Origin of the sequence: Kribbella sp. NPDC051952 (genome assembly GCF_040680855.1) — a bacterium.
Taxonomy (GTDB): domain Bacteria; phylum Actinomycetota; class Actinomycetes; order Propionibacteriales; family Kribbellaceae; genus Kribbella.
Genome location: NZ_JBFAXQ010000011.1, coordinates 168867 through 226537, shown reverse-complemented (window position 1 = coordinate 226537; position 57671 = coordinate 168867). Strand labels below are relative to the sequence as shown.

Below are 57671 nucleotides of genomic sequence, written 5' to 3'. Positions count from 1 at the left end.
TCGTAGCGGTCGGGCATGCAGGTGAGGATGATGACCTGGCCGTGGTCGCCGGCTCGGCCGAGGAGGGCGCCCATGTCGCGGAGGCGGGCCTTGTCGGACCAGCCGAGGGCGTCGTCGAAGATGACCGGGACGCTGCCTTCGCCGGTGCTGACCAGGTGGCTGATGGCGAGGCGGGTGATGATCGCGAGCTGCTCCTGAGCGCCGGTCGACAACGCCGCAACGGGTAGCCGGATGCCGTCCATCTCCCGCTCGGCGACCGCGAGGTCGTCGTCCAGCCAGACCCGGAACGACGGGCCGTACACGCTGCGCCCCAGGGACTCGATCCGGCTCTGCAGCGGCTCGGAGTACTTCGTCTGCGCCTCGGCCCGGTGCCGGCTCAGCGTCTCGTACACCCGCCGCGCCGCTTCGGCCCGACGCAGCAGGCTCTCGTGTTCCGTGCGTACGGCGGCCAACTCCAGGTCGGCCACATCGCGCCGGGTCGCTAGGCCGTCCCGCCCGGACTGCTCGAGCCGGCCCTCGGTCGTCCGCAACGCGTCGCGCAACGTGTCCCGCTCGTCCTGCAGCCGCTTCGCCACCGACAGCGCGTCCGCCAACTCACCCGCGACCTGGTCGGCCCCAGCCTCGTCCGCCTGCTCCTGTACGGCGGTCAGCTCCTCGAGTACGCCCTCGACCTCGGTCGTCGCCTCGCCCTCAGCAACCGCCACCGCCTCGTCGTCCAGGATCGCCCGGGCCGCATCCAAGGCCTCAACCGCGGCGGTCAACCGCTCCCCCGCCAGCTCGGACCGTGCCCGCGCGTTCTGCGCCTCGGACCGATCCTCGTCCGCCGCCTTCCGCGCCTGCGCCGCCGCGAACTCCGCATCCGCCAGCAACCGCTCGGCCTCGGCCAGCCCGTCGCGCGCCTCCTCCAGCGCCCGCTGCGCGGCGTCCAGATCGTTCGGCGCCGGCGCCGGTAGCTCGAAGTCGTCGAACAGCGTGTCGAGCGGCGAGGCGAACTCCTCGAACAGCGACATCTGCCCAGGCACGCCCTCGACGGCCGACTGCTTCCCGTCGGACTCTTCGGCGTCCTCATCCGCACCAAGCCGCGCAGTCAGTACGGCGATCCGTTCGCCCGGATCACCACCAGCCGTCAGCGACTTCTCGGTACGGCGAGCCTCGTGCAACTCGGCCGACGCCGTATCCGCCTTCCGCAGCAACTCCCGCGCGGCCGCGACATCCTTCACCCCCGCCTTCTTCAGCAGGTCCTTCTCACGACGTACGGCGTCATCCACCCGCGACCGCAGTGTCGCGGCCTCGCCACCGGCCCGAACCGTCACCTCGACCTGCCCAGGTACGCCGACCACCAGCTCACCAGCGACCAGTACCTCAGTGGACTCGTCGAATCCCAGCTCGGCCGGCACCTCACCGTCCAGCCCGGTCCCCGACAACTCGACCGGCTCCGCCCCAAGCCGCCGTACCAGGACCTCCGGTACGCCGGCAGCCAGCGCGGCTCGTGCTTCGACGACCGCTGCGCGTGCGTCCTCCAAGGCGGCGACCAGTGCGTCGTCGACCTTGATCCGGTCCAGGATCGTCCCGGCCGCGGCGATCCGCGCGCGGACGTCGATCAGCTCGGCCTGCTGCCCGAGCAGCCGGTCGAGCTCGGCCTGATCCATCAGCTCGGAGACCTTGCGCTCCGCCTCCTGCACATCCGTACGGCGAAGGTCCTTGAGCTCGACCACCTCCGCGAGCGCGGTCTCGGCCGCCTGCACCATCTCGGCCGCGGTCTTCGCGACGAGCTCGGCATCGGCCCGCCGCTCGGCCAGCTCGGTGTCGAACTTGGTGAACCGCTCGACCTCGTCGAGCAGGCGCTCCCGCTCGATTCGGGTCCGGGTGTGGTTCTCGAGCCGGGCCCGCGCGGTCTCGGCGCGGTGCTTGACCGAGTCGCGGCGGAGCAGGATCTCGTCGGTTGCCTTCTTGCGCTCCCGCAGCTCCTCGACCGACTTCAGATGCTCGGTCGACCGGCCGTCGACGTCGGCGAGATCCAAGGTCAGCCGCTCGGCCCGGCGGATGTCCTGCTGGACCTCCTCCATCGCCTTCAACGCCTGGGCCGCAGCGAGCTCAGCACCTGCCACGGACTTCTCGGACCGCGCGAAGTCACCGGTCGCCCGGCCGCCGCGGGTCCAGTAGCGCAGGTACTCGTGCTCGACGGCCATCACCAGCGGCATCGACGCACCATCGACCGGCGTACCCGATTCGGCGGTCACCGCGGTGATCAGCGGCTCTGCGTCGGCCGGCGTTGGCAGCACCAACGACTGACCCTGGCTGACCATCAACGTCTGCCACAGCACCGGGTCGACGTGCTGGTGGAACAGCCGCTCGGCCTCGTTGTGCGCCTCACGACCGGTGTAGGTCTGCCGACGGCCATTGGGGTCGACGATGGCCAGCTCGGTGGAACGGTTCTTCAGCCAGCGTTTGGTGTAGGTGAGTTCGTGGCCGCCTAGGGTCAGCTCGACGGTGACCTCCGGGCCGACGTCCTGGCCGACCGGCTGGATGTCGCGGATCCGGGTCGACTTGGAGTCGTCCGGCAGGTCGAACACCAGCCCGAACGCCTCGACCAGGCTGGACTTGCCGACCTCGTTGTCGCCGACCACGACGGTGGTCCCGAGCGCGGGGAACCGAACACTACGGTCCTTGACGCCGCGGAAGTCCCGCAGCGCCAAGTTGTGCAGCCTCATCCCGCGTCCCGCGCCAATCTGTGCATCAACGACAGCGCCGCACCCGCACCCTCGTCGCCACCGGCCAGCGCCTGCCGCAACTCCTCCATCGCGGCCCGGGCCGGACCGCTCAGCTGCAACGCGTCGAGGTCCGCGGCGTCCGGTGCCGGCCGCACGGTCCAGAACTTGGCCCACCGCTCGACACTCGCGAACACCTCACCCTGCGCGTCGATCATCGCGTCGAGCCGGCTCAGCAGCGGAAGCGCCAGCGAACCGTCACCGGCGAGCCGGACGTACGTCCGCTCCTTCTCCGGCAACTCCGCGAACCAGTCCTCCAACGCGACGAGCGACTCCTCGTCGAACAACTCGACCCGATGGTCGACCATGTGCCACGCGCCGACCCGCACCGGCTCGACCGCGATGCCGTCGCCGATCGTCACCTTCAGCACGTTCCCCGGCGCGTCCTCCTCGGGCGACGTGACCTCCTGCGTCCCGGAGAACCAGATCCGATCGGTGACGCGCGTCGTCGAGTGCCGATCGCCGAGACCGACGTACTGCAGCCGCCCGTCCGCGACGGCCGCTTCCAGCGCGGTCTGATCGATCGTCGGTACGTCGGACATCCCGCCGGAGAGACTGGTCAGCTGGCCATGCGCCAGCAGGATCCTCGTCGTACCAGCGGCAACCGGTGTGAGCTCGGCGTACCCAGGTGCGGCCGGATCCGACAGCGGCCGGCGCGAACGCCAGGGCGCCCCGACGATCTCGACCCCCGGCACGATCTCCAGCGGCGTGCTGTCGGTCACCACGGTCACGTGCGACGGCGCGTGGGCCTGCCACTGACTCGAGGTCCAGAGCGAACCGGGCTCGAGCGCGTCGTGGTTGCCGGGCAGCAGGACAACCGGGACCGGGATCCGCTTCAGCGCTTCACAAGCTCGCAAGATCGTCTGGCGCTCGACCTGGTTGTGCTCGAACACGTCCCCGGTGACGACCACGAACGCCGCGCCTGTCTGCTCAGCGACCTCGCCGATCCGCGCGACAGCGTCCAGCCGCGCCTGACCCCACCGGGCCTGGCCGTCCGGCCCCAGGAACCGGCGCATCATCCCCAGCTGCCAGTCCGAACTGTGCAGAAACGTGATCGACTCGTCCATCGCGCTGAGAACGCTAACCTGCCCTGCCGACAACCGCACACCCAACACACCCCAAGCCCCACACCGCCCACACTCCGGACACGCTCAGGAGACTCCCCGGGGTGAGAAGGTCGGAGGATGGAGACGGAGCGACTGCGGCTGGGGAGGTTCACGGCCGAGGACGTCGACCTGCTGGTGGAGCTCGACTCGGATCCCGAGGTGATGCGGTTCCTGACCGGGCAGCCGACATCGCGGGCGGAGATCGAGGGCGTCGTCCTGCCGGAGATTCTCGCGGTGTACGCCGAACATCCGGAGCTCGGGACGTTCAAGGCGGAGGACGAGACCGGCTTCGTCGGGTGGTTCGGGATGCAGCCGACCAAGGACCCGGCAACGGTGGATCTCGGCTATCGGCTGAAGCGAACCGCATGGGGCAACGGGTATGCGACCGAGGGCACGGTGGCATTGATCGAAGAGGCGTTCACCGAGCTCGGGATGGAGTGGGTGGTCGCGGACACGATGGCGGTGAACCATCGGTCCCGGGCGGTGATGCGGCGGTCGGGACTACGGTTCGCCCGGCTCTACCACGAGTACTTCGAGGATCCGTTGCCCGGAACCGAGTTCGGCGAGGTCGAGTACGCGCTCGACCGGCAGACCTGGGAGGCTGGGCGACGTGCCTGACGATTCCCGGTCGTACGCCGTACTCGACATCGACGCGACGCTTTCCGACACGAGCCAGCGGATCCACTTCCTCGACAAGAAGCCGAAGGATTGGGATTCGTTCTTCGCGCATGCCAAAGAGGATGCGGTCCTCGACGAAGGGTTGGCGGTCGCGACGACGCTGGCGGCCGAGCACGAGATCGTCTACCTGACCGGCCGCCCCGAGCGGCTGCGCCGGGACACGGTCAAGTGGCTGAAGGACAACGGCTTCCCGGACGGCAAGCTCTACATGCGCGGCAACACCGACCGTCGCCCGTCCGTGCTGATGAAGCTCGGCCGGCTCAAGCGGCTGGCCGAGTCCCGGCCGGTCGCCGTCCTGGTCGACGACGACGTGCAGGTCTGCGCGGCCGCCGAGAAGGCCGGCTACACAGTGATGAGGGCCGACTGGGGACTCGATGCCGAGACCCAGCCGACCCTCTTCGAGGCCCAGGAAAAAGAGGGCCGTACGTAACCGACGTTCTACTTGCTCAGCCCGACGATCAGCTGGTTCGGGTACGGCGGGTAGGACGACAGGTAGAAGTTCTGCACCTTCGACCCGTGCAGGAACGCGTTGCGGGCGTAGACGAGCGGGACGATCGGCGCGTCGGCCATGATCTGCTTGTCCACCGCGCCCCACATCCCGGCCGCCTTGGTCAGGTCCGACTCGGCCGTGGCCGCGGCGATCGCCGAGTCCACCGCCGGGTTGGAGTACCGGGAGATGTTGTACCCACCGTTGCCGGCCTCCGAGGACGCGAACAGCGGCTGGATGTTGCCCAGCGCACTCGGGTAGTCCGGCAGCCAGCTCGACACGGTCAGGTCGAAGTCCGGCTTGTTCCCGGTGATCAGGTCGGTCAGCGGCTCGGAGTCGAGCGGCTTGATCGTGACCGTGATCCCGGCCCGCTTCAGACCCTGCTGGATCGCCTGCGCGACGCCCAGTCCGGTCGTGTTGTCGGCGGCGAGCACCAGGTTGAGGTTGCTCACGCCGGCGGCGGCGAGCATCTGCTTGGCCTTGTCCGGGTCACCCGCGGGCGGCGCCTCGTACAGGTCGTACTTGTTGTAGCCCTCGATCCCCGGCGTGATCAGCGTCGACGCGATCTCGCCGCCGAACTCGGGTCCACCCTCGGCGACCTGGACGGCCTGCTTGTCGACGGCGTACTCGATCGCCTTGCGTACGGCGGGATTGGCCAGCGCCGGGCGCTTCGTGTTCATCGCCAGGTACTCGAGCGCACCCGACGGGGACGTGGCGACGCGGGCCTTGACGGCCGGGTTGCCGGTCACGGTCGGGATCAGCGCGGCCGGGACCGAGGTGCCGGTGGTGGCGGCGAACTTGTCGTCACCCGCATCGGCGATCAGGCGCTGGTTGACCACGTCGGGCTGCAGGCCCATGTCGAGCACGATCGCGTCCGGCAGACCGGTCCGGGCCGGGTCGGAGGACTTGTCCCAGTTGGGGTTGCGCTCCAGCTCGAGCTTCGAGCCCGGTGCGTACGACTTCACCTGGTACGGCCCGCTGGCCATCGGCTTCTCGCCGTAGTGCGCCGGGTCGGTGTCGGCCTTCTTCGGCACCGGCGAGAACGCCGGCATGCTGACGATCCACGGCCAGTCACCGAACGGCTTGTTCAGCTTGAAGATGACCGTCGTGTCGTCCGGGGTCTCGATCGAGGCCAGGTCGCCGCCCTTGTACGGGCCGGTGTACTTGTCCCCGCCGACCAGCAGCGACTTGTGGTACCCGAGGCCGCCGGACAGCTCCGGGGCGAACGACCGCTCGACGCCGTACTTGATGTCAGCGGCAACGATCGGCGATCCGTCGGCGTACTTCAGGCCCGGCTTCAGCTTGAAGGTCCAGGTCTTGCCGCCGTCGCTGACCTTGCCGGTGTCGGCGGCCAGGTCCGGGACCAGCTCGGCCGCCTTGTTCGGGTCGGTCTTCCACGAGGTCAGGCCGCGCAGCACCAGGTGGATCGAGCTGATCCCCAGGTTCTGGCTCTTGGCCGGGTCGAGGCTGATCTCCTTGCTGGTGGTCAGGATGTGCCAGGTCCCGCCGGTTTCCGCGGCCGCGGTGCTGCCACCGCCGGATGCGGTCTTGTCGTTGGCGTTGCAGGCGGCCGCCGCCAGCACCAACGCGGCCGCTACCGCGACCGCTCGGGTTAGGTGTTTCATCGTTTCCTCTCAGGAGGTGGGGGGCTCAGGGAAGTAGCAGGCGGCCCGGTGTTCAGTGCTGCCCTGGACGGGCTCGAGCACCGGTCGTTCGGTCGCGCAAACGTCCTCTGCTTTGTAACAACGGGTCCGGAAGGGGCATCCGGACGGCGGCGAGATCGGCGTCGGTACGTCGCCGGTCAAGACGATCCGATCGCGTTCGACGCCGGGCTCGGGCACGGGCACCGCGGACAGCAGTGCCCTCGTGTACGGGTGCGCCGGCGACGAGTACACCTGGTCGGCAGGCCCTTCCTCGACGATCGTGCCGAGGTACATGACCGCGACCCGGCTCGCCACCTGGCGTACGACGGCCAGGTCGTGCGCGACGAGCACGTACGACAGGCCGAGCTCGTCGCGAAGGTCCGCGAGCAGGTTCAGCACCTGGGCCTGGACCGACACGTCGAGCGCGGACACCGGCTCGTCGCAGACCAGCAGATCGGGTTTGACGGACAACGCCCGTGCGATCCCGATCCGCTGCCGCTGACCGCCGGAGAACTCATGGGGGTAACGCTCCAACTGCTCCTCGGACAGGCCGACCTGGTTGAGCAGCTCGACCAGCTGCGCCCGGGTCGGCCGGATCCCTTGCGCGCGGAACGGCGTACTCAGGATCGTGCCGACCGACTGGCGCGGGTTGAGCGACGCCTGCGGGTCCTGGAAGACCATCTGGATCTTGCGCCGGACCGGCCGGAGCTTGCGGCCGCGGACCTTGGTCACATCCTTGCCACCGATCTCGACCCGGCCCGTGGTCGGATCGAGCAGCCGGGTCGCAACCCGGGCCAGCGTGGACTTGCCCGAGCCGGACTCGCCGACCAGACCGACCGTCTCGCCCTTGCGGACGACCAACGTCACGCCGTCGACCGCCTTCACCGCTTGGGCCGCCCGCCACGGCGCCCCGCGCAGGCCGAAGTACTTCTTCACGCCATCGAGGCGAAGCAGCTCGTCAGACATCGGCCGGCCTCCGTCCCAGGTGGCAGGCTGCCTCGTGATCGCCCTCACCCGGTCGCGGCGTGAGCTCCGGCCGCTCGGTGATGCACCGCTCGCCGACCTGCTTCGCGTACGCGCAGCGCGGCTGGAACGGGCACCCGGTCTTGATCGAGCCGGGCGACGGCGGGCTGCCGGGGATTGTCGTCAACCGGCGATTCGGCGGTACGTCGACCCGCGGCATCGCACCCAGCAGGCCCAGGCTGTACGGGTGCGCCGCCCGGTAGAACAGGTCCCGGACCGTGCCACGCTCGGCCGCGCGACCGGCGTACATCACCAGCACGTCGTCGGCGACCTCCGCGACGACACCGAGGTCGTGCGAGATCAGTACGAGCGCCGTACCGAATTCCTCCTGGACGTCGGCCAGGAGTTGCATGATCTGTGCCTGCACGGTCACGTCGAGTGCGGTCGTCGGCTCATCCGCGATCAGCACTCTCGGGTCGTTCACCAGAGCCATAGCAATCACGACCCGCTGCCGCATTCCCCCGGAGAATTCGTGCGGGTAACTGTCGGCCCGGCGGGTCGCGTCCGGGATGCCGACCTTGTCCAGCATTTCGATCGCCCGGCGGTGCGCGACCTTCTTCGAGACGTCGTGGTGGAGCCGGTACGCCTCGGCGACCTGCCAGCCGACGGAGTAGTACGGGTTCAGCGCGGACAGGGCGTCCTGGAAGACCATCGCGATGTCGTTGCCGCGGATCTTCCGGAGGTCGTCGGTCTCCAGACCGATCAGCTCGCGGCCGTCCAGCAACACCTCGCCGGTGACGTCGGCGTTCGACGGGAGCAGGCCCATCACCGCGGCCGAGCTGACGCTTTTGCCGGAGCCGGACTCGCCTACGATCGCGAGCGTCTCCCCCGGCGCGACCGCGAAATCGATCCCGTCGACGGCCGGGACCAGGCCACCCTCGGTCCGGAACGTGACGTGCAGGTCGTGCACCTCGAGCACTGGCTCAGCCATGGCTCACCCTCGGGTCGAGCACACCGTGCACCACGTCCACCACCAGATTCGCCAGGATGATGAGGAAGGCCGAGAACAGCGTCACACCGACCACCACGGCCACGTCCAACTGCGCCACCGCGCTGATCAGCAGGTCCCCGAGACCCTGCATGCTGAACACCTTCTCGGTCAGGATCGCGCCACCGAGCAGGCCGCCGAGGTCCAGGCCGAACAGCGTGATGATCGGCACGAGCACGCCGCGCAGCCCATGCGTCACCACCACTCGCGCCTCGCCCGCACCCTTCGCCCGCGCGGTGGTGATGTAGTCGAGGCTGAGCTCCTCGATCATCTGCGAGCGGGTCAGCCGGATGTACGACGCCGCTTGCAACACCGCGAGTACGAGCCAAGGGGTGACCAGGTGCCAGGCCCAGTCGACCGGACTCTCGGTCAGGGGGACGTAGCCGTTCACCGGGACCATGTTGAGCCAGAACCCGAAGACCAGGATCGCCAGCAGGCCGAGCAGGAACGACGGCGTCGACACCCCGATCAGCGCGACGCCGACGGACAGCCGGTCGAGGAGCCGACCGCGGTTGAGGGCCGCGACCACGCCGAGCGAGACCCCGAGGACCAGCCAGAGGATCGCGGCACCGATCGCGATCGACGCGGTGATCGGGAGCCGGTCGAAGATCAGCGTGGTGACCGGACGGGCCAGCGGGAACGAGTAGCCGAAGCACGGTGCGTTGCAGTGCACAGCCGCCGTACCGTCGCCGAACGTGCGGCCGGCGAAGATGCCCTTGAGGAAGCTCAGGTACTGCTGCAGCGTGGTCTGATCCAGCTGCATGAAATGGCGGGCGGTCTCGAGGCGGTCCGGCGTACAGGGTTTGCCGCAGGCCAGGTGGGCCGGGTCGGCCGGGATCGCGTAGAAGACCAGGTAGACGGCGAGGCTCAGCGCGAGCATCACCAGCAGGGCCGCGAACAGGCGGCGGAGAATGAACCACACGAGGTCGGGCATCTCAGTGGTCCCTCCGCAGCCGTACGTCGAACGCGTCCCGGACCCCGTCGCCGAGCAAGGTGAACCCGAGTACGGCGAGGAACAGCATGGCACCGGGGAACACCAGGAACCACGGATCCGCGCCGGTGTAGACCCAGGCGATCGAGTCCGAGATGGAACGGCCGAGGCTGGGTGTCGGTGGTGGTACGCCGACCCCCAGGAACGACAGCGCGGCCTCGGCACCGATGTAGCCGGGGATCGACAGGGTCGCGATCACCAGCACCGGGCCGAGCAGGTTCGGCAGGAGTTCGCGGGTGATCACGTGCCAGCCGGACGAGCCGACGCTGCGGGCCGCCTCGACGAACTCGCGGGCGACCAGGGACTTCGCCTGGTTCCGGATCAGCCGGGCCAGGCCGGCCCAGCCGAACACGCTGAGCACCAGGATCAGCAGCAGCCAGCGGGGGAACTTCGCCGGGATAATGATGCCGAGGGCAATCATGAAGACGAGCTGCGGGAAGCCGAAGAGGAAGTCGAGCAGCCGGGAGACGACCGCGTCGTACCAGCCCCCGAAGTACGCCGCGCTGATGCCGACCAGGGTGCCGACGACGGTGGTGATCGCGGTGACCACGACCGCGATGAACAACGACGTACGCAGGCCGAGGACGACGATCGAGAACAGGTCACGCCCGGTCAGCGGCTCGATCCCGAACCAGTGGTCGCCGCTCACCCCGCCGATCGCGCCTTTCGGGGCGTTGCCGCGGGCCGGATCGAGCAGGTCGATGTGGTACGTCAACGCGTCCTGACCGGACAGCTTCACCAGCAGCGGCGCGACGGCCGCGATCACGATCAGCAGCGCGACCAGGACCGCGCCGATCCGGGCACTGCGATCCCGCCGAACCCGGCGCAACGCCTGCCGGGTCGGCGATACGGTCCCGGCGACCGAGGAACTCACAAGCACTCCCGACAGGTTCGAATCACGCAGCCGACAAAACCTAGGCCGCATCCTCCCACCACCACGGATCCATCTCGAATCCCGAGAATCTCGGCTTGGTAACTCCACATCGGGTTAGCTGATCTCGGTTGGTTACGCTCCGCTTGTGGATGGCCAGGTGGTGGTTGGCGAGCGGGTGGTGCGGTACTCGGTTTACGGCACGGTCGGCGGTCCGCCGGTGATGTCGTTCGGCGGGTCGCCGAGTACGCGGTGGAAACGGCCGGACGCCGTGCGGGCAATCGAGGAATCGGGCCTGTGGATGGTGGTTCCGGACCGGCCCGGGTACGGCGGTTCGACACGGCAACCGGGTCGCACGGTGGCGTCGGTGGCGACAGATACCGAGGTACTCGCGGACTCCCTCGGCTGGAATCGTTTCGCCGTGACCGGCGGATCAGGTGGCGGACCTCACGCGCTGGCGTGTGCCGCCCTCCTCGCCGATCGCGTCACGCGGTGTGCGGTGACCGGGAGCAACGCACCGCCGATCGTGGACGGACCTGAGCCGACCGAGGACGACGAGAAGGCAGATCCGCGCCGCAACCGCACCTCCTGGCTCGTGGCCCGCGGCGAGCAGCACCTTCGTCCCCTGCTCGAGGACACCGCCCGGAGCATCATGGAGCGGATCGAGGCCGGCGGACCGGAGATCCCGCCGGATCCGGAGTCGCCACCCGGTCCCCCGGCCCGTGACGACGCCGACGCGATGGCCCGGCTGAACGCGACCTTCGTCACCAGCCACGACGGCTGGATCGACGATCATGTTGCCTTCGCCACCGACTGGGGTTTCGAGTTCGCCGACATCCATGTCCCGGTGGGCCTCTGGTACGGCTCCACCGACGAACGCGCCGGCAAGTACGCCGACGTCCTGGCCGCCGCGATCCCGCACGCCGAACGCAAGCCGTACGCCGGCGGCCACATCCCGCCAACAAATGCGTACCGCAACCTGCTGAGCTGGTTGACACTGTCCTGATGGAGATAGCCCGCCAACTCGTCGAGGAGCTGTACCCGAACGCCCGCGCCGCCTGGCTCGGCGGGAGTGTGGTGCGGGGTGATGCGTCGCCGACCTCCGACCTCGACATCACCGTGCTGCTGGACGGGCCGCCGGCGCCGATGCGGAGGTCCTTGGAGTACGGCGGGTGGCCGGTCGAGCTGTTCGTGCACACCGAGAAATCGCTGCGGTACTTCGCCGACAAGGACCAGCAGCGCCGTCAGCCGAGCATGATGCGTCTGGTCGGCGAGTCCGTCGTACTGCTGGATACCGACGGCTCCGGCGCACGGTGGCAGCAGCTCGGCCGCGACGAGGTGGCCGCCGGACCGAAACCGTTGACCACCGCGGAGCTGGACATGCTGCGCAACGGGATCACCAATCTGCTGGACGACTTCGCTGACGCATCCGGCGACGAACGAACGGCGATCGCCTCGGTGGTGTGGCAGGACGCTGCGCGCCTCCTGCTGAGTGGAGCAGGTCGCTGGACCGGCACCGGCAAGGGTCTCCTCCGCGAGGTCGTCGCCTACGACAACGACCAGGCCCACGCGTTGATGGCCGGCGTACGCGCGGAGGACGACAGTCTGGTCACGGCAGTCGACCGGATCCTCGACCTGCACGGCGGCAGGTTGTTCGCCGGCTTCGAGCTGTCCGCGGACATCTGAGCGGTCACTCCGCGTCGATGAGCTCCCAGCGGCGCTTGGGGATGAGGCGGATGGCGACGACGGCGACCACGACCCCGACGAGGAAGCCGGGGATGATCCAGCGCCAGCCGGTGAGGACTCCGGTGGTCGCGGCCTGAGCCTGCGGGGGTGTCACCGAATCCGTGACGGCGCCGGTGGTGGGCTTCTCGGTCGGCGCCGCTGTTGCCGGTGGGAGGTAGCCGTCGTCCGGCCCGGCGGTCGGGCCGCCGTACCAGGGCTCACCGTTGTGCTGGCCGGGGAGCATCTTCAGCGTGCCCAGGAGCTTCATCAGGGCCGCCGGATCCACTGCTGTGTGCCAGACGGGCTTGAGGTTGGCGACGTTGCCGTCGTACGACTCCGAGGTGGCGATCCACGGGCCGCCCGGTGCGTCCGGGTAGATGACGTCGATGCGCCAGACCGACATGTCGTGGATCAGCCAGGTGGCCCGGACGAAGTGGCCGGCGTCGTGTCGCTCGGTCCCGGGATCGGGTTTCGAGACGGCGACGTCGGTCAGTCGTTGGAGTTCGGTGTAGGCCTTGTCCTCGTAGCCGACGGCAACTACGTGCGGCGGCGCGCTGAGCAGGACGCTGGTCGGACCGCCGGCGTGAGCAGGCGTGGCGCCAGAGAACAGTATGGCGAGGAGTGCGGCGAGCAGTGTGAGCGTACGGCGGACCATGGTGGCTCTCCCTGATGACGAGGACTCACCCCGGATACACCGCCGGTGGCTAGGAGGTTCCGCTCGCCAGCTCGACCGCTCTGGCCTTGTCGACGCCTTCGAGCCGGAACGTCACGTCGCCGCGTACCCAGACGAGCGTGGGGCCGGCGATCCGGATGACGCGCTCCGCACCGCTCGGCTCCACCAGCACAAGCTGATGCGGGGTCTTGAACCAGTAGCCGTCGACGTCGGGCACGAACTCGACGCTCTCGTAGATCTTCTTGATGTAGCCGTACGAGACCTGCGCCTGGAACTGCTCCAGCCGGACGCCGGGCCAGCTGGTCACAACCGATCCCTTCGACGCCTCGACACCGGTCGGCGCACCGAGGGTCTTGGGCAGTGCCGGTGTGAACCCGGCGATCCGGGCAGCCTCCTCGAGCGACAGGTGACCCTGCACGCCTGGGACCGGTGGGGCCGTACTCGGGCCGGTGCCGACGGGCTGCGCCTGCACTCCCCCGATGTTGAACCACTCTGCAACTGTCGCTCGTACTGGCGGGGTCAGGGCAGCGCCTGCGATCAGCACCAGGCAGCCGGCCACGAACGCGCGCCAGCGGTCCCTCAGACGCCTGCGGACGGGCAGGTTGGCGACGCGGGACAGGACTGTGGCGGTCAGGTCGTCGGCTACCGGAGGTACGACGGCAGAACGTCCTAGGACTCGCAGTTCGTCGTCCAAGTTCATCGCTGCACCTCCTTGTCCGGTAGAGCCTCACGTAGTCGGCCCAGGGCTCGATGCAGGCGCGACTTGACCGTTCCACGTGGCCAGCCGAGCACTGCGGCCGTTTCCTGCTCGTCCAGGTCCAGCAGGTAGCGGCAGGTCACCACGCGCCGCATCGGGTCGGGCAGAGCGCGTACGGCGGCCAGAAGCTCGGTCCGCCGCTCCAGCGACACGGCTTCCTCGGCTGGATCCAGTACGACGTCCAGCGGGGCGGCCAGCTCCTCACGCTTGGACCGGCGACCGCGGGACCGGATGACGTTGCGGGTCTCGTTCGCGACGATCCGCAGCAACCACGGCCGGAACGCCGACCCTTCCCGAAACGACCCGAGTGAGCGGTACGCCTTCACGAACGCTTCCTGTACGACGTCGTCCGCATCCGCACCCGCCCCGAGAAACACCGCCGTACGCTTCGCCACCTGGGCATGCAGCACCACCAGCTCGCCGTACGCGGCCGACTCCCCACCCCGCACCCGAGCCACAATCGCACCCTCACCACCCAGCCTGATCCAAGCCTCCAATCACCGTTCACGCACCGCGGATCCTCACCGCCACCCACGCTGGGTCGATCAACTCCCGCCCGCAGCGGGTCCCCTGACCCATCGCGGGAGTTGTTTCAACCTCAACCCACCGAGCGGGCCTCCAACTCCAGCCCGCCGAGCGGAGCGAGGCGGTTTGCTGTCATTTGTCTTACACCGCCGGGATCTGTCGGGTTCCCTGTATAGGGTCGACAGCGTGCCAGATGTCGATGCGTCTTTCCTCGCCCTTCCCCGCCACGAGCTCGCCGAGGCCGCGCTGCAGCGGGCTCGCGATCTCGGCGCCACCTTCGCCGAGTTCCGCCTGGAGCGGATCCGGTCCGAGTCGATCAGCCTGCGCGACAGCGTGCTGGAGAACGCGAGCGACGACGAGGACCTCGGTCTCGCCGTCCGCGTGATCCACGACGGCACCTGGGGTTTCGCCGCCGGTGTCGCGCTCACCGTCGACGAGGCCGTCCAGGTCACCGAGCAGGCGGTGAACATGGCCCAGGTGTCCCGGCCGATCAACGCGGAGGTGATCGAGCTGGCCGACGAACCGACGTACGACGACGTCACCTGGGTCTCGTCGTACGAGATCGATCCGTTCAGCGTGCCGCGGGCCGAGAAGATCGCGCTGCTCACCGACTACAGCGACCGGCTGCTCAAGGCCGACGGCGTCGCCCACGTGAGCGTCCGCGTCGCCACCGTCCACGAGTGCAAGTTCTACGCGAACTCTGAAGGCACGTCGTACACCCAGCAGCGGGTCCGGATCGGCCCGAAGCTCACCGCCCACGCCGTCCAGGCGGACCGGTTCGACTCGATGTCCACCGTCGCGCCGCCGGCCGGCCGCGGCTGGGAGTACATGACCGGCACCGGCTGGAACTGGGACGAGGAGCTGGCCCAGATCCCGGGCTGGCTGGCCGAGAAGATGGCCGCGCCGAGCGTTGAGGCGGGCGCGTACGACCTGGTGATCGACCCGACCAACCTCTGGCTCACCATCCACGAGTCGATCGGCCACGCCACCGAACTGGACCGCGCTCTCGGCTACGAGGCCAACTACGCCGGCACCAGCTTCGCCACCACCGACAAGCTCGGCTCACTCAAGTACGGCTCGCCGGTCATGCACGTCACCGGCGACCGCACCGCCGAGCACGGCCTGTCGACCGTCGGGTACGACGACGAGGGCGTGGCCGGACAGCAGTGGGACCTGGTGAAAGACGGCGTACTGGTCGGCTACCAGGTCGACCGCCGGATGGCGAAGGTGAACGAGGACCTGCTCGGAACGCCGCGCTCCAACGGCTGCGCGTACGCCGATTCGTCCGGTCACATCCCGATCCAGCGGATGGCCAACGTCTCCCTGCAGCCCGCGGCCGACGGCCCGTCGACCGAGGAGCTGATCAGCCAGGTGCAGAACGGGATCTACATCGTCGGCGACAACTCCTGGTCGATCGACATGCAGCGGTACAACTTCCAGTTCACCGGGCAGCGGTTCTACAAGATCACCGACGGCAAGCTCGACGGCCAGCTCCGCGATGTGGCGTACCAGGCCACCACCACGGACTTCTGGGGCTCGATGGAAGCAGTCGGCGGCCCACAGACGTACGTCCTCGGCGGCGCACTCAACTGCGGCAAGGCCGAGCCCTCGCAGTCCGGCGCGGTCACCCACGGCTGCCCGTCCGCCTTGTTCCGCAGCGTCCGCATTCTCAACACCACGCAGGAGGCCGGCCGGTGACGATTCAGCTCACCCCGCAGGACACGATCGAGCGGGGTCTCGCCCTGGCCACGGCCGAAGGTGCCGACGGCTGTGTCGTGATCGTCGCGGAGACCTCCAGCGCCAACTTGCGCTGGGCAAACAACACGCTCACCACGAACGGCGCGATGCGCGGCTCGAGCGTGACCGTGATCGCCACCGTCGGAGCCGGTGAGGGTACGGCGGCCGGCGTGGTCGGCCGCTCGTCCGTCACCGACGACTCGTTGCGCGACGTCGTCGCCGCGGCGATCGCGACCGCACGCGCCTCCAGCCCGGCCGAGGATGCCCGCCCACTCGTCGACGGCACCGTCGGCGCGGACTGGGACGCCGAGCCCGAGCTCACCTCGGTCAATGTGTACGAGCGGTTCGCGCCGGCTCTCGGCGAAACGCTGAAGCGCGCGACCAAGGAGAGCCGCTGGCTCTACGGATTCGCCGACCACGAAGTCGTCACGCTGTACGTCGGCTCCTCCACGGGCCTGCGGGTGCGTCACGCCTTGCCGCGGGGACACGTCGGCTCGACCGGCAAGACCGGTGACCTGAGCCAGTCCGCCTGGGTCGGCGCCGCGACTCGCGACTTCACCGACATCGACGCCCTGGCGCTCGACGCCGAGCTGACCCGGCGCCTCGGTTGGGCCAAGCGCAGCGTCTCGGTCGATGCGGGCCGGCACCCGACCGTGTTGCCACCGGCAGCCGTCGCCGACCTGATGACGTACCTGTTCTGGGTGTTGGACGGCCGTGATGCGTTCGAGGGCCGCACGGTCTTCTCGCAGCCCGCGGGCGGCACGCGGATCGGTGACACGCTGTCCACCCAGCCCGTGAACCTCGTCTCGGACCCTGCGCTGCATGGGCTCGAGGGGCTGCCGTTCGTGGTAGCCCGGTCCTCCGGCGGTTCGGCGAGCGTCTTCGACAACGGGCTGACGCTGGCCGCGACCGACTGGATCCGCGGCGGCAAGCTCGAGAACCTGATGACGAGCCGCCACACCGCCTCGGTGATCGGCGCCTCGACGGTCACGCCGGACATCGACAACTACGTGCTGTCGGTCGACGGCGCTTCCGGAACGACGGACGACCTGGTCGCCGGTCTCGACAACGGCCTGTTGCTGACCTGCCTCTGGTACATCCGGGCCGTCGACCCGCAGACCTTGCTGCTCACCGGCCTGACCCGTGACGGCGTCTACCTGGTCGAGAACGGCGAGGTAACCGGTGCCGTGAACAACTTCCGCTTCAACGAGAGCCCGGTCGATCTCCTCGGCCGCTTCACGGCCGCCGGCGCGACCGTGCCGGCCCTGTCCCGGGAGTGGGGCGACTACTTCTCCCGGACCGCGACACCACCGCTGCTGATCCCGGACTTCAACATGTCCAGCGTCAGCCAGGCCAGCTGAAACAGCAGAACGCCCCGCGAAACTCGCGGGGCGTTCTGCGTGACCTGGATCAGACGGTCGGGTAGCCCGGCTCGGTGGGGCCGCCCATGCCCGGCTGGCCACCGAAGCGCTCGGCACCCTTCGGGTCCGGACCGTACTGGTTGTCACCAGCGGTGCCCTCCTGGGCCGCCAGCACGATGAACCAGATCCAGCCGATGCAGGGGATCAGGTTGATCAGGATCCACCAGCCGGAACGGTTGGTGTCGTGCATACGCCGGATGCCGACCGCGATGGACGGCAGCAGGACGGCGAGGCTGTAGATCGTCGACAGCCAGCCACCGCTGCTCGTGCTACCACTGCCGAAGTCGAGGCCGAGGATCCGGTCCAGGATGCCCACGATGATCGAAGCGATCACGTTGAAGAGCACGAACATCCAGTACTCTTTGCGCCGGGCCCGGCCGCTGAACACGGTGTACTTCTTGAGAACGTCGATGTACCACTGCATTACTGATCTCCGATGGTCGAAGGTGAGACGCGGACAGAGCCTGTCGGAACCGGTCGGGTTCGTCAATGCAACTTTTCGCTTTGGTGACCACACCGCAATCTGACGCGCCGGAGCTAGAGCCAACTTCACCTGTTCGGAACCGACCCGGCCGTCGACCCAGCCTCCGGATCACCTAGAGCCGGCTTCAGCTTTCCTTGGCCAGCGCCACTCGCCGCATCCGGTGCGGCCGCGGGCCTTCGTCGTACGACGTGGTCTCGTCGAGCCGCCAGCCGTCGGCCAGTTCGGTGATCAACGAATCGTCGAAGAATCTGCCGACGAACCCGTCGTGCATGGACAGACCTTCGCCGAGTTGCTTCCAGTGCTGTGCTTGATTTGACGAGCTCATCGCCGTCGGGGAACACGGGTCGTCCGCGGACCAGACGGCGTACACGAAAAGCCCGCCAGGACAGAGGACGCGCCGGATCTCGGCGACGAGTGATCGCAGTTCGGCGCGGGAGAACGCCATGTTCAGCAGGAGATTCGCGAACACCGCGTTGACGGTCGCATCGGCCGGCGGCAACGGATCCCGTACGTCGTGCAACGCCGCCGTCACGCGATCGTCGAGACCCTCACGCTGCGCTTCCAGCCGCACCTGATCGAGCGCGGCCTCGCTGAAGTCGGTCGCGTGGACGCTGAACCCCTGTCTGGCCAGGAAGAACGCGTCCCGCCCCTGCCCGGCGCCGAGCTCCAGCACGTCATCGATGCCTGCGGCACCGAACGCTTCGGCCGCCCACTGCGCCGCGGCCGAAGGTTCCGAGCCGTGCAGGTGCGGGTGCTGTGTATACGCCGTCTGCCAACGTTCCTGCTGAGCCCTTGCGAGCTCGACGTGTCCAGTCTTCATGTTGCTCCCCGTGTTCGTCACGCCGATCTGGCCGACAGGCGGACCGCAGCAGCCTACGTCACGAATTAGGTAGACGTACTCATGCGGCTGTCCGTTCCTCGCCGAGATAGTGAAGTGAGCCTGAGGAGGACTCGATGCCGACAGCCGCAATCACCTGCCCGACGTGCAACACCCAGCTGCAGCTCACCATCGAGCCCACGCCGCCACCGTTGCCTTCGTACCCGCCGCCCTTACCTGCTTATCCGCCCGCGCCTGCCTACCCGCCGCCAGCGCCGCCTGTGCCGCCTGTGCCGCCTTTTCAGCCGCCGGTCTCGCCACCTGCGCCGGTTTATCCGCCTGCGCCTCCACGTGGTGTTGCTGCTCCTCCCCCGCCTCCGCAGGTTGCTGCCCAGACAGCGCGCCCCGCCTCTGGCACACGTCCGCCTTACCAGTCCCGCTTCGGAGCCCCACAACGCCTCCCACAGACCCCGCGCGTACGGAAGACCCACCGCTTGAGCCCCCAGGCCACGCTCCTGAGCCTCGGCGTACTCCTGCTCCTGGCAGCCGGCGTCACCTTCCTGGCCGTCAACTGGGACAGCCTCCCCGTCGCCGCGCAGGCGGGCATCATCGGCACTCTCGCCGCCATCGCGTTCGCCGGCTCGATCCCCGCCAGCCGCCGCAAGTTGGCCGGCACAGCCGAGGCCCTGGCCATTCTCGGCTGTGGCCTGCTGACCGTCGACCTGTTCGGCGCCCGCGCCCTCGGCCTCATCTCACCGGACACCATCGACGGCTTCACCTACAGCGCGATCGCCTTCGGATCCCTTGCCCTGATCAACCTCTTGATGACCCGCCTGGCCCCACGCGTAGTTACTTACGGTGTTACGACGGTCATCGCCGGTCAGCTTCCGTTGCCGCTGATCCTCTTCGACCGCACGAGCTTGCCAGTCCTGCTCGCCGCCCTGATCGCGCAGGTCGTCATAACGCTGGTCCTATCGGCGCTGGGCACCGCAATCGTCCGCCGTACTGGCGCAATCACGTCAGCCGTCGTCCTCTGCGGCGTACTCATCACCGGCGCGACACGGACCTTCCTCGGCCTGCTGGCGACGTACGGCGATCTCGTTGATCCGCTGAACCTCTCGAACACGATCGCAACGACCGCCGTTGTCTGCGTCGCCGCCGCGACCGGCCTCGCCATCCTCCACAAGCGCCCACTCCCCGCGGCGTTCAAATGGGGACTGGGTGAGGCCGTCTGCGCCGCCGCAGCGGGGTTTGCCGTCGCCACCTGCCTGCCCCAACTCCCCGGCCCCGGCCGCTGGCTGACCACCGGCCTCGTCGCCGCCCTTGGGGTCACCGAGATCCTGGTGGCGCGTCGCACTGGCCGGTTGGCGCTCGTACTGCATGTCAGCACGCTCACCGTCGCCGCGGTCGATCTCTTCTTCTGCCTGCTCACCGACGACATCCGGCAACTCGGTTACCTCGCGGCAGTCATCGCCGTACTGGCCGTCCTCGCCGCCCTGCGCAAGGTGGTCGACGCGGTCCCCGCCGCCGGGGTCGCGTCCTTGGCCGCGCAATTCGCCATCATCCTGTTCGCCTTCGACGAGTACATCGCCCTCTGGCCGGCCGCCGTCTCTCTAGCCCTCGTCGGCGCCGCCGGCATCGCGCTTGCCTGCCGGTACGTCGGTCAGCCGCTCGAACGTGTCCTGATGAGCTCAGCCGCCTGCGCCGTGGTCCTGGCCGAGATCATGGCCGCCACCACCGACGCCGACACCGCAACCGGCGTAGTCCTCACCATCGCCGCCGCCCCGTTGGTTGCCTATGGCATGAATCCCTTGCGTCGCTGGGGTCTGGTGCTGGCCGGACTTCTCCTGGTCATCGCCAACACCGCCTTCGTGATCGGCGCCGGCGGCACCACCCTCGAGTGGTACACCGTCCCACCCGCCGTCATCATGCTCACCATCGGCGTCCTCGCCTGGCGCACCCAACCCAGCTGGATCTACCTGGGCCCCGGTCTCCTCCTAGGCCTCGTCCCCAGCACACTAATTGCCGACGGCAACCAAAACTGGCTCCGCGTAACCCTGGTAGTAGCCGCCGCCCTAGCCGTAATCGCCATCGGCACCCAACGCAGCCTCCAGGCCCCCTTCCTAATCGGCGCCGCCGTCCTCCTAAAGATCGGAATCTGGCAATTCATCGACGTAGCCCCCTTGATCCCCCGCTGGATCACCCTAGGCACAGCCGGCCTGATCCTCCTATCCATAGGCGCCACCTACGAACGCCGCCTAACCCAAGCCAAACAAGCCACCCGCTGGGTAGCCACCCTCCGCTGAGAATCAAGTGCTCGTCTCACTCGACCGACACTCGCGAAACGGTCGCCGACACGCCAATTGGCGGATACTGAAATCTCAGGCGACCGTTTCACCGGGGGCTCTATGGCTGGCGACCTCTCCCTGCCCTCCGAGGCCAAGGCACTCGTATATGACTTCACCGTCCTCCGGAAGAACCAGGGCCTGAAGCAGATCCGAGTGACCGAAGACCGGGCCGGCAACCTCCTCGGCTCGCGGGCTGTCCGCGACTACATGGACAGGCACGGCGTGGGTGATCCTGCGGCCGCAGCGGTCCAGGTGGTCATCGACGCGGTACGGCGATTGTCGGTCGAGTCCGACCAGATCGTTGCGGATGGCGTGCTCGGATTGGGTCTGTTCCAGGCCGAGTACATCGATCAACACGTCGACCCACGAGTGATCCAGGCTCTCCAGACCGCCGATCTCGGTGATCGGCGCGACTCGCTGAGGCGCCATTGGCACGGTTTGCATGAAGCCGTCGGCGCCGGTGCGCCCGAGACCCCCGGTGACCGCTATCTACGCGACACCATCGAGCCACGCATCTTCCGCGACCTCGCCATGCTGATAGCTGACTCCTCCGAGGACCACTCGCAGGCCGGTCCGATCACGACCGCGCCGCGATCCCTGTCCGAAGCCGCGCGGACATCGGCCAGCGGCAGGGTTGTCGTCGTTGGCGGGGTAGCCATGGATCACGTCTTCCACAGTGACGCCGTACCCCTGCCCGAAACCTCAGTCATGGCCGGCGATTACATCCGGTCGCCAGGAGGCAAGGGTCTCAGCCAAGCTGTGGCCGCCGCCCGTCTCGGCCTCGATGTGGTCCTGATTGCGGCCTGCGCTGACGACCAGGACGGCGAACGGATTCTGCAGCATCTGGAGACAGAGAAGGTCGACACCTCGAGGTTGAAGATCCTCGGCAACGAGACGACACCGCAGACCGCGGTGATCGAGTTCCCGGACGCCGAAAGCGCCGCGGTCGTGTGGCACAACGAGAGTGCCGTCAGTCTGACAACGCAAGACGTGCACAAGCATCGTGACGTACTCGCGGAGTGCGATGCAGTCCTGCTCACGTTCGAGATTCCCCAAGACGTTCTGTCGAGCACGCTCAATCTGGTCAGCGGTCTAGGCCCCGAACCACCAGTCACCGTCGTTACGCCAGGGCAGCCGTACGACTACGGTCCACCATCCGGCCAGGCGTTCGCGCACATCGACTACCTCGTGGCCCACAGTTGGGAGCTGCGGCGGCTGAGCTACTACACGCCCGGCAAACAGGCATCGCAGCATCTCGGCGAAAGTTTCCTTCGGCTAGGCGTGAAATCGGTCTGCGTTCTGGGCAGCCGCGGCGGAACCATCTATTCCCAGAACGCACCACCCCGATCCATCACACCTCCACCGTCAATGCTGAAGGAATCCTCCATCACGAGAGACCTCTTCTGCGCCGCGCTCGTCGCCCGCCTGGTGGAAGATCACTCCCTGACCGATGACGCCGTCCGCTGGGCAACGGCCGCTATGGCCAGCTTCACCGAGGACTACGCCAATGCCCGTACCTTCCCCGACCGCAACCGCGTGGACCAGATGCTTCGAGCCTTTCCCGGGGGGACATGGCACTGACTCCGCTCCTCCGGATCTCTCGCCTTCGCGGGGAGTACGGATCAAACGACAGACGTCTGCAGATGTAGGGACTCCCCTCCGCATTGAGGAGACACTCAACCTTCGAGGAGTCAGATGACTCATCGGTTCGCATCAGAGTCGCCGGAGGTTGCCTCCCTGGTTTCGGTCTTCACGTCTCTTAGGAGGAACGAAGGCCTGACGGCTGAACGTGTCGCGACCAGTCGTGCGCAGCCCCTTCTTCACCTCCCGGTAGTGATGGAGCAATCAGCACGAACAGGTAGGGACGTGGCAGATGTCGCAGTTGAGCTCGTTCGGGACAGCGTGCGCAATCTGCCGGATGTCACCGACCGGATCATCGCCGACGCAGTACTCGGGCTCGGAATCTTTTCCGTCGAGTATCAGGCTTTTGGCCTGACCGCGCGCACCGTTCGCAACCTGGCGCTGGCAGACCTCGGAGTGCGGCGTGCAGCATTGCTCTCGAACTGGTCGGACCTGCATCGAGCCCTGACGGAGCCCGATAGGGGTGAGATTCCGGTTGCGCCGAGGGATCGAAACCTCCGAGGACGAACGGAGGTGGAACTCTTCGAGAGGCTCGCACTCCAACTGCTGAGTGGCCTCGACCCCCGCCAGCCCAAGCACGCGACGGATCCCGTTGTCACCGTCGATGCCAACCTGGAACCACAGCCCGACCCGTCGGCACGCAAGGTGATTGTTCTCGGCGGTGTCACGATCGACCATGTCTGGCGAGTCGAGCGCCCGCCGGATCTGGAGACCTCCAAGCTTGCCACCCACTACAGCCGATCTCCCGGCGGTAAAGGCCTCAGCCAGGCAGTAGCAGTCGCCCGCCTAGGGTTCGCTGTCTCCCTACTCGCGGCCGTCGGCAGCGACTCAGAGGGCGAGGAGGTCCTGCATCACCTGGAACGCGAGAACATCGACACATCCATGATGGCGACTGTCCCTCAGTCGGGGACGCCGACTACGGGAATCTTCGAGCGACCGTTCGGCGAGAGCGCGGCGGCCGTCTGGCGTGGCCCGCTGGCCCTCGACAGCAGTCACATCGACCACTACGCGAAGGAGCTTGCGAGCTGTGCCGCCGTTCTCATGACCTTCGAGGTTCCTCCGGCGATCCTGCATCGCACGCTCGACCTTGCCGTCAGTGGAACCGAGCAGCGACCTCTCGTCGTCGTCACCCCGGGGCAGCCTTACACCGGCGCCGGTCTCTCGATCGGAGCCTTGCGCCAGATCGACTATCTGGTCGCACGCCCGTGGGAACTGGAGCGGTACGCACGGTCTCCGGAGGCGAGGTACGACCCGGAGCAGCTCAGCGAAGGACTCCTGAGGCAGGGCCTGAATGCACTCTGCGTCCTGGGAGCGCGAGGCGGGACTGTCTATCTGAGTTCCGGTACCTCGATGGACATCCCCGCAACATCCTCTGTGATCAAGGAGTCGTCCATCACCCGTGACGCGTTCTGCGCCGCTCTCGCGACCGCGTTGATAGAGCAGCGCCCACTGCCCGACGCCATCCGATGGAGCGCGGCAGCGATGGCAGCCGTCGCCGAGGACTACCGCAAGTCCCCTTCTCCGCCGCTGCGGGCACGAGTCGAGGCGATGTACCAAAAATACTTCAGCTGAGAATCCTGCCGATTGGCGGCCAGAGACTGCTCGCGAGTCCGAACCGAGTGCCGATTGGCACGCTCACGCTACAACGACTGCGGCGCCAGGCCTTGGGCCGGCTTCCTGTCGAGCCATTCGGTGCGCCGGCGTCCGGACGAGCTCCAATCCTCCATCTTGCCGTCCAAAGTGCGCCTCACGCCCGAGATCACCCCGGGTTGACACCCAAATGTCCTGCGCTGCAATCAGTATCGAGAAGAATTTCAAGCACGGATTGGGGTTTCCGTCGCAACCTGTCCCGGCACCACTGGTTGTGAAATTCAGAATCGAGGCTCGCCATGGCCGGAAGTCAAGCTGTCGCGCTGATGCTCATCATCATCGTCGCCTACTACATCGCCAGCTACTGGAGGAAATTGGTCTTCCTCCTGGCAGTCGTCGTGATCTCCGTCTTCGGCTTCGGAGTGTTCATGCTCGCCCAGGTCTTCCACGGGGAGCCGTCGACACCCGACGACCAGATCGTGAAGACCGAGACCACAACTCACCAGAACTGAACGCCAGGACCACCTACCTATACGGGAACGACAGTTGGCCGCGGCCAGCCGCGGCCAACAACCGACAGGAGTAGCGACGTGCGCGACAACAATTCGCCCGAAGATCTCCAAATCATTTTGCTACACATTCTGGAGAAGCTACGGTCGAGTGGCGGGGCGACCTTTTCGCGCCTGTATTCAGGTCGGGACGGCCTGACTGCGCCGCTGCTAGAACTCGCCACCGTTAAATGGTACGCAACCGTCCGGGATGTCGCGCCGGAGTCCAGTGCGCTGGCCGTGATCGGGGAATGCGTTCAGGAGCTCAGTACAACGGACAAGGTTGTCGTCGACGCAGTGCTCGGCCTGGGGCTATTCGTCGACGAGTACGCACAGTCCAGGATCAGCAGGCGGACGATCCAGGGTTTGTCGGATCGCCAGCTACGTCAACGCCGGCGCACACTGATCGACAACTGGCACGCACTGCACAAGGCGCTCGCCGGCGGTGCTGGCGATCCGCCAACTGGCAACGTCCCGACTGTCGGTGCCCTTCGCGCCAGTATCGAGCCAGACGCTTTGCAGGCGGTCGCGCGGCAGCTTGTGAGTCGCGAGGTGTACTCGACCCGATCGACAACCAGCGCGCTTCCTTCCTTCGGCGGGGCCGCACGACCTTTGTCCGAACGGACTCGGGGCAGGATCCTCGTCTTTGGCGCAGCCGTCATGGATGCGATCTTCCGGATCAGCGAGCCCCCTCGCTGGGAGGCGTCGAGTGAAGCACAGGAGTTCGTGCTTTCACCAGGAGGCAAAGGTTTGAAACAAGCCGTGGCGGCAGCACGGCTGGGCCATCGTGTTTCCCTTGTGGCAGCGGTCGCCGACGACCGATTCGGCACTGAGATCGTGAATCATCTGCGCGCAAACCATGTCGACACCTCGTTGCTCAAGATCGTGCCCGGGGCGGACACACCTGTCACGGGCGTCCTCGAGATGGACTTGGGTGACAGCCTCGCGGCGTACTGGCGCAACGAGAAAGAAGTTCGACTCGATCCATGGGACTGCGACGAGCTAGTCCCCGAACTACTCGACTGCGACGCCGTGCTCATCACGTTTGAGATTCCCCGGGAGACAGTTGAACACACGCTAGCCCTGCTTCACGAAGCCGGTCGCCGCCCACTGACAATCGTCACAGCGGCCCAGCCGTATCCTGATGGAACACTGGCTCCTCGCTCGCTCGCACAGATCGACTACTTGGTCGCGCATCCCTGGGAGCTCCGCCGTCGCGCCTTCAGCGGTGCGCAATCATTCGACCCTGATACGGTCGCTCGCGATCTCCTCAAGAGCCGGGTGGGGTCGGTGTGCCTCCTGCTCAGGGGCGGTTGCACCATGTATTCGCGATCCGCGAAGGACGTAATCCAAACGCCCGTCTTCGCGTCGATCTACAAGGAATCTGCGACCGCTCGCGACGCGTTCTGCGCCGCCCTCGCTGACGAGCTGATCCAGAGCGGCGAACGATTTTCGGCTGCGGCTGCTGCCTGGGCATCGGCTGCGATGTCCCGTGCGATTGCGGACTACCAGCTCAATAACTCGTTGCCTACGCCAGAGCTGATCCAGGAGATGCTGACCCGACTCCAGACTCGTTCCTGATCCCGTCAGTACAGCTACCGGTCCTCATCGCCGACGCATGGTGGGCACGTGATCCTGAGGAATCGATTCGGTCTTTCCACGCAAGCGAGAGCAGTAGATTGAAGAACCGAGCAACTGCGCGCGGCTGACCTCGAGCGGAACCCCCAATTGATCCTGCAGTTCCTGCCGGTTGGATGTCCCGAACTGAATGCGCAGTTGACGAGGCGTGATGTACCTGCGGTGTAGGTACATATACGGACGCGGCCTCACGCGCATCCATTCCTGCCAGTTGGCAGCACGGTAACTGGCTCCGGCGAAGCCCAGGTTAGGGTCGACGGTCGTGGCGAGCAGGGCTACCTCGGGTCGCTCGCGTCTGATCCAACGTCGCACCTCTCCCAACAATTTGGAGATCGCGTTGTACGGCGCGACGTCGAACGAATAGACCCTCGAGATGTCCCAAACGCGCTCAGGCGGGACACCGTACCGCTGCTGGATCGCACTGCCGAGGCGTCGCCAGTCCAGCGCGTCGCACTGCACAGGGCGACGGGCAGGCCGCTGGATCGATCGACCAAAGCAAAGTTCATCGATCCCGGCCGTGCGCTACGCAAATAGTGCATATGAGTCAGAACGGTGAAGGCCGTGTCATCGTCGTACACAGTGAACTGCAGGTCTGCAAGATCGCGGATCTCACCTGTCGGCGCTAGGGCGCGTATGGCAGCGACGTCAGCCGACAGTTGGCGGCCACTCCGGCTCATCTCCGCCACGGCCATCCGCCTACCGACGATGCCATCAGGCCTGGCGACCCGTGGAAGGTGCAGTCGGGTCCGAACCGCTAGCGCCCATCCCTCGACATTGCGCCGTTCCGCGACCTTGTATACGACCTCCACGAACGGCGACTCCACTTGCCGGCATTCGGCCAGAGTGAGACCTATAGGCAGGAGCGCGAGCAAGTCATCAGTGGTGTCCCTACTGACGCCAGACAAGCCGCGTTGTCTCCTATCCCCCGTCGGGCGATCCCCCGACCGACAACATGGTACGCGGCAACGGCAGACTTCACCTCTGAGTCGACAAGGCGCTGCTGGGACTGCTCGACCAATGGCGGCGCCTGGCAGCTTTCACGAGGATCTTGTAGCGTCCCCAAACCTCGTCTTTGCGCAACTTCCGGAAGGGCATCCGAACGTCCGCGTTGTACTCAATCGACTCATCCACAAGGGTCTGGTAAGGCGCGCAGATCACCGGCGTGCCACGAAGTGGCTCGAACTGGTCGCAGGTCACGTCAACGACCAGGCGCTCTGTCGACGATGGATTGCCGACCTCGATCCAGCAATGGAGATCCGAGGTTGTGCCGTCGCCTCTAGTGAAAACAACATCGCCAACGCAGTAAATCGCCTGCCAGCGGAATGCCCATCTGAACCTGCGTAACACCCATGCGGCACTCACCCCACACTGCCCAAAGGATGCCAGTTCCTCCAGGTCGCTGTGCGGTCGACGACTAACCTCCGCCTCGATCGACCCCGGGTAGATGGTGGCGTCCGACCAAGCCCAGTGCAGGGCGGACCGATGTCTGCGCAGTCGCTTGATGATTGCGTCCTGTGCAGGTTGGTGAGTGACCACCCCCTGGAGCAAGAACCACGCCCGATCAAGCGCCGTCCCCATCAGCCCAGGGGCGGCGTATATCTCCCCTTTGTCATGGCAAGCGCCTTCTGGTCTGTCGTCGCCGTCAGGCCTACCGATTCCCTGTCGAAGGTCAACGACCGCAGCGGCGCCGCTCGGCACCCCTACGACACCGTCGTCGGATGGAAGAGGCGGCCTATGGAAGGCGCTTGGTTGCAGACCCTGTTCCGAGCCCGCTGGCACGTGCTTTGTCACACGTCACCTGCACAAGGCAAATGCATGTGAGGTACTTCATACGAGTGGGTCGGTAAACGCAAGTTCCATCGGCGTGTCATCGATGACAGTTTCAGATCAATTGTCAATCGCTTGATTCACCCAGGGCGTCGATTCAGTCGCTTCGGTGGGCGTACAGAGGGTTGGGGATGGTGCCTGTTGCGGGGATGGGTGGGCGGGTGTCTAGGTCGGTGTAGCCGAGGGTTAGGCGGTAGGCGTTTAGGGGGTAGCGGGCGAAGGATTCACCTGTGAAGGCGGTGGCGGCCAGGCGGTCAGCGTGTTCTGGGTGGGTGGTTGTGTAGAGGTCCAGCTCTCCTCGGACCAGGCCCCAGAAAGTGGATTCCGGGATCAGGTTCATGGCGGCTAGGGGGTTCAAGACTCCTAGGAGGAGGGCGTCTACTACGTATTGGCGGAGGATGTGCCAGGGTTTTCGGGGGAGGACTCTGGTGTGGGAGTCTGGCTCGTTGCCTCGGGCATCTATTGGAGTTGACGAGATGTTGATGTCGTCTACTAGGTCTTTTATTACAAGGCGGTTGGGGAGGCCATCAGGGGTGCAGATGATGGCTAGGTTTTCGCCGTGGGGGTTCACCGTGATGCCGTAGTGGTGCATCAGGTGGAGGAGGGGGCGGAGGAGGGTGGCGACGAGGGCGCTGATCCAGGTGGTGGCGTCGACGCCGGAGCGGGTGATGGCGGTGGTGGTGAAGTTGGGGTGTAGGACGGCGGCTAGGGGCCAGATGGATTCGGCTTCTTGGAGGCGGGGGTCTACCGGGTCTCGCCAGATGGTGCCTAGGGTTTCGGTCCATTGGTAGGGGATGCCTGGGGTGGAGGAGAGTTGGGGGTGGCGGACTGTTACGGAGGCGACTTCGCCTAGGAGTTCGGTGCCTAAGTCGGCGAAGGTTTTGTCTCTGGACCAGAGGCCGCGGAGCCATTGGGTGAGCATGGGGGCGGCCAATGTGCAGTGTTCGGGGATGCCTCGGTAGACGGAGGTGTTGAGGATTTTCAGGGGGAGCTTTACCTGGTAGCGGTCGGGGGCGGAGATGTTGACCATGGTGCGGATGGATTGGGTGGGGAGGTACTCGTCCGGGCTCTCCCCCAGGATGACGATTTCGCCGGTGGCGAGTTCCCGGGCCCACTGCGTTCGTACGACGTGGTCGAGTTGCCAGGGGTGGCATGGGAGCCAGACGTAGGTGTCTGGGTCGTCCAGTTGGGCGCGGAAGGCTTCGATCGTGGCGGGGTCCAGTTCGCGGGCGATGACCGCGTGTTCTGAGAGGTCGGGGGTGCCGCGGAATTCGGCCAGGCCTCGGCGGATGGCCAACCAGGTCAAGCGGAGCGGGGTGCGGGCCTCGGGGGCGTAGCGTTCACTGTCGGAGGCAGAGAAGCCCAGGCGGCCCTTGTTGGCTACCAGCAAAGGGTGGCCGGTCAAATGGCCTTCGAGGCGGCTGTGGTGAAGGTCGAGCAGGTCTGCAGCAGGCACGGCGGTGGAAGCCATGCGTACGTCGGCTGCCAGGGTGCTCGTCAGTTCGGCGACGTAGCCGGCCACCGTCGAACCGTCCAAGCCCAGTACGTCGGCTGCCTCGACGAAGAACTGGATCGGGTCGGTTGCGGCCTCGCTCTCGTCGTTGCCGAGGATGCCGGCGGTCGTACGGCGGATGGATGCTGGGTCGACTCGCCAGGAGCCGAAGCCGCCGCGGGTCGCGGTGAAGGTGTAGGAGATCGAGCCGAAGCCCAACTGGAAGTCATCGGGCGCAGCTGAGGAGATCGGTTCGAGGAGGCCTTCGGTGCTGAACTGGCCGATTAGTTTGGCGAGGAGGGCTGAGGAGCAGGCGGTCCAGAGGTCGTTCATCCGGGGATGGCGAAGGTTGTGAAGGCGGTGGACTTGGGGAGGCGGAAGATCTCGCGCCCAGCGACGCTGTTCAGGATGGTGGCGTTGCGGATCGCCCCGATACCGAGGTCCGGTGCCGCGACGCCATGACTGTGCAGATCGGCGTTCGCGACGAACAGACGGCCGGCCAGATCGTCCGAGGTCTGGACGCTGTGGTTCCGATTGATGATCCAGCGCCCCGCCGCATCCCGCCGGATCTGGTCGTCAAGCGACGTCAGGAAAGGCAACGCGCGATTGCGATAGCCCGTAGCCGCCACAACCATGTCGGTCAGATGCTGGAACATCTTGCCGCTGTCCGCGTGCTGCATGGTCATCTCGATACCGTCGGCCCGCGCGACCGCGGACACCACACCCACACCGACCTGCAGCTCCACCGGAGCGGCGCTGAGGTCGCGGGCGTAAAGCACGTCGTGGATGTCCTCCAGGGTGTCCGAGGAGATGCCCTTGTAGTGCCGCCACTGGTCCTTCACCAGCTTGTCCCGCGCGGACTCATCCAGTGCATGGAAATAGTCGACGTACGACGGAGTTGTCATCTCCAGCACGAGCTTCGAGTAGTCCAGCGGGGTGAAGGCCGCCGTACGCGTCAGCCAGGACACGGCCGGTCCATCAGCGCGCAGTAGGTCCAACGTGCACTCGGCACCGGACTGTCCAGACCCGACGACGGTGACACGTCCAGACGCCAGCAGGTCATCCCGCCGGAACAGGTAGTCCGCAGAGTGCAGGAAGCGCTCGGACGGCAGCCCCGACAGCGCAGCCGGCACGAACGGCTCAGTGCCGACACCAACCACCAGATGGCGTGCCTCGAATGTCTCGACGGCGTCGCCGCGCTCCACTGTCAGCTCGAAGTACGACCCGTTCCAGGAAGCGTCGCGTACGTGGTGACCGAAGTGCAGTGAGTCCAGCTGGGCCGCACACCACCGCAGGTACGTCTCGTACTCGCGCCGCGTCGGGTGGAACTTCTCCCGTACGTAGAACTGGTACAGGCGGTCGTTGTCCTTCAAATACGATAGAAACGACAGGTGGTGCGCCGGCTCCACCAAGGAGACCAGGTCGGCCATGAACGACACCTGCAGCATGGCGTCCTCGAACATGAGCCCCCGGTGCCAGGTGAACTCCGGCCTGCTGTCCAGCACTGCGACGTCCACGTCGACACCCGACGCCAGCGCGGCCAGTCCGAGGTTGAACGGCCCACAGCCGATCGCGATCACGTCGTACATGTCAATCCTCCACGGTCCTGGTGCGGACCATCAGTAGTGCGGTCTTGTCGGGCAGCTGTAGCTCCCCTTGCTGGACAAAGCCGGCCGCGGCGAACGCGCGCACGGACGGCAGGTTCTCGACGTCTGGTTCGGCCACGACGCGCAGGCAGGCCGGATCGGCTAGCAACAGCGCATCAGCCAGCGCGCGCAGGAGTTGACGGCCCAAGCCACGACCGACCCGGGTGACGTCGCCGATCGCCACGTGTACACCCCAGTCACCATCCAGAGCGCTGTAGTACTCGGCCAGGCGGTCATGCCGGACCCGATAAAGCTCGACGTACCCGAAGTCCTCTGCGTCGACGGCGGCGACGCATGGGACGGAGTGCTCTCCCGCTGCCTGCCGTTCGATCTCCTGCGCCCAGTGCTCCACCGACCAGTTCTGGTGCCACCACTGCTGGATGTGCGGCTGCGCCATCCACAACGCGATCTTGGCTGCGTCTTCGGAGCCGGCCGGGCGGAGGTCGAAGCCGTTGTCCAGGTGGAGCATCGGCTGAGTGTGGCACCTCATCGGAGCGGGTTCGGGATGTCGAGGTAGACCGACTGAGCATCCAGTGGCGCGACCACCTCGTCGATCCCGCGCAGCCGGGTCATCATGTTGGCCTTGCACGGCAGTGTGTCCGCCTCGAGCCACCGCCGGGCCAGCCGATCACCGGATGGCCCAGCCGCCTCAAGCAACGGCAGTGCAAGCGTCAACCGCTGACGCACCACCTCGAGTAGCAAGGCCTCGTCCGCGATCCCGTCCGCCGCCAGGCAGCCGACCACGGCCAGCGCCTGGTTGTGCAGCAGGTAGTAGGTCAGTCGATCGTCGACAATCGGATCGTCGACGACGGCAAGCGTCGAGTCACGCAGGCCGGTCACGGCCAACAGACCACGCAGGTACGACGAAGCCAGGTAGTACCCCTGGTTGTCGCGATACGCCCCACCCTTGATCCGGCCGAGCCCGTCCAACCGCACCAGCGTGTTCTGCTGATGTGCCTCCAGTCCGATGCCGGTCTCGGCGTACAGGTGCAGCATCGGGATCAGCACGTGGTCGATGTACGCCGTCACCCACGCGACCGGGTCCTCCGCGGCGAACGCGCTCAGCCGGCTGACCCCATCGGGCCGCGGCGCGACGAGTCCGGCCAAACATTGATAACTGTTGACGTCTGCCGGCACCTCTCGTACAGCAACGTCAAGACCAGTCAATGTTGGTCCACCTTCGTCAAGAGCAACCCAGGCCGGGTCGCGGACGATCGTGAACCGAGGATGCGCGGTCGCCGTGCCCGCGTTGTACGCCGCATCGAGCAGCCGGTTGATCTCCAGCCCGCGACGCAGCTCGGTCGGCGTCGACTCACGCCGGGAGTTGGTGATGCGCAGCCCGAGCGAAAGCTTCAGCATCACGGGCTGATCCGGGTGGAAAACGGTCCGCAGACTCGAGGTCGGGTACCACTCCGGTCCCGCAGGTCCGAGCGCCTTCACCCGGCCCTCGTCGATCAGCGACGCCACCCGCGGACGCTGCAGCAGCGACGCCGCCTGCCACGGGTGCGCCGGGATCAGCACCCGCCCGGCCGACGGGGTGATACCGGCCAGCGCGCCCATCAGCTGCACGGCGTCCAGTCCCTGCAGCGAGGGCGCGCCGGCCACCTGGTCCGACGACACCAGCTCGGCGTCGGCTTCGAACCAGTGCACCGCGAAGCGGCCGCCGAGCTCCGGCGAGTACGCAGCCAGCTCGGCACCGCTCAGCCCGTCCCGGCTCTTCGGCGCCGGGTGATTCAGATGCCCCAGCAACAACGCCTGCTCGACCTCGAGGAAACGCCCCGGCCCCCGCTCACCGCCGGCCTCGGCCAGGAACCGCGAGACATTGCGCACCGACTCCGCCGTCCGAGCCGCCAGGTCGTCGATCTCCGCCGGATCCGCATCGACCGACAGCAACCGCACCAGGTCCTCAGGCGCCGTCGGTACGCCGTCCACAAGTACGTCGGCGAACTGGTGCAAACCCGTCCGCGACGCGTGCTCCACCCGCGCGGTCACGGTCGAGTTGCCCACCTTCAGCGTCAACGGCCCGACCGAGACCGGTACGGACGTCTCCCGCGTATAACACCGCAGGATCGCATTCAGATGAGCCGAAACTGCAGGTGAGATCACGCCGCTCCTTCACCGCTGTCCGAAACACTGGCCGGCACACCGTCCGAAACGCTGGCCGAAACACTCGCCGCAACGCTGTCCGCCAGCACATCGCGGCCGGTTGCCACGACGAGGTCGAGCAGTTCCTCGATGTCCGTCGCGGTGGCGTTCGGGTTCAGCAGCGTCAGCTTCAACGCGACCACGGCCGGCCGGCCGCCTCGGGCCGGCAGTTTGGTCCGGCCGATCAGCGCCCGTCCGGACGTCAGCAACCGGCGCCGGACCTCACCCTGGAGCGCGTCCAGCACAGCCGGCTCCAGCCCCTGCCCGGCGACCCGGAACAACACCGTGGTCAGGGTCACCGGCGCCAGCAACTCAAGGTTGCTGTCGGCAACGACCCGGGCCGCGGCGGCATGCGCGAGCTCGTGACAGGTGTCGAGCATTGTGCCCAGTCCGGCCCGTCCGTATGCCGTCAGTGTGGTGGCGACTTTGACCGCATCCGGACGGCGCGTGGTCTGCAGGCTGCGGCCGAGCAGACCGTCCAGGCCGGAGTCGATGTCGTCGGCCGGGTTCAAGTAGTCGACGGAGCGACCGAGGGCGGAGAACCGGTTCCGGTCGGCCACCAGCAGCACGCTGGTGGCGGCCGGCTGCCAGCCGATCTTGTGCAGGTCGAGCGTGACCGAGTCCGCCAGCGGCAGGTCCGACAGCAGCGGTGCGAGCCGGTCGGAGAACAGCGCCCCGAACCCGTACGCCGCATCCACGTGCAACCAGACTCCGTACTGCCGCGCCAACGAAGCGATCGGCGCGATCGGGTCCACCGACCCGAAGTCCGTCGTACCGGCGGTGGCGATGACGGCCACCGGCGTACGGCCGGGCTTGGCGAGCTCGTCGGCCAGGACGTCGGTGCGCATCCGGAAGTTCTCGTCGGAGGCGATCGTGATCGCCGCCTCCTCACCGAGCCCGAGGGCGGCGCAGGCTCGCTGGACCGAGAAGTGGGCGAGCTCGGAGCAGACAACCACCGGGTGCTCCAGTCCCTGCAGACCATTCCGTCGTACGTCGACACCCGCGGCGGCGGCCGCTGCATCGCGAGCGATCAGTACGGCGAGGAGGTTCGAGATCGAGCCGCCAGGCGTCAGTACGCCGTCCGCCGCCGGACCGAACCCGGCCAGGCCGGCCAGGGCCTTCACGACCCACTGCTCGATCGCCAGCGTCGCCGGACCGGAGTCGTACGTGTCCATCGAGGCGTTCGAGGCCGACGCCAGCGCGTCCGCGTCCACTGCGACCTGCAGCACCGGCGGCTGCAGGTGCGCCGCCGCGTGTGGGTGACTCAGGTCGATCCCGTTCTCCTCGAGCAGCCCCGCGATCAGGTCGAGCGCGGCCGACTCACCAACCCCGGTCGACGGGATCCGCGGCTCCCCCAGCACCTCGGCCGCCCGGCGCAGCACCGCTCCCGGCGAACCGTGCGGCAACGGTCCACGTTCGCGGTCCGACACCGTCGAGGCCAGCGGCCAGCGTGCGGCGAACGGATCGCGAACGGGTGCGGGCAGCGCGGTCAGACGCGCAGGCTGCGACATCCAGATCTCCCGGGAAGTTGTCGAGTAAGGCAAGCCTTACTAAGGCAGCCCTAACTTTTGCCCGGCTCACACACCGTGTCAACTCAGCCACGGCCGAAGTGGCGATCCTCACGAGTCGAGGCAACGCCGGAGCCCTTTCGCGCATCTCATCCAGCAAGACCCGGGAGGGGGTTCGTGATGACGAGTGTGCGAGAAACGTACATCCGCGGGATCGTCCAGACGGTAGGCGCGCTGGCCGTGGTCGCGGGCATCGTCGGCTGGATCGCCGGATGGCGGCACGGCCACGGTGTGATCACCCTCGGGCTGATCGTTTACCTGTCCACGTTGTTCACTCCGAGACTCAGCCTCAGCCGGTCCTGGGGTGCCCTGGAACTGATGCGCGCCGAGAAGAGCACCGGCGAGGACGCCCTCGAGCACCTGGAGAGCGCCGTCGGCAGCTTCCGGAAGTACGCGACCAAGCGGCCTGCTGAAGCCAGGTATCTGGCGAACGCGCTCGACAAACAGTGGAACCTGCTTCACGAGCTGGACCGCCACGAGGACGCGCTTCCGGTCATCCAGGAGGCCGTCGAGACCTGGCGGCAGGTTGTGGCCGGCGAACCGTACTACCGCGAGCAGCTGGCCCGGTCACTGAACCATGCCGCGGTCACCTTCAGCCGGCTGGACCGCGAAGAGGAAGGGATCCCGATCAACGAGGAGGCGGTCGTCCTCACCCGGTCACTGATCACCGAGCACGAGGAGCTGCTCGCGCTCAACCTGTCGAACCTGGTGATCGCCCTGCAGGACCGCGAGCGGTGGGAGCAGTCCGTGCCGGTCGCTCAGGAGGCGTATGCGACGTACCGGCGCCTCATGAAAACCCGGCCGGAACTGCTCGAGCTCACCGCCCGGGCCGCGGAGCAGCTGACCAAGGCACACGATGCGCTGGGTGAGTTCGAGCCCGCCGTGGTGGCCGGCGAGCAGGCGCTGCCCCTGTTCGAGGAGCTCGCGGTGGACGACCTCAGCTGGCTGAACCGCCTGATCACCTCGATCGAAGAGCAGGCGTTCCGGCTCCATCGGGTCGGGCGTTCCGACGAGGCGCGACGACTCGAGTTGAAGGGCGTCGCTCTCCGCGAGAAGTTCGCGGACCTGTGAGTCAGGCGCCGTACGGCGTCCTCGTCAGCACAAACGTGGCGACGTTCAGGTGGGTGATTGTGTCGCCGTCGCGGAGGACGTGCAGCTTCTCACCGGCGAGGTAGCCGTCACGACCCAGGTAGAGGTCGGGACCCAGCGGCGAGAACCGAGTCGTGAGGCCGCCGCTGAGTTGGAGGATGCCGGCCGAGACCGACATCTCGACCGGGGTGTTCCCCCAGTACCAGTGCCCCAGGAGCTCCTCACCTTGCGACAACGCCGGCTCCGGTAGCCACTCCGGCGGGAGGCTGGGCTCGAAGGCGGTAACGGTCGCGATGAGGTCAGGCGGGAGGGACGCGACCCGGCCGTAGGTTGCGTTCCCGAGGGTGACAGCACCGATCCGGCGGACCCGGTCGACGAACAGACCCGCCAGGAACCCGGGCATCGAGCCGGTGTGGCCGATCAGCAGGTGCGGGTCGGCCGCGATCAGCCGCAGGCCCAGCCCGTACGACGCGGTCAGCCCTTCCCGTGGATCCGTGGCCACCGGCGCCGCCATCTCCTCGACCGTGTCGCGGCTCAGCACCTCATAGACCGGATCGATCCAGAACGCCGCATAGCGGGCCAGATCCTCGATCGTGCTCCACATCTGACCGGCCGGCGCCATCGCACCCGAGTCGTACGCCGGCTCTTCCACCAGCTGCCCACTGAACGGGTGCACCGAGAAACCTTGCGCAGCGGCTCCGGTCGGGAAGTACGTCGTACGCCGCATCTCCAGCGGATCGAGAATGCGCTTCTGGACGAGTTCGAGCCAGGACTCGCCCCGCAGGCGGGCCACGATCTCACCGAGCAACGCGTAGCCGAGGTTCGAGTAGTGGTGCCTGCGATCGGCCGGACCGACCGCCTGCGACTCGTCCATCGCGGCGGTCAGTTCGTCGAACGAGACGCCCGGATTGCGTTCCCACCAAGGGCCTTCGGGCTCGGCGTTCATCCCGCCGCTGTGCGCGAGCAGGTGCCGGACTGTCCGGTCGCCGAACGCGATCCCGGGCAGATGCTTGCCCACGGCATCGTTCAGCGCGAGCAGCCCGTCGTCGCGGCACTGCAGCACCAGGACGGCCGTCAGCGTCTTCGTGATCGACCCGATCCGGTACTGCACATCCGGTCCCGGGGCGGCCCCGGCCGCGGTCGCGAACCGCCCCCGCGACCCGGTCCACACCAGCGAACCATCGCGGACCACGCCGGCATTGACCGACGGCAACTTCCATTCGCTCTGCGCCACCGCGATCTCGCTGAGGAGCGCGGTGGCGGTGTCAGGTCGAACCTGGGTCACTCAAAGGCCTCCGGGGCTGGGCAGGAGCAGATCAGGTTGCGGTCGCCGTACGCACCGTCGATCCGGCGGACCGGCGGCCAGTACTTCGAGGCGCGGTCCACGGAGCGCGGGAACGCCGCCTCCTCGCGAGTGTAAGCGTGCTCCCACTTGTCGTTGATGACCGACCCGGCCGTGTGCGGCGCGTTCACCAGCGGGTTGTCGGCGGCCGGCCACTCCCCCGCGGCGACCCGGTCGATCTCGTGCCGGATCGCGATCATCGCGTCGCAGAACCGGTCGAGTTCGCCGAGATCCTCGGACTCGGTGGGCTCCACCATCAGCGTCCCGGCGACCGGGAACGACATCGTCGGTGCGTGGAAGCCATAGTCGATCAGCCGCTTCGCGACGTCGTCGACACTGATCCCGGTCTCCTTGGTCATCGGCCGCAGATCCAGGATGCACTCGTGCGCGACCAGCCCGTTCTCACCGGTGTAGAGCACCGGGAACGCACCCTCGAGCCGCTTCGCCACATAGTTCGCGGTCAGCACCGCGGCCTTGGTCGCGTTGGTCAGACCGTCAGCGCCCATCATCCGGATGTACGCCCACGAGATCGCCAGCACACCCGCGGAGCCGAACGGCGCCGCGCTGATCGGGCCGACGCCGGAGTCCGGACCGGCCTGGTCCAGCAGCGGGTGGTTCGGCAGGTACGGCGCCAAGTGAGCCGCGACGGCCACCGGGCCGACACCCGGACCGCCACCACCGTGCGGGATGCAGAACGTCTTGTGCAGGTTCAGATGCGAGACATCGCCACCGAACTCACCGGGCTTGGCCAGACCGAGCAGCGCGTTCAGGTTCGCGCCGTCGACGTACACCTGGCCGCCGTTGTCGTGGACGACCCGGCAGACCTCGGTCACACTCTCCTCGTACACCCCGTGCGTCGAGGGGTACGTGATCATGATGGCGGCCAACCGGGCGGCGTGCTCAGAAGCCTTCGCCCGCAGGTCGTCCAGGTCGATCGTGCCGTCGTCGTTGCCCTTGACAACGACAACCTTCATGCCGGCCATCACCGCGGACGCGGCGTTGGTGCCGTGCGCGCTGGCCGGGATCAGGCAGACGTTCCGCTCGAGGTCGCCCTTGGCCCGGTGGTACCCGCGGATCGCGAGCAGCCCGGCGAGCTCACCCTGCGAGCCCGCGTTCGGCTGGATCGACACCTTCGCGTACCCGGTGACCTCGGCCAGCCAGCGCTCCAGCTGGCCGATCAGCTTCACGTACCCGGCCGCGTCCTCGATCGGCGCGAACGGGTGCAGGTCCGCGAACTCCGGCCAGGTGACCGGCTCCATCTCGGTGGTCGCGTTCAGCTTCATCGTGCAGGAACCGAGCGGGATCATCCCGCGGTCCAGCGCGTAGTCCTTGTCGGACAGCTTGCGCAGGTACCGCAGCATCGCGGTCTCGGACCGGTGCGTGTTGAAGACCGGGTGCGTCAGGTACTCCGTCGTCCGCGGCACCGCGATCGCGGGGGCGGCCAGCGAGTCGTCGTACTGGACGCCGAACGACTGGCAGACGCGCGTCAGCGTGGCGACATCGGTCTTCTCGTCGCAGGAGATGCCGACGTGGTCCGCGTCGACGAGCCGGAGCCAGATCCCGTTCTGCCGGGCGGCGTCGACCACGTCGGACGCACGGCCCGGGACCCGGGCAAGCACGGTGTCGAAGAAGCTGTTGTGGACAACCTCGACCCCACCGGCCTGCAGCGAGGTGGCCAGCTTGCCGGCGTAATTGTGCACACGCTCCGCGATCGCGCGAAGGCCGTCCGGTCCGTGGTAGACGGCGTACATCGACGCGACCACGGCCAGCAGGACCTGCGCCGTACAGATGTTGGACGTCGCCTTCTCGCGGCGGATGTGCTGCTCGCGGGTCTGCAGCGCCAGCCGGTACGCCGGTGCGCCGTCGGCGTCGACCGAGACACCGACCAGGCGACCGGGCAACGACCGCTCGAGACCGGTCCGGACGGACATGAAGCCGGCATGCGGACCGCCGTAGAACAGCGGTACGCCGAAGCGCTGCGAGGACCCGATCACGATGTCCGCGCCGGCTTCACCCGGAGCCTGCAGCACCGTCAGCGCGAGCAGATCCGAGGCGACCGCGACCAGGGTGTCGCGCTCGTGCGCGGCGGTGATCAGCGGCTCGAGGTGACGGACCACACCGCCGGAGCCCGGGTACTGCACCAGGAAGCCGAAGAAGTCGCCCTCCGGCAGCCCACCGGTGGTGTCGGCGACGACGACCTCGATGCCGAGCGCCTCGGCCCGGGTCTTCACGACGGCGATCGTCTGGGCAAAGCAGTCGGCGTCGACGAGGAAGCGGTCGGACTTACTCTTCTTGTTCGACCGGTGCGCCAGCGTCATCGCCTCGGCGGCCGCGGTGCCCTCGTCGAGCAGCGACGCGTTCGCGGTCGGCAGCCCGGTCAGGTCGGAGACGACGGTCTGGAAGTTCAGCAGGGCCTCGAGCCGGCCCTGCGAGATCTCCGGCTGGTACGGCGTGTAGGCGGTGTACCAGGCCGGGTTCTCGACCAGGCGGCGGACGATGACCGACGGCGTAAAGGTGCCGTAGTACCCCTGCCCGATCATCGAGGTGGCCACGGTGTTGCGGGCCGCCAGCTGGCGGAGCTCGGTCAGCGCGTCGACCTCGGAGGCCGGTTCGGGCAGCCGGAGCGCTTCGGTCGAGCGGATCGACGCGGGGACGGCGGCGTCCACCAGCGCGTCGACGTCGTCGTACCCGAGCAGCTGGACCATCCGCGCGACCTCGTCCGGGCGTGGCCCGATGTGGCGGTCGGCGAAGATTGCTGAGAGTTCGGTCATCAAGAGGCTCCGTTGCTGACGTGCTTCCGGTCGCCTCCCCCTCTGTCACGCAGCGCGCGCTCCAGAGTCGCCTGTGGCACTCGGTCCATGGGCCTGAGAGGTTCCGGGGAGGAATTGCCCCTTCGGCGCCCGGTTGAACGGGTCTCTCCCGAGTGCTGTGTACGGCGGTTCCGAGGCTACCAGGAATCCCCGAACAGTTCGGGCAGCAGCCGCCGAGCGGTCGGCCGCGCGGCGTTTACCTCGGCCTGGGTCGCCGCAGTCATCGGCCAGCGGACCCGCGTGCCGACGTCCGCCCAGCCCCCGACCGCGGCCAGGAACTTGTCCAGCGCGGGGTTGGACAGCCCGGCCTTCTGCAGCGGTACGACGTGCTGCCCGAAGAACTCGCTGATCCGCCATTCGACGTCCAGGTCGTGAGCCGTCCGGACCGCGCCGTTCGGAGACATGGCCGCCACGTTGGAGTAGCTACCGTGCGCGCCGAGTCGCGACATGCTCGCGAGAAAGTGGCCGGGGACAAAGATCGACAACCCGGACTTGGTTGCCTCTTCGAACCAGGCCGCATCCCCACCCGCGGTCTTCAACCCGATCAGGCTGGGCACTGCCTCGGCCAAACTCGCCAGCAACCGCGGCGCAACCGGCGTCTTGGCGTGGGGCGGGTTGTAGAGGACCAGCGGAACCTCGCCGGCGACCTCGGCGGTCCGGCGCAGGAAGTCCAGCACCTCGCGGTCGTTCAGCGACAGCCAGTCGGGGACGATCACCTGGATCGCACCCGGCTCCAGCGTCGCAGCCCGGCGGACGCGATCCAGCTGGAGCTGGGCGGACGGATGACTCGCACCGATCTGGAAGGACTTGCCGGTCCCGGCCAGTACGCCGTTGATCCGGTCGAACTCGTCCTCGGTCAGGGTCTGGAACTCCCCCGCCGTCCCGTGGGCGTAGAGCCCGTCGAGCTCGGTCCCGGCCAGCGTCTCGGCCTGGGCCTCCAATCGCGCGAAGTCGATCGAGTCGTCGGCGTTCAGGGGTAACAACAGAGTCGCCCACACACCACGGAGCGAATCAGCGGTGAGTGGGCGCACAGAAGAATCTGTAGCAGCTCAGCCGGTCATGCGGGCGCGGCGACGGGCGGCGAGCTCGTCGTTCGCGTGCGAATCGGCGTCGCCGTCGTGACCGTCGGCACGCTCGGTCGGCAGCTCGGAGAGCGACCCCTCGACCTCGCGCCAGACGCCACCGAGGGCGATGCCGAAGACACCCTGGCCACCGGCCAGCAGGTCGATCACCTCGTCCGGCGAGGTGCACATGTACACCGAGGCGCCGTCGCTCATCAGCGTGATCTGGGTCAGGTCGTCGATGCCGCGCTTGCTCAGGTGGGCGATCGCCGTCCGGATCTGCTGCAGCGAGATGCCGGCGTCGAGCAGACGCTTGATCACTTTCAGCAACAAGACGTCACGGAAGCCGTACAGCCGCTGCGTACCCGAACCCGTTGCCGGGCGGACGGACGGCGAGACCAGACCGGTGCGGGCCCAGTAGTCGAGCTGACGGTAGGTGATCCCAGCCGCGGCGCACGCGGTCGGACCGCGGAATCCGACGTCTTCCGGCATCGGCCGCAGATCGTCGTCGAAGAGCAGACCCTGGACACCGGCGGCAGCTGCCGCCTCAGCGCGTGCTTCGGACGTCGACTGCGCCGTCAGATCCGTGTCCCCGGTGCGTGTCACGCCTGAGCCTCCCTGGGTACCGACTGGAACGGTTCACATCCGTGGAGTGACAACACCCCACGACTCCTTCAAGGTAAGCCGATGACCAGGGAGGGTCAACGACAACCGCATCGAGCCGGGAGCGTGTCGCGGCCGTCGTACGAATCGTTACCTGTCTGGTCTTGTCCCGCCGGCGCCGGTTGAGCGTCAGCTTTTGTCGAAGTCTTCCGGTGTCACCTGGTCGAGGAACTCGCGGAAGCGCTCGACCTCCTCCTCTTCCTCCACCTCGTCGGCGCCCGTCTCACTCTCCGGGACGGGAATGCCCGCCTCGGCCAGAATCTCCTCGGCGCAGAACACCGGCGTACCCGTCCGCAGCGCCAGCGCGATCGAGTCCGACGGCCGGGCGCTCAGCTCGGTCTTGTCGTCGAAGACCAGGATCGCCTCGAACACGCCGTCGGTCAGGTTCACGATCCGGACCTGGCTGAGCGTGTGCCCGAGCACCCGGATCGCCTCGGCGAACAGGTCGTGGGTCAGCGGCCGCGGCGGCTCCATGCCTTGCTGGGCGAAGGCGATCGCACTGGCCTCGGCCGCGCCGATCCAGATCGGCAGGTACCTCTCCCCGCTGACCTCTTTCAGCAGCACGATCGGCTGACTCGAGGGCATCTCCACCCGGACTCCGACCACGTCGACTTCGCGCACACCTTCAGCCTACTCTGCGGGCCAGGCCCGGGCAGGCCCACGGGGTGGCTACTTGGGTAGCCGGGACCGGACCAGTGCCGCGTGCAACCGGACCGCGAGCGCGGCCAGCTCCTCGGTCTGCTCCGTACGCCGGGCTCCGGTGACCTGCTCGATCAGGCCGACCTCGCGATCGGCCGCCGTACGGAACAGGCGCAGGTGCCGGGGCTCGATCCCGTACGCCGCGAACTCCGCTGCCAGCCGCGCGATCACGATCGCGTCGCCGCCGTAGTGGTTGCCGCTGGCCACGACCAGGCCGTGGCCCTCCACCTCGGCCAGCAGCTCGGGCGAGATCGCCGCGGCGGCGCGCAGCTCGTCCCGGGTCAGCCGCAGATCGGTGCCGGTGGCACCGAAGTCGTCGGAGACCGGCAGCCCTGGGGTCTGCGGCAACGAACTCGGGGCGACCGGTGCACCACCGGCCGCCGGGCGCAGACCGCGGTCGATCGCGCCGAGGTGTTCCTTGATCACCTTCAGTGGCAGGTACTGGTCGCGTTGCGCGGCCAGCACGTACCGCAGCCGGTCGACGTCGGTGGTGCTGAACTTCCGGTAGCCGGACGCGGTCCGGCCCGGCGTGACCAGTCCCTCGGCCTCGAGGAACCGGATCTTCGAGATCGTGACGTCGTCGAACTCGGCCTGCAGGAGCTGCAGCACCGCTCCGATGCCAAGACCTCCCGGGGGACCTCCCGAGGGGCCTTCAGCAGTGGGCTCAGGCTTGGCCACTGGCGTAGTACACCAGCCGGTACTTACCGATCTGGACCTCGTCGCCGTTGCTCAGCTGAACCTCGTCGATCCGGTCGCGGTTGACGTAGGTGCCGTTCAAGCTGCCCACGTCGCGGACCTTCACGCCGGACGTGTCCCGGCGGAACTCCGCGTGCCGGCGGGAGACGGTGACGTCGTCGAGGAAGATGTCGCTGTCCGGGTGCCGGCCGGCGGTGACCACGTCGACGTCGAGCAGGAACCGGCTGCCCGCGTTCGGGCCGCGCTGGACGATCAGCAGGGCCGACCCGGCCGGCAGCGCGCCGACCGCGGCCTCGTCGTCGGCCGACAGCGGCTCGCCGGTGCGCTCGGGCTCCGGCTCCGCGCCGATCGGGGTCAGCATCGCGGTGTCGGTGACACCGGTCGCCGGTGGCGGGGTCGCCGGGGCTGCCGCCGGGCGGTCCGCGCCAGGAAGCATCGCTCCGCACTGCGAGCAGAACCGGCTGCCCTCGGAGTTCTCGTGCCCGCACTGGTTGCAGAACGGCATGCTGTGATCCTCCCGATCGCCGGTGGTCCGGCGACGTTTTCAATAGACCCCGTGTGAACAAGTGTGGACGCAGATTCGCAGACCTCAACCCTCGACCAGCGGTTGAGGTCTCGACAACCTATCAGGAGCGGCTGCGCCTGCTACCGGCCGCCCGCGGTCAGCTCGGGTCGAGCTGGCCCTGGTAGGTCTCCGCGTCCATCAGCGCCTCGACCTCGGCGTCGTCGTCGACCTCGATGTCAAGCAGCCAGCCCTCGCCGTACGGGTCGGTGTTGACCAGGTCCGGCTGGTCGGCGAGTGCCTCGTTGACGGCCCGCACGGTGCCGTTCACCGGGGCGAACAGGTCGCTCACACTCTTGGTCGACTCCAGCTCACCACACGAGTCGCCGGCCCGCACCGCGGTGCCGACCTCGGGCAGCTGCACGTAGACGATGTCACCGAGCGCGTCCTGCGCGAAGTCGGTGATGCCGACCCGCACCGGTCCCTCGCCGGCCTTCACCCACTCGTGCTCGGCCGTGTACTTCAGGTCTTCGGGGTACACCTTCGTCCTCCATCGATAAGGGCACAGCGTCAAAGCTTGGCAATGATCGCAGCTACTTGGTGGGGCTGGGCGCCGGGCGAGCGTAACGATGCTCCTCGGCCGCGTGCAAGGCGGTCACCGAGACCGTGTCGAGCTCGTTCACGTCGGCCGTTCCACCGACCTGTGGACCGGTCACCTCACTGACCAGGCCGCCCGGGAAGTTGGCCGCCTCGGCCAGGTTGTGCGAGTCACCGATCGCCTCCACCACGTACGGCGAGACCAGTTTCTGGCCGTCGACCTTGATCCCCGGTGCCTCGTCGACGAAGTCCGTACTCGCGACCACCCGGGCCGAGCCGTTGATCTGGATCGCCTCGGCGCCGGCGTCGCGGAGCTCCTCGATCGCGTCCAGCAGGTTGCTCGAGGTCATCTTGCCCTCGGGGTCGTTCAGCGTGATCCGGACGCCCGGTCCCTGGGCGGGCAGCGTGCCGGCCAGGATGCCGAGCACCCGGACCTGCGCCGCAGCCTGCTCACGGGCGGTCTGGGCCTTGTCCGCGCTGGAGGACAGCGAGTTCTTCCGCTCCTCCAGCTCGGCGATCTCACCCTCCAGGCGGCGGGTGTTCTGGCCGAGGCCGTCGAGGATCGCGATCAGGTCCTCGCGGCGGGCGTTCTGGTAGCCGTCGTCGGCCCGGTTGACCCGGACCTGGACGACGGCCATACACGCGACCAGGGCAAGGACGACGGCCACGATCGCCTGACCGCGGGACGGCTTGAACCCGGACCGCAACCGCCGCAGCGCCAGGTTCGGCCGCTTCGGTTTCGGCATCGGCGTCGGCTCGGCCGGCTGCTTCGGCTCGACCGGTTCGGGCGTGGGCCCGGGTTTGTCGTCGCTCATGTCAGGCCCGGAAGATGTGGCGGCGGATGGCGGCCATGTTCGTGAAGATGCGGATGCCGAGCACGACGACCACACCGGTGGACAGCTGCGAGCCGACGCCCAGCTGGTCACCCAGGTAGACGATCAGCGCGGCGATCAGCACGTTGGACACGAACGAGACGACGAACACCTTGTCGTCGAAGATCCCGTCCAGGAAGGCCCGCAATGCTCCGAACACCGCGTCGAGCGCGGCGACGACGGCGATCGGCAGATACGGCTGGGCCCACTCCGGGACGTCGGGCGCGACCAGCAGGCCGATCACCACGCCGACCACCAGCCCGAGTACGGCGATCATCTCGGCATCACCTTCGCATAGCGCAACGCGATCGTCGCATCGGCCGGAACCAGCAAGGAGTCCTCCGTCGTGATCGTCATCCGGACACCGAAGTTACTGACCAGGTACTGCACCCACTGACCGCCCGAGCTCTGGGCGAACCGGGCCGGCATGGTGGCGTTGTCCCCGATCGCAAGCACCGTGTACGGCGGGGTGAGTGAGCTGTAGTCGACCGTGATCGCACTGCCCGCGCCGCGGATCGCGGTCAGCGAGGTGAGCCGGTGACCGTTCACCGAGATCGACTCGGCGCCCGCGGTCCACAGACCGTTGACCAGTTGCTGCAGGTCGACGTCGAGCAGCCGGCCTTCTTTGGAGTCGGCGTCCTTCGCGTCGTCGATGACCGCCTTGATCCCCGGGCCGGTGGCAGCGACCGCGCCGGTCCGCAGCTCCAGGTCGTCGAGCTGGCCCTGCAACGTCGCACCCGAACTGGTGTTGCTCAGTCCGCTCGCCTGCAACCGCCGTACCTCGTCGGCGAGGCCGGTCTGCCGGGTGCGCAGCCCGTTCAGGCGGGTGTCGGCCTGGTTGATCCGGGTGATCAGCTCGTCGCGCTGCTTCTCGGCCTCGGGTGCGCTGCGGTAGTTCTGCGCGGCGGCGACCGCGAGCAGGAACCCGAGGACGAGCGTTGCCACCACGAGCATCACCCGGTGCCGCGACCGCACCGACTGTTTCGGGCGGGTCCGAGCGGCGACGGCGTACCCCTCGTCGAGCGGGTGGGCCATCAGGTTGTTCAGCAAGGACATGGACGCGTCGACGCGTCTCGGCTTCGGTGTCGCGTCTTTCGGTGGGCCGTCCTGGGGCGGCGCAGACTGAGTCACGGGTCTACCCGGCCGCGTCCTTGATCGGTTTCACCGTCTGGACGAGGTGACGCAGCTGGACGAAGTACAGCGCGCCGGCCCAGTAGTACAGCCCGGTCCCCCAGATCGCGAACGCCCAGCCGAACACGCGGGCGAGCAGGTTGAGGGTGCTGTCACCGTCGCCCAGCAGGAGCAGCGGGAACGCGTACAGCAGGCAGAACGTGGCCGACTTGCCGAGGAAGTGCACCGGCAGCGCGTTGAAGCCGCGGCGGTGCAGGGCCGGCAGTGTGAAGGTCAGCAGCAGGTCCCGCAGGGGCAGCGCGATCGCCAGCCACCACGGGATGATGTCGCGCAGCGCCAGGCCGATCACGGTCGCGAAGATGTACAGCCGGTCCGCGACCGGGTCGAGCATCTGGCCGAGCCGCGACGTCTGGTTCATCCGGCGGGCGATCTGGCCGTCGGCCCAGTCGGTGAACCCGGAGATCGCCAGCACCAGCAGGGCCCAGCCGTCCTCCTTCGGACCGAGGACCAGCCACAGGAACAGCGGCACCCCCAGCAGCCGGAGGAAGCTGAGTGCGTTCGGGATCGTGAGCACCCGGTCGGACACTTCCACTTCCGGCACGCGATCCCTCCCTCTCACCCTGGATACCGGTCGTAACTGTACTTGGGCGCCCCGACACGTTTACGTCCGGCCATCCCGGGGCAGGCCGGGCCTGCCCCACATCACCTGAACGCGTCTGCGCGCTCGCCGCTATGGCTGCTACGAACTGGTGACCCGATCGATACCCAAGGGTGACGCTTACGCTGAGCAGATGAGGTTCCTGGTACTGATCTACGGCAACCCGGAGTCCAGGGCGGTCTGGGACTCGTTGACCGACGAGCAGAAGCGCGAGGGCATGACCGGCTACACGGCCCTGAACGACGCCCTCACCGCCAGCGGCGAGCTGGTCGCGTCGGAGTCCCTCGGCGACCCGGCGGCGACCAAGCAGGTGCTGGTCCGGGACAACCAGGTGATGACCACCGACGGCCCGTTCGCCGAGGTGAAGGAGCAACTCGCCGGCTTCTACCTGCTCGACTGCGAGACCGTGGATCGCGCCGTCGCGATCGTGGCCGAGATCCCGGAGGCCCCGTTCAGCATCGTCGAGATCCGGCCGGTGCGTGATCTCGGCGCCTTGTCCGGATGATCGAGGACCTGCTGCGGGAGCAGGCGCCACAGGTCCTGAGCGCGCTGGTTCGCAGGTACGGCGACTTCGACGCCTGTGAGGACGCGGTCCAGGAGGCATTGCTGGCCGCGTCGCAGCAGTGGCCGGGTGACGGCGTACCGGACAATCCGCGCAGCTGGTTGATCACCGTCGCGTCGCGGCGGCGGATCGAGGCGCTGCGGCAGCAGGCGGCCCGGCAGCGGCGGGAGGAAACGATCGCGGCCGCTCCGGAACCGGAGCCCGCGTCGTCGGTCGACGACTCGTTGACCCTGCTGATGCTCTGTTGTCATCCGTCGCTGACTCCGCAGTCGCAGATCGCGCTGACCTTGCGGGCGGTCGGCGGGCTGAACACCGGCGAGATCGCCCGGGCCTTTCTGGTGCCGGAGGCAACGATCGGGCAGCGGATCAGCCGGGCGAAGGCGAAGCTGCGGGGTGCGCGGTTCGCGCTGCCGCCGGCATCCGAGCAGCCCGAGCGGCTGGCCGCCGTACTGCAGGTGCTGTATCTGATCTTCAACGAGGGCTACACCGCGTCGTCCGGTACGTCGCTGCACCGGGTCGAGCTGAGCGCGGAGGCGATCCGGCTCACCCGCCAGTTGCTCGGGATGCTGCCCACGGAGGGTGAGGTGGCCGGGCTGCTGGCGTTGATGCTGCTCACGGATGCCCGGCGGCCGGCGCGTACGACGGCCGACGGCGCGCTGGTGCCGTTACCCGAGCAGGACCGGACGCTGTGGGAGGCGGATTCGATTGCCGAGGGCACCGACTTGATCGCCTCGACGCTGCGGTCGGCGCCGATCGGTCCGTATCAGCTCCAGGCCGCGATTGCCGCCGTACACGATCAGGCGAAGCGGGCCGAGGAGACCGACTGGCGCGAGATCCTGATGCTGTACGAACTCCTCGAGTCGACCGCACCGGGGCCGATGGTGACGCTCAACCGGATCGTGGCGGTCGCCATGGTGCACGGTCCGGCGGCGGGTCTCGAGCTCCTCGACGGCGTCGACCCGGCTCTCCAGGATCACCATCGGCTGGCCGCCGTCCGGGCTCATCTGCTCGAACTGTCCGGGGCACGGGATTCTGCCCGCGATGCCTATCAACTGGCCGCCCGGCTGACCCAAAGCCTCCCCGAGCAGCTCTACCTGCGGTCCCGCGCCGAAGCGCTGTGATCAGATGCCCTCGGGCCGGCGGCTCTCCGGGACCTGCATCACCTCGAGGATGTTGATGCCGAGCATGTCGAGGTGGTTGAGGATGCCGGCCAGCGCGGCCTGATCGTCGAGGTGCCCGTGCAGCACCGTCTGGGCCGGCTCCGGGTCGGCGGTCAGTGCCGGAAAGACGTCGGTCAGGTCGCGTGACAGCGTGCCCTCGACTCGGATGACGTAATGCCCCATGGAACGCCCCTTTCACGCCCCCCAGGCACGACTCTGTGGTGTCGCTGACCTTCCGGCCTCCCCCGGACAGGGGGAGGCCGGTGCCCCGGCCGGGCAGCAGGCTGGGCGAAAGTGGCCAACTCCTCCGCACCTCCACCATCGATGCCCAGCCACCGGCCGGCCCGGCCGAAGATCCCGAAGCCGCTGGTGCGCCTGGGCCAGATCGTCGTGGTCCTGCTGGTGGCCTGGCTGGTGCTGCGGCTGTTGCGCAGCATCGACTGGAGTCAGGTGGGCTATGCGCTCACGCACCTGAGTCCGGGGCAGATCGCGCTCTTGCTGTGCGTCCTGCTGCTGCGCCGCGCGGTTCTCGCCTCACCACTCGCACTGCTCGTCCGCGGCCTGGGCTACCTGCGGGCGATGCTCAACGACGTCGCGGCCACCGCAGTGGCGATGATCGCGCCCTCCCCCGGCGATGTCGTACTGCGGCTCGCCATGATGCGCTCGTGGGGCGTCGACGCGACCGACGCGGCGTCCGGGCTGACGCTGAGCACGTTGCTGTTCTACATCGCCAGACTGGCCGCGCCGGTGCTGGGCTTCGTCGTCTTCTGGGCGGCGCGAACGTTCTACGCGGGTTTCGCCTGGTCGGCACTGCTCTTCGGCGCCGGAGCCGCAGTACTCCTGGTCGGGCTGCTCTACGCCTTGCGGGCGGAACGCTCGGCAGCGGCCATCGGCCGACTGCTCGGGCGGTTGCTGAAACGCGTCCGGCCGTCGAGCCCGGGGCCTGACGTGTGGGAGCAGCGATTGATCGAGTTCCAGTCGCACAGTGCGGGCACGATGCGCAGCCGCGGGTTGCCGGCCGGCCTCGTACTGATCGCCGGAACCGCTGTGGAGGCCGGAGTACTCATCCTGTGTATGTCCTTCGTCGGCGTCCGGATGGACGGTCCCACTGTGCTCCTGCTGGCCTGCAGCTTCCTGGTCACCTATCCGCTGACCGGCTTGCCCCTGATGGGGGCGGGCGTGATGGACACGACGTACGCCGCCTTTGTCGCGGCCCACAGTGATATCGATGCGACCCATCTGGTGGCGGGCCTGCTGGTCTGGCGCGTCACGGTCCAGCTCACGCCGGTCGTCGTCGGCCTCCTCACGGTGCTGTGGTGGCGGCGCTCAAGTGCGTAGGCCGCTGGCTCACCTGGATCGGGTGACCCCTGCCCGCGTGGCAGATGGTGCATGGACCCGCCGATCGCAGCATGCTGTGAAGATGACGGCCCGGCTCCGGCGATCTGGCTTGCTGGTGATCACTGCCTTGCTGACCTCTCTGGCGCTGTCCACGCCGACCCGTGCCGAGGCTGCCCCGACCGCATCCCCGGACGACACCGCGGCGCAGCAACTGGCCGACCGCTACTCCCCTGCGGTTCGCTTGCAGGAGGGGTCGTCTCGATGCCAGAGCGGCGAGCAGTTCCAGCCGACCGACGTCGAGGCGGTGCTCGGCAATCAAGAGGTGGCGCTGCGGGGTCCGTGGCGACCGCCCGACCTGGTCAAGACCCAGCCGGAGGGCAAGGACATCAGCCTGGGCTTCCCGGGCCACTTCCTCGACTTCCCCGGTGACCCGCTGCGTCCTGGCTGCACCTATGCAGAGTGGTCGGCGCGAATCAACGCCGCGCACCCGGCGACCGTGTACGCCCACGTGGCCGGGGATCCGTCGTACCCCGGGAAGCTCGCACTGGAGTACTGGTTCTTCTACGTCTTCAACGACTACAACAACACCCATGAGGGCGACTGGGAATCGATCGCGCTGATCTTCGACGCGGCGACGCCCGAGGCCGCTTTGGCCACCGAGCCGACCGCCGTGGGCTTCAGCCAGCACGGAGGTGCCGAGCGCGCGCTCTGGGGCGACACCAAGCTCGAGATCGTCGACGGCACCCATCCGGTCGTCTACCCGGCCGAGGGCTCCCATGCGAACAAGTACGGCCAGCGCCTGTACCTCGGTCGTGGTTCGGAAGGACTGGGCTGTGACGACACGACCGATCCCCGGCCGGTGATCAGGCCGCGGGTCGCGTACGTACCGATGGCCCGCGCGGACTACGCGGCGGAGTATCCGTGGTTGACGTTCGAGGGCCGGTGGGGCGAGCGCCAGCGCTCGTTCTTCGACGGTCCGACCGGTCCGAACATGAAGACCTCGTGGGTCGCGCCGATCCAGGACGCCGAGTCCTCATGGCGCGACGACAGCACCACAGTGCCGGCCGGGACCTTACTGGGCCCCAGCAGCACCGGCGTCTTCTGTACGACGGTCGCGACCGCGTCCAACTTGGTTCGCGAGACCCTCGACCGGCCCTGGCTGCTCGGCCTGATCCTGGCCGCGCTCGTGGCGCTGCTCTGGTTCGCGGCGAGCCGTACCCGCTGGAGCGACGCCGCTCCATTGCCGGCCCGGCGGCAGCGTGCCTGGGGTCAGGCCGTGGTCGCCGCGATCCGGCTCTTCCGGCACCGGCTGCGGTTGTTCCTTGGCTTCGTCGCGGCGTTCGTCGTACTGAGTCTGGTGACGGTGACCCTGGCCAGGCTGCAGGCCGCCCGGCATGACGCTCCCACCGACCTGAGCGCTCCGACCGAGGCGGCCACCGGCTTCTGGGCATCCGTGCTCGCTCTGGTCATCACGATCCTGACAGCTGCGACGTACGTCGTCCTGATCGCGGCTGTCACCAGGACACTCGATCAGTTGGATCGAGGGGACCCGGCCACGGCGACCGGCGTATTGCGGCAGGTTCTCGCGAAGTGGCGGCCGCTGACCCGGGTAGCGCTGCAGTACTTCGTGGTCCTCGCAGTCCTGACGATCTTCGTCGCGACGATCCCGGTGGCTGTCTACTACGCGGTGAGCCGGGCGTTCGCCGTACCGATCGTGATGGCGGAGGACTGCTCCGGAGGTACGGCGCTGAGACGCAGCCGGCTGCTCGTGACGGGCCGGTGGTGGCGGACCGCCGTACCGCTCACGATCATCATCGGGCTGGGTCTGGCCGCGGGTCCGATCACCGGCATCGTGCTGTTGCTCGCGACGGATCTGTCGCCGGTCCTGATCAACGTGGCGACGTCGCTGCTCTTCGCGGTGGTGATGCCGGTGGCCGCGTCGGCTCTTGCCTACCTGTACTTCGACCGCGCCGCCTCCTCACCTGGATCGGGGGAACTCACCGAGGCCGCGCACGCCTAATCTCGGCACATGGTCGGCGTACCTGCCCGGGTCCTGCCGATGGTTGGCGGTGCGGCCATCGGCGCACTGATCACCGCGCTGATCTTCGTGCCCGGCCAGCAGAACCGCGGCTCCAGCCAACCAGCCGGCCAGGCCGATGCCAGTACGGCGATGTGCCCCGCGATCCCGGTCGCGAACCAGATCCTGCCCTCGATCGTCACGATCGCGGCCCGCGGCGGCGCCCAGTCCGGGACCGGCTCGGGACAGATCTACAAGGCCGGTGGCTACATCCTCACCAACGACCACGTCATCTCGGTCGCCGCAAACGGTGGCGCCGTCTCGGTCCAGTACAGCGACGGCCACAGCTCAGATGCCACGATCGTCGGCCGCGATCCCAGTACCGACCTGGCGGTGCTGAAGGCGGCCGACGCTGCGGAGAAGTACCCGGTGATCACGATCGGATCGTCGGCCTCGCTGCAGGTCGGCCAGCCCGTCGTCGCGCTCGGTGCACCACTCGGGCTGGCCAGTACCGTCACGTCTGGCATCGTCAGCGCGCTGGATCGCTATGTCCCAGTGCCGGGTGATGGGGTGACCCACCACCTGATCGGCGCGATCCAGACCGACGCGGCCATCAACCCCGGCAACAGCGGCGGCGCGCTGGTGGACTGCTCCGGGCGCTTGGTCGGAGTGAACGCCGCGATCGCGACCGTGCCGAACGAGGCCGGGGTCAGTGGCGGCGGAAGCGTCGGCCTCGGCTTCGCGATCCCGGTGGACCTCGCCAAACCGATCGCCGACGAGCTCATCCGCACCGGGCAGCCGGGCCATCCGACCACCGGTCTGCAGGTCCAGGAGATCCCACCAGCTCTCGCCCAGGCGTCCGGCAATCCGACCGGCCTGTTCGTCCAGGCGGTCGACGGTCCGGCCGTGGCGGCCGGTCTCAAGGCGGGTGACATCATCACGAAGGTCGACGGCGCTGCGGCCGTCAGCAGTGAGCAGATCATCGTCGCCACCCTGACCCGCCAAGCCGGCGACACCCTCGAACTGGCCTACGTCAGGGCCGGTACGGCGGCCACCACCACGCTCACGCTGGCAGCTCCCTGATCACACCGGTTGCGAGGCCAGGAGGTCCAGACCTAGGTGCCTGGCAAGATACCTCGCCACGCACTGGCCTTTGACACTATTGCCCGCCTCATCCAGTCGCGGCGCGAACGTACCCAGAGCACCCTTGCCCGGCGAGACCGTCACGATGCCACCGCCGATCCCGCTCTTCCCCGGCACCCCGACGTCGAGCAGCCAGTCACCGGAGGTCTCGTACAGGCCCGCGATCGTCATGACCGCCAGCGTCACCCGAGCGACGTCCGCGTCGATCACCCGCTGTCCGGTCGTCGGACAGACACCGCCGTCCGCCAACGTCGCTCCCATCACAGCCAGGTCGGCCGCGGTGACGGTCAAGCAGCTCTGCCTGGTGTACAGCTCGGTCGCGTCGTCCGCATCGCCGGCCAGGCCGCCGACGCTGCGCAGGAGAGCAGCCAGCGCACGATTGCGATGGTTCGTCAGCAGGGCAGACTCGAGTACGTCGGCATCGAGTTCGAGCTCACGTCCGGCGAAGCGCGACAAACCGTCCGCGATGAAGTCCCACCGGTCGTCCAACGAACCACCGGGCGTCAGACTCGTCGTCGCGATGGCACCGGGATTGACCATCGGGTTGGTGCGTCCGGCGGTGGACTGCTCGACCGCTTGCACCGAATTGAACGGCAGCCCGGTCGCGTTGACACCGACAAGGTTGCGGACGGCATCGACCCCGACCGCCTGACACGTCAGCGCGAACACGAACGGCTTCGCGACACTCATGATCGTGAACGGCTGCCGCGAGTCGCCGGTCTCGAACACCCGGCCGTCGGTGGCCGCGACACACACACCGAACGCGTCCGGATCGACCCGGGTCAACGCGGGATACACCTCCGACACCGCACCGCCGTCGACCGCACGGCACCGTTCGTACGCCGCCTGGACCAGCTCGGCGACCGCCTCTGGAAGCCCACCGGTGGAGATGTACCTGTCCACGTCAGAACGGCCAGACGAGCGGGATGACGACGAGAGCGGTGAGCAGCCACCAGGCCATCACCGGGAGCCCGAGCTTCCAGTAGTCGCCGAAGCGGTAGCCCGCCGGGCTCATGATCATCATGTTCGCGGGCGTCGAGATCGGGGTCAGCAATGATGCCGCGCCGGCGACCGCGATGAGCATCAGCACCGGCTTCACCGACGTACCCGTGCCCTGCGCGGCGGCGACCGCGATCGGCGCGACGATCAGCACCGTCGCGGTATTGCTGACCACCTGGCCGAGGGTCGCGGTCAACGCGAAGAGTGCCAGGAGCAACAAGTACGGCCGTCCAGGCCCGACCGCGTCGATGATCAGGTCGGCGATCCGGTCCGCTCCCCCGCTGGACTGGATCGCGGCCGACAGCGGGATCAACGCACCGATCAGTACGACGATCTGCCACGAGATCGAGCGGTACGCCTGGCGCGGTCCGACGACCTTGGTCAGCACCATCGCGGTCGCGGCCAGCAGACCGGCCATCGCCGGCGGAACCGCTCCGGTAGCCAGCAGCACGACCATCGCCCCGACGATGCTGACGGCAACTGTTGCCTTACGTCCCCAGGGCACGGCCTGGCGTCGGACGAGTTCGGGCGTGTCCACCAGCAGGACATCACGATCCATGGTCAGCTCGTCCAGCGCCGACCATTCGCCGTGCACGAGCAGGGCGTCGCCTTCGGCCAGTTCGGTCGGCCGGGCACCACGGTCCTTGCCCATCCGCTGGACCGCGATGATCACCAGGTCGTGGACCCGGTGCATGCCCGGGAACACGGTCTCGCCGACCAAGGCGGATCGCGGCGGGATCACCACCTCGACGACTCCGGCCTCCCGGGTCATCAGGTCGTCGACGTCGGTGGGTGCGCTCATGCAGACCGCGAGTACGGAGTCGATGGACAGACTGCCCACCTCCTCGGACGGTCCGGTCACCACGAGTACGTCGTCAACCGCGAGCGCGCCGTCCACCCGGGACAGTCCCTTTCCGTCCTGGGCCCCGACGATCTCGACCCCCGGATACTCCGAGAGGTCGACGTCATGCACTCCTTGGCCGAGCAAGGGCGAACGCTCCCGGACCCGCAACCGGTAGAAGCCGTCGGTCAGGGCGTAGTGCACGTCGAGCGTGTGTGCGTGCTTGGCAAGGTCCGCCGGAGCATGCGCCGGACGTGCCGCCGGGAGCAGTCGCGGGCCGAGCAGGACCGAGATGGCGATCGTGCCGAGGACGAGCGGGATGCCGAAGATCGCGAACGAGAAGAACGCGAACTCACCCGCACCGGCGTCGCGGGAAGCCTCGGAGACGATGATGTTGACCGGCGTACCGGTCAACATCAGCAGGGATCCCGCGCTGCCCGCGAAGGTCAGCGGCATCAGCAGTCTCGACGGTGGTTCGCCGATCCGGACCGCGAGCATAACGACGAGCGGGAGCAAGGCGGCGACCGCGCCGTTGAGCGTGATCAGGGCCGACAGCACGGCACACAGACCGGTCACCGCGATCAACAGTCGCGCGCGGCCGGTTCCGGCGTACCTGACGATGGTCTGGCCGGCCCAGGCCGTGACCCCGGTCGAGTCGATGCCCTCACTCACCACGAACAGCGTGGCGATGAAGATCACCACCGGATCGCCGAAGCCCGCGAGTACGTCGGTGAACCCGAGTACGCCGGTTGCCCACAGCGCCAGCGCGGTCAGGATCGCGACGACGTCGACGGGCAGCCGGTTCCACACGAACAGCGCGACGGTGAGCCCGAGGATGATCAGGCTGACCGTACCGTCGTCCACGGCGCCCTAGCCGAGGTGAACCGGTGCGGACGGACCCCACGGAATGCCGATCAGGTACCACGCGACGTAGAACAGGGTCCAGGCGACCAGCAGGATGAAGGTGTACGGCAGCATCATCGACACCACCGTGCCGATGCCCGCCTTCTTCCGGTACCGCTGGCAGACCAGGACGATGAACGGCAGGTACACCATCAGCGGAGTGATCACGTTGGCCGGACCGTCGCCGACCCGGTAGGCCGCGATCACGGTCTGCGGGGCGATGCCGAGCCGGTAGAACAGCGGGATGAAGATCGGCGCGAGGATCGCCCACTTCGGGATCACGCCGGGCATGATCAGGTCGATGATCAGGACCAGCAGGATGAAGCCGATCAGCAACGGCAGCGCACCGATGTCGGCCCGCTCGAGCAGGTCGGCCAGGCCGGTCGCGGCCAGCGTCGACATGTTCGTGTAGTTGAAGTAGGCAATGAACTGGGCGATCAGCAGCATCAGGAAGATCAGGCCGCCGAGCCCGTTGAACGTCTTCACGATCGCGTTGATGACGTTCGTACTGCCGGTCAGCGACTTCGCACCGCGGCCGTAGCCGAGACCGGCCGCGAGGAACAGCATCGAGATGATGAACAGCAGGCTGCTCATGAACGGCGACGTACCGAAGATCTCGCCGGTGTCCGGGTTGCGCAGCGGGGCGTTCGGGATGAAGGTCAGCGCGGAGACGATGGCGATCGCGACCAGCAGGTAGTAGACCGACATCCGCAGTCCGCGGGACTCCAGCGCCATCTCCTCGTCACTGGGCTGATGGTCGACGTGCGCGTCGGCCGGCGCCTCGGCCGGGTCGTACTTGCCCAGTCTGGGTTCCAGCAGGCGCTCGGTGATGACCGTCATCACCAGCGCGCAGAACAGCGTCGCCGCGATACTGAAGTAGAAGTTGTGCGTGACGTTGAGGTGTACGTCGGGAGCAACCAGCGCGACCGTCTCGTTGGTGACCTCGGTGATGATGCCGTCGGCCGGGGTGATCAGGATGTTGACGAAGAACGCCGCGCTGACACCGGCGTACGCCGCGGCGATACCGGCCAGCGGATGTCGCCCGAGGGATGCGAACGCGGCCGCGCCCAACGGGATCAGGACCAGATAGCCGGCGTCCGAGGCAACACTGGAGATGCCACCGAGCAGGATGATGATGAACGTGATCGCGCCCTTCGGTGCCACTTTCACCATCTTGCGGATCAGGGCGGCGATCAGGCCTGCCTCCTCGGCGACGCCGACGCCGATCATCGCGACCAGGATGACCGCGACGACCCCGAAGTCGTTGAAGTTCTGGACGGCGGTGGTGAAGATGAAGCGGATGCCGTCGCCGGTCAGCAGGCTCTCGGCGGTGATCGTCTCCTTGTGCACCTCGAACTCGGGCACCGCCGGCGCGGGCGGTGCGTCCGAGCCGGCCACGCTGGTCCCACCCGGGTACTCCGGCGCGACCTGGACGGTGGCCGGCTCGGCCA

General features: G+C 67.7%; 51 protein-coding genes and 1 riboswitch (2 of these 52 cut by a window edge). Of the genes, 17 read left to right on the top strand and 34 right to left on the bottom strand.

What is annotated here, in order from left to right:
• A protein-coding gene (locus AB0L70_RS21925) for an AAA family ATPase (protein ID WP_363686848.1) crosses the window boundary here: on the bottom strand, window positions 1-2711 show its 5' portion. Its footprint begins 40 nt before the window's first position; 2711 of the gene's 2751 nt are visible here — the first part of the coding sequence; its start codon is at window positions 2709-2711; its stop codon lies off the left edge, out of view.
• The gene (locus AB0L70_RS21920) at window positions 2708-3835 is read right to left on the bottom strand and encodes a metallophosphoesterase (RefSeq protein WP_363686846.1); all 1128 of its coding nucleotides are present in this window, start codon (window positions 3833-3835) and stop codon (window positions 2708-2710) included. Before AB0L70_RS21920 ends, AB0L70_RS21925 begins: the two co-directional genes overlap by 4 nt.
• 117 nt (window positions 3836-3952) lie before the next feature.
• Between AB0L70_RS21920 and AB0L70_RS21915 the strand changes: the two genes are divergently transcribed.
• Both AB0L70_RS21915 and AB0L70_RS21910 read left to right on the top strand, forming a co-directional pair.
• Entirely contained in the window at window positions 3953-4492 is a 540-nt protein-coding gene (locus AB0L70_RS21915) for a GNAT family N-acetyltransferase (protein ID WP_363686844.1), read from the top strand.
• Window positions 4485-4982 carry an HAD family acid phosphatase gene (locus AB0L70_RS21910; RefSeq protein WP_363686842.1) on the top strand — a complete coding sequence of 166 codons (498 nt, stop codon included), beginning with the start codon at window positions 4485-4487 and terminating at the stop codon, window positions 4980-4982. Before AB0L70_RS21915 ends, AB0L70_RS21910 begins: the two co-directional genes overlap by 8 nt.
• A gap of 8 nt (window positions 4983-4990) precedes the next feature.
• Here the strand turns inward: AB0L70_RS21910 and AB0L70_RS21905 are convergent, their stop codons facing one another.
• Genes AB0L70_RS21905 through AB0L70_RS21885 form a run of 5 tightly spaced genes read right to left on the bottom strand, consistent with a single transcriptional unit; the run spans window position 4991 to window position 10558 of the window.
• On the bottom strand, window positions 4991-6664 hold the full coding sequence (locus AB0L70_RS21905) for an ABC transporter substrate-binding protein (protein WP_363686840.1): 1674 nt from the start codon (window positions 6662-6664) through the stop codon (window positions 4991-4993).
• Between the two features lie 9 nt (window positions 6665-6673).
• Window positions 6674-7648, bottom strand: coding sequence for an oligopeptide/dipeptide ABC transporter ATP-binding protein (locus tag AB0L70_RS21900; protein WP_363686838.1), 975 nt, complete (start codon window positions 7646-7648; stop codon window positions 6674-6676).
• Window positions 7641-8636, bottom strand: a complete 996-nt coding sequence (locus AB0L70_RS21895) for an ABC transporter ATP-binding protein (protein WP_363686836.1) — start codon at window positions 8634-8636, stop codon at window positions 7641-7643. The genes AB0L70_RS21900 and AB0L70_RS21895 overlap by 8 nt, the downstream gene beginning before the upstream one ends.
• On the bottom strand, window positions 8629-9627 hold the full coding sequence (locus AB0L70_RS21890) for an ABC transporter permease (protein ID WP_363686833.1): 999 nt from the start codon (window positions 9625-9627) through the stop codon (window positions 8629-8631). The genes AB0L70_RS21895 and AB0L70_RS21890 overlap by 8 nt, the downstream gene beginning before the upstream one ends.
• A gap of 1 nt (window position 9628) precedes the next feature.
• On the bottom strand, window positions 9629-10558 hold the full coding sequence (locus tag AB0L70_RS21885; protein WP_363686831.1) for an ABC transporter permease: 930 nt from the start codon (window positions 10556-10558) through the stop codon (window positions 9629-9631).
• Between the two features lie 145 nt (window positions 10559-10703).
• On the opposite strand from AB0L70_RS21885, the gene AB0L70_RS21880 reads away from it, so the two are divergent.
• Window positions 10704-11561, top strand: coding sequence for an alpha/beta hydrolase (locus tag AB0L70_RS21880; protein ID WP_363686829.1), 858 nt, complete (start codon window positions 10704-10706; stop codon window positions 11559-11561).
• A complete protein-coding gene (locus AB0L70_RS21875; RefSeq protein WP_363686827.1) occupies window positions 11561-12241 on the top strand; it encodes a nucleotidyltransferase domain-containing protein in 681 nt (226 codons plus the stop codon). The genes AB0L70_RS21880 and AB0L70_RS21875 overlap by 1 nt, the downstream gene beginning before the upstream one ends.
• A gap of 4 nt (window positions 12242-12245) precedes the next feature.
• Here the strand turns inward: AB0L70_RS21875 and AB0L70_RS21870 are convergent, their stop codons facing one another.
• From AB0L70_RS21870 to AB0L70_RS21860, 3 genes are read right to left on the bottom strand one after another with little or no spacing between them, the layout of a single operon-like run.
• Entirely contained in the window at window positions 12246-12935 is a 690-nt protein-coding gene (locus AB0L70_RS21870; protein ID WP_363686825.1) for a hypothetical protein, read from the bottom strand.
• Window positions 12936-12984: 49 nt separating this feature from the next.
• Entirely contained in the window at window positions 12985-13653 is a 669-nt protein-coding gene (locus AB0L70_RS21865) for a hypothetical protein (protein ID WP_363686823.1), read from the bottom strand.
• Entirely contained in the window at window positions 13650-14168 is a 519-nt protein-coding gene (locus AB0L70_RS21860) for an RNA polymerase sigma factor (RefSeq protein ID WP_363686821.1), read from the bottom strand. Before AB0L70_RS21860 ends, AB0L70_RS21865 begins: the two co-directional genes overlap by 4 nt.
• Before the next feature lie 253 nt (window positions 14169-14421).
• Here AB0L70_RS21860 and AB0L70_RS21855 point away from each other — a divergent pair, with 253 nt between their 5' ends.
• A complete protein-coding gene (locus AB0L70_RS21855; RefSeq protein ID WP_363686819.1) occupies window positions 14422-15933 on the top strand; it encodes a TldD/PmbA family protein in 1512 nt (503 codons plus the stop codon).
• Window positions 15930-17333 carry a metallopeptidase TldD-related protein gene (locus AB0L70_RS21850; protein WP_363686817.1) on the top strand — a complete coding sequence of 468 codons (1404 nt, stop codon included), beginning with the start codon at window positions 15930-15932 and terminating at the stop codon, window positions 17331-17333. Before AB0L70_RS21855 ends, AB0L70_RS21850 begins: the two co-directional genes overlap by 4 nt.
• Before the next feature lie 49 nt (window positions 17334-17382).
• On the opposite strand, the gene AB0L70_RS21845 is transcribed toward AB0L70_RS21850, so the two are convergent.
• Window positions 17383-17817 carry a DUF805 domain-containing protein gene (locus AB0L70_RS21845; RefSeq protein WP_363686815.1) on the bottom strand — a complete coding sequence of 145 codons (435 nt, stop codon included), beginning with the start codon at window positions 17815-17817 and terminating at the stop codon, window positions 17383-17385.
• Window positions 17818-18001: 184 nt separating this feature from the next.
• Window positions 18002-18697, bottom strand: a complete 696-nt coding sequence (locus AB0L70_RS21840) for a class I SAM-dependent methyltransferase (protein WP_363686813.1) — start codon at window positions 18695-18697, stop codon at window positions 18002-18004.
• A gap of 491 nt (window positions 18698-19188) precedes the next feature.
• Here AB0L70_RS21840 and AB0L70_RS21835 point away from each other — a divergent pair, with 491 nt between their 5' ends.
• The 5 genes from AB0L70_RS21835 (at window position 19189) to AB0L70_RS21815 (ending at window position 26402) form a co-directional block, all read left to right on the top strand.
• A complete protein-coding gene (locus AB0L70_RS21835; protein WP_363686811.1) occupies window positions 19189-21000 on the top strand; it encodes a hypothetical protein in 1812 nt (603 codons plus the stop codon).
• A gap of 102 nt (window positions 21001-21102) precedes the next feature.
• The gene (locus tag AB0L70_RS21830; RefSeq protein ID WP_363686809.1) at window positions 21103-22623 is read left to right on the top strand and encodes a PfkB family carbohydrate kinase; all 1521 of its coding nucleotides are present in this window, start codon (window positions 21103-21105) and stop codon (window positions 22621-22623) included.
• Window positions 22624-22737: 114 nt separating this feature from the next.
• Complete coding sequence (locus tag AB0L70_RS21825) at window positions 22738-24255, top strand: PfkB family carbohydrate kinase (RefSeq protein ID WP_363686807.1); 1518 nt, start codon at window positions 22738-22740, stop codon at window positions 24253-24255.
• 317 nt (window positions 24256-24572) lie between these two features.
• The gene (locus AB0L70_RS21820) at window positions 24573-24785 is read left to right on the top strand and encodes a hypothetical protein (RefSeq protein WP_363686805.1); all 213 of its coding nucleotides are present in this window, start codon (window positions 24573-24575) and stop codon (window positions 24783-24785) included.
• Window positions 24786-24863: 78 nt separating this feature from the next.
• A complete protein-coding gene (locus tag AB0L70_RS21815) occupies window positions 24864-26402 on the top strand; it encodes a PfkB family carbohydrate kinase (RefSeq protein WP_363686803.1) in 1539 nt (512 codons plus the stop codon).
• A 24-nt stretch (window positions 26403-26426) separates the two neighbouring features.
• On the opposite strand, the gene AB0L70_RS21810 is transcribed toward AB0L70_RS21815, so the two are convergent.
• From AB0L70_RS21810 to AB0L70_RS21785, 6 genes are all read right to left on the bottom strand, one after another.
• The gene (locus AB0L70_RS21810) at window positions 26427-26918 is read right to left on the bottom strand and encodes a hypothetical protein (RefSeq protein WP_363686801.1); all 492 of its coding nucleotides are present in this window, start codon (window positions 26916-26918) and stop codon (window positions 26427-26429) included.
• 1465 nt (window positions 26919-28383) lie between these two features.
• Window positions 28384-30111: an IucA/IucC family protein gene (locus AB0L70_RS21805; protein ID WP_363686799.1), complete on the bottom strand. Its 1728-nt coding sequence runs from the start codon at window positions 30109-30111 to the stop codon at window positions 28384-28386.
• Window positions 30108-31367: a SidA/IucD/PvdA family monooxygenase gene (locus tag AB0L70_RS21800; protein ID WP_363686797.1), complete on the bottom strand. Its 1260-nt coding sequence runs from the start codon at window positions 31365-31367 to the stop codon at window positions 30108-30110. Before AB0L70_RS21800 ends, AB0L70_RS21805 begins: the two co-directional genes overlap by 4 nt.
• A gap of 1 nt (window position 31368) precedes the next feature.
• Window positions 31369-31893: a GNAT family N-acetyltransferase gene (locus AB0L70_RS21795; RefSeq protein WP_363686795.1), complete on the bottom strand. Its 525-nt coding sequence runs from the start codon at window positions 31891-31893 to the stop codon at window positions 31369-31371.
• 17 nt (window positions 31894-31910) lie between these two features.
• Window positions 31911-33530 (bottom strand): IucA/IucC family protein, encoded by a 1620-nt coding sequence (locus AB0L70_RS21790; RefSeq protein WP_363686793.1) that lies wholly within the window; start codon window positions 33528-33530, stop codon window positions 31911-31913.
• The gene (locus AB0L70_RS21785; RefSeq protein ID WP_363686791.1) at window positions 33527-35080 is read right to left on the bottom strand and encodes a pyridoxal-dependent decarboxylase; all 1554 of its coding nucleotides are present in this window, start codon (window positions 35078-35080) and stop codon (window positions 33527-33529) included. The genes AB0L70_RS21790 and AB0L70_RS21785 overlap by 4 nt, the downstream gene beginning before the upstream one ends.
• Window positions 35081-35257: 177 nt before the next feature.
• Between AB0L70_RS21785 and AB0L70_RS21780 the strand changes: the two genes are divergently transcribed.
• A complete protein-coding gene (locus tag AB0L70_RS21780; RefSeq protein WP_363686789.1) occupies window positions 35258-36208 on the top strand; it encodes a tetratricopeptide repeat protein in 951 nt (316 codons plus the stop codon).
• A 1-nt stretch (window position 36209) separates the two neighbouring features.
• Here the strand turns inward: AB0L70_RS21780 and AB0L70_RS21775 are convergent, their stop codons facing one another.
• The 12 genes from AB0L70_RS21775 to AB0L70_RS21720 form a co-directional block, all read right to left on the bottom strand.
• Complete coding sequence (locus tag AB0L70_RS21775) at window positions 36210-37511, bottom strand: serine hydrolase domain-containing protein (RefSeq protein WP_363686787.1); 1302 nt, start codon at window positions 37509-37511, stop codon at window positions 36210-36212.
• Window positions 37508-40339, bottom strand: a complete 2832-nt coding sequence (gene gcvP / locus AB0L70_RS21770; protein WP_363686785.1) for an aminomethyl-transferring glycine dehydrogenase — start codon at window positions 40337-40339, stop codon at window positions 37508-37510. The genes AB0L70_RS21775 and gcvP overlap by 4 nt, the downstream gene beginning before the upstream one ends.
• 71 nt (window positions 40340-40410) lie before the next feature.
• Window positions 40411-40500: riboswitch (glycine riboswitch) on the bottom strand.
• 15 nt (window positions 40501-40515) lie between these two features.
• Window positions 40516-41376 carry a dihydrodipicolinate synthase family protein gene (locus AB0L70_RS21765; protein ID WP_363686783.1) on the bottom strand — a complete coding sequence of 287 codons (861 nt, stop codon included), beginning with the start codon at window positions 41374-41376 and terminating at the stop codon, window positions 40516-40518.
• Between the two features lie 51 nt (window positions 41377-41427).
• The gene (locus AB0L70_RS21760; protein ID WP_363686910.1) at window positions 41428-41931 is read right to left on the bottom strand and encodes a MerR family transcriptional regulator; all 504 of its coding nucleotides are present in this window, start codon (window positions 41929-41931) and stop codon (window positions 41428-41430) included.
• A 300-nt stretch (window positions 41932-42231) separates the two neighbouring features.
• Complete coding sequence (locus tag AB0L70_RS21755) at window positions 42232-42723, bottom strand: bifunctional nuclease family protein (protein WP_363686781.1); 492 nt, start codon at window positions 42721-42723, stop codon at window positions 42232-42234.
• 48 nt (window positions 42724-42771) lie between these two features.
• Complete coding sequence (locus tag AB0L70_RS21750; protein WP_363686779.1) at window positions 42772-43410, bottom strand: MerR family transcriptional regulator; 639 nt, start codon at window positions 43408-43410, stop codon at window positions 42772-42774.
• A gap of 55 nt (window positions 43411-43465) precedes the next feature.
• On the bottom strand, window positions 43466-44002 hold the full coding sequence (locus AB0L70_RS21745; protein WP_363686777.1) for an FHA domain-containing protein: 537 nt from the start codon (window positions 44000-44002) through the stop codon (window positions 43466-43468).
• Between the two features lie 157 nt (window positions 44003-44159).
• Complete coding sequence (gene gcvH, locus AB0L70_RS21740; RefSeq protein ID WP_363686775.1) at window positions 44160-44540, bottom strand: glycine cleavage system protein GcvH; 381 nt, start codon at window positions 44538-44540, stop codon at window positions 44160-44162.
• Between the two features lie 52 nt (window positions 44541-44592).
• The gene (locus AB0L70_RS21735) at window positions 44593-45411 is read right to left on the bottom strand and encodes a DUF881 domain-containing protein (RefSeq protein WP_363686773.1); all 819 of its coding nucleotides are present in this window, start codon (window positions 45409-45411) and stop codon (window positions 44593-44595) included.
• 1 nt (window position 45412) lies between these two features.
• The gene (locus AB0L70_RS21730; protein WP_133802592.1) at window positions 45413-45745 is read right to left on the bottom strand and encodes a small basic family protein; all 333 of its coding nucleotides are present in this window, start codon (window positions 45743-45745) and stop codon (window positions 45413-45415) included.
• Window positions 45742-46524, bottom strand: a complete 783-nt coding sequence (locus AB0L70_RS21725; protein ID WP_363686770.1) for a DUF881 domain-containing protein — start codon at window positions 46522-46524, stop codon at window positions 45742-45744. Before AB0L70_RS21725 ends, AB0L70_RS21730 begins: the two co-directional genes overlap by 4 nt.
• Before the next feature lie 79 nt (window positions 46525-46603).
• A complete protein-coding gene (locus tag AB0L70_RS21720) occupies window positions 46604-47200 on the bottom strand; it encodes a CDP-alcohol phosphatidyltransferase family protein (RefSeq protein ID WP_363686768.1) in 597 nt (198 codons plus the stop codon).
• A gap of 190 nt (window positions 47201-47390) precedes the next feature.
• Between AB0L70_RS21720 and AB0L70_RS21715 the strand changes: the two genes are divergently transcribed.
• Both AB0L70_RS21715 and AB0L70_RS21710 read left to right on the top strand, forming a co-directional pair.
• Window positions 47391-47762 (top strand): YciI family protein, encoded by a 372-nt coding sequence (locus tag AB0L70_RS21715; protein ID WP_363686766.1) that lies wholly within the window; start codon window positions 47391-47393, stop codon window positions 47760-47762.
• The gene (locus tag AB0L70_RS21710; RefSeq protein WP_363686764.1) at window positions 47759-48940 is read left to right on the top strand and encodes a sigma-70 family RNA polymerase sigma factor; all 1182 of its coding nucleotides are present in this window, start codon (window positions 47759-47761) and stop codon (window positions 48938-48940) included. Before AB0L70_RS21715 ends, AB0L70_RS21710 begins: the two co-directional genes overlap by 4 nt.
• Here AB0L70_RS21710 and AB0L70_RS21705 read toward each other — a convergent pair whose 3' ends face one another.
• Window positions 48941-49162: a hypothetical protein gene (locus AB0L70_RS21705; RefSeq protein WP_363686762.1), complete on the bottom strand. Its 222-nt coding sequence runs from the start codon at window positions 49160-49162 to the stop codon at window positions 48941-48943. It abuts the gene before it with no gap.
• A 141-nt stretch (window positions 49163-49303) separates the two neighbouring features.
• Between AB0L70_RS21705 and AB0L70_RS21700 the strand changes: the two genes are divergently transcribed.
• From AB0L70_RS21700 to AB0L70_RS21690, 3 genes are all read left to right on the top strand, one after another.
• Entirely contained in the window at window positions 49304-50317 is a 1014-nt protein-coding gene (locus AB0L70_RS21700; protein ID WP_363686760.1) for a lysylphosphatidylglycerol synthase domain-containing protein, read from the top strand.
• Between the two features lie 82 nt (window positions 50318-50399).
• The gene (locus AB0L70_RS21695; protein WP_363686758.1) at window positions 50400-52337 is read left to right on the top strand and encodes a hypothetical protein; all 1938 of its coding nucleotides are present in this window, start codon (window positions 50400-50402) and stop codon (window positions 52335-52337) included.
• A gap of 9 nt (window positions 52338-52346) precedes the next feature.
• Window positions 52347-53417: a trypsin-like peptidase domain-containing protein gene (locus AB0L70_RS21690; RefSeq protein WP_363686756.1), complete on the top strand. Its 1071-nt coding sequence runs from the start codon at window positions 52347-52349 to the stop codon at window positions 53415-53417.
• On the opposite strand, the gene glsA is transcribed toward AB0L70_RS21690, so the two are convergent.
• The 3 genes in view from glsA to AB0L70_RS21675 are tightly spaced (at most 6 nt apart) and all read right to left on the bottom strand, a layout consistent with a single transcriptional unit that may run on beyond the window.
• Entirely contained in the window at window positions 53418-54380 is a 963-nt protein-coding gene (gene glsA, locus AB0L70_RS21685) for a glutaminase A (RefSeq protein ID WP_363686754.1), read from the bottom strand. It lies immediately after the preceding gene.
• A gap of 1 nt (window position 54381) precedes the next feature.
• On the bottom strand, window positions 54382-56181 hold the full coding sequence (locus tag AB0L70_RS21680; protein WP_363686752.1) for an SLC13 family permease: 1800 nt from the start codon (window positions 56179-56181) through the stop codon (window positions 54382-54384).
• A 6-nt stretch (window positions 56182-56187) separates the two neighbouring features.
• On the bottom strand, window positions 56188-57671 hold the 3' portion of the coding sequence (locus AB0L70_RS21675; protein ID WP_363686750.1) for an AbgT family transporter. It continues 184 nt past the right edge of the window; the window shows 1484 of its 1668 coding nt (coding positions 185-1668); its start codon lies beyond the right edge, outside the window; its stop codon occupies window positions 56188-56190.

Excerpts from the sequence above, each read along its gene's own strand:
- AB0L70_RS21695 (WP_363686758.1), top strand. The coding sequence starts at position 50,400 with ATGACGGCCCGGCTCCGGCGATCTGGCTTGCTGGTGATCACTGCCTTG.
- AB0L70_RS21890 (WP_363686833.1), bottom strand. The coding sequence starts at position 9,627 with ATGCCCGACCTCGTGTGGTTCATTCTCCGCCGCCTGTTCGCGGCCCTG.
- AB0L70_RS21825 (WP_363686807.1), top strand. The coding sequence starts at position 22,738 with ATGACTCATCGGTTCGCATCAGAGTCGCCGGAGGTTGCCTCCCTGGTT.
- AB0L70_RS21785 (WP_363686791.1), bottom strand. The coding sequence starts at position 35,080 with ATGTCGCAGCCTGCGCGTCTGACCGCGCTGCCCGCACCCGTTCGCGAT.
- AB0L70_RS21730 (WP_133802592.1), bottom strand. The coding sequence starts at position 45,745 with ATGATCGCCGTACTCGGGCTGGTGGTCGGCGTGGTGATCGGCCTGCTG.
- AB0L70_RS21840 (WP_363686813.1), bottom strand. The coding sequence starts at position 18,697 with ATGAAGACTGGACACGTCGAGCTCGCAAGGGCTCAGCAGGAACGTTGG.
- AB0L70_RS21705 (WP_363686762.1), bottom strand. The coding sequence starts at position 49,162 with ATGGGGCATTACGTCATCCGAGTCGAGGGCACGCTGTCACGCGACCTG.
- AB0L70_RS21780 (WP_363686789.1), top strand. The coding sequence starts at position 35,258 with ATGACGAGTGTGCGAGAAACGTACATCCGCGGGATCGTCCAGACGGTA.
- AB0L70_RS21830 (WP_363686809.1), top strand. The coding sequence starts at position 21,103 with ATGGCTGGCGACCTCTCCCTGCCCTCCGAGGCCAAGGCACTCGTATAT.
- AB0L70_RS21865 (WP_363686823.1), bottom strand. The coding sequence starts at position 13,653 with ATGAACTTGGACGACGAACTGCGAGTCCTAGGACGTTCTGCCGTCGTA.
- AB0L70_RS21795 (WP_363686795.1), bottom strand. The coding sequence starts at position 31,893 with ATGCTCCACCTGGACAACGGCTTCGACCTCCGCCCGGCCGGCTCCGAA.
- AB0L70_RS21710 (WP_363686764.1), top strand. The coding sequence starts at position 47,759 with ATGATCGAGGACCTGCTGCGGGAGCAGGCGCCACAGGTCCTGAGCGCG.
- AB0L70_RS21700 (WP_363686760.1), top strand. The coding sequence starts at position 49,304 with ATGCCCAGCCACCGGCCGGCCCGGCCGAAGATCCCGAAGCCGCTGGTG.
- AB0L70_RS21900 (WP_363686838.1), bottom strand. The coding sequence starts at position 7,648 with ATGTCTGACGAGCTGCTTCGCCTCGATGGCGTGAAGAAGTACTTCGGC.
- AB0L70_RS21905 (WP_363686840.1), bottom strand. The coding sequence starts at position 6,664 with ATGAAACACCTAACCCGAGCGGTCGCGGTAGCGGCCGCGTTGGTGCTG.
- AB0L70_RS21895 (WP_363686836.1), bottom strand. The coding sequence starts at position 8,636 with ATGGCTGAGCCAGTGCTCGAGGTGCACGACCTGCACGTCACGTTCCGG.
- AB0L70_RS21820 (WP_363686805.1), top strand. The coding sequence starts at position 24,573 with ATGGCCGGAAGTCAAGCTGTCGCGCTGATGCTCATCATCATCGTCGCC.
- AB0L70_RS21915 (WP_363686844.1), top strand. The coding sequence starts at position 3,953 with ATGGAGACGGAGCGACTGCGGCTGGGGAGGTTCACGGCCGAGGACGTC.
- AB0L70_RS21875 (WP_363686827.1), top strand. The coding sequence starts at position 11,561 with ATGGAGATAGCCCGCCAACTCGTCGAGGAGCTGTACCCGAACGCCCGC.
- AB0L70_RS21745 (WP_363686777.1), bottom strand. The coding sequence starts at position 44,002 with ATGCCGTTCTGCAACCAGTGCGGGCACGAGAACTCCGAGGGCAGCCGG.
- AB0L70_RS21715 (WP_363686766.1), top strand. The coding sequence starts at position 47,391 with ATGAGGTTCCTGGTACTGATCTACGGCAACCCGGAGTCCAGGGCGGTC.
- AB0L70_RS21725 (WP_363686770.1), bottom strand. The coding sequence starts at position 46,524 with ATGTCCTTGCTGAACAACCTGATGGCCCACCCGCTCGACGAGGGGTAC.
- AB0L70_RS21760 (WP_363686910.1), bottom strand. The coding sequence starts at position 41,931 with ATGCCGGAAGACGTCGGATTCCGCGGTCCGACCGCGTGCGCCGCGGCT.
- AB0L70_RS21920 (WP_363686846.1), bottom strand. The coding sequence starts at position 3,835 with ATGGACGAGTCGATCACGTTTCTGCACAGTTCGGACTGGCAGCTGGGG.
- AB0L70_RS21805 (WP_363686799.1), bottom strand. The coding sequence starts at position 30,111 with ATGAACGACCTCTGGACCGCCTGCTCCTCAGCCCTCCTCGCCAAACTA.
- AB0L70_RS21690 (WP_363686756.1), top strand. The coding sequence starts at position 52,347 with ATGGTCGGCGTACCTGCCCGGGTCCTGCCGATGGTTGGCGGTGCGGCC.
- AB0L70_RS21845 (WP_363686815.1), bottom strand. The coding sequence starts at position 17,817 with ATGCAGTGGTACATCGACGTTCTCAAGAAGTACACCGTGTTCAGCGGC.
- AB0L70_RS21800 (WP_363686797.1), bottom strand. The coding sequence starts at position 31,367 with ATGTACGACGTGATCGCGATCGGCTGTGGGCCGTTCAACCTCGGACTG.
- AB0L70_RS21735 (WP_363686773.1), bottom strand. The coding sequence starts at position 45,411 with ATGAGCGACGACAAACCCGGGCCCACGCCCGAACCGGTCGAGCCGAAG.
- gcvP (WP_363686785.1), bottom strand. The coding sequence starts at position 40,339 with ATGACCGAACTCTCAGCAATCTTCGCCGACCGCCACATCGGGCCACGC.
- AB0L70_RS21870 (WP_363686825.1), bottom strand. The coding sequence starts at position 12,935 with ATGGTCCGCCGTACGCTCACACTGCTCGCCGCACTCCTCGCCATACTG.